General features: G+C 67.4%; 52 protein-coding genes, 1 pseudogene and 1 other annotated feature (1 of these 54 running past the window's edge). Of the genes and pseudogenes, 25 read left to right on the forward strand and 28 right to left on the reverse strand.

All coding sequences use genetic code 11. From position 1 onward, the window contains the following. Positions 1-134: 134 nt before the first annotated feature. Positions 135-616: pseudogene (locus tag Q0C38_RS02020) on the forward strand (transposase); the annotation flags it as partial. Further along, positions 419-535, forward strand: a sequence feature (AL1L pseudoknot). It overlaps the preceding pseudogene by 117 nt. A gap of 294 nt (positions 617-910) precedes the next feature. Here the strand turns inward: Q0C38_RS02020 and Q0C38_RS02025 are convergent. From Q0C38_RS02025 to Q0C38_RS02070, 10 genes are read right to left on the reverse strand one after another with little or no spacing between them, the layout of a single operon-like run. After that, the gene (locus tag Q0C38_RS02025) at positions 911-1,345 is read right to left on the reverse strand and encodes a heme-binding protein (protein ID WP_291295385.1); all 435 of its coding nucleotides are present in this window, start codon (positions 1,343-1,345) and stop codon (positions 911-913) included. Positions 1,346-1,348: 3 nt separating this feature from the next. Continuing rightward, positions 1,349-2,596: an alpha-hydroxy acid oxidase gene (locus Q0C38_RS02030; protein WP_291295386.1), complete on the reverse strand. Its 1,248-nt coding sequence runs from the start codon at positions 2,594-2,596 to the stop codon at positions 1,349-1,351. Beyond that, positions 2,593-3,423: a hypothetical protein gene (locus tag Q0C38_RS02035; protein WP_291295387.1), complete on the reverse strand. Its 831-nt coding sequence runs from the start codon at positions 3,421-3,423 to the stop codon at positions 2,593-2,595. The genes Q0C38_RS02030 and Q0C38_RS02035 overlap by 4 nt, the downstream gene beginning before the upstream one ends. Positions 3,424-3,433: 10 nt before the next feature. After that, positions 3,434-4,396: a 5-dehydro-4-deoxyglucarate dehydratase gene (locus Q0C38_RS02040; protein WP_291295388.1), complete on the reverse strand. Its 963-nt coding sequence runs from the start codon at positions 4,394-4,396 to the stop codon at positions 3,434-3,436. Positions 4,397-4,450: 54 nt separating this feature from the next. Next, positions 4,451-5,476 (reverse strand): tripartite tricarboxylate transporter substrate binding protein, encoded by a 1,026-nt coding sequence (locus Q0C38_RS02045; protein WP_291295389.1) that lies wholly within the window; start codon positions 5,474-5,476, stop codon positions 4,451-4,453. Next, complete coding sequence (locus Q0C38_RS02050) at positions 5,476-6,972, reverse strand: tripartite tricarboxylate transporter permease (RefSeq protein WP_291295390.1); 1,497 nt, start codon at positions 6,970-6,972, stop codon at positions 5,476-5,478. The genes Q0C38_RS02045 and Q0C38_RS02050 overlap by 1 nt, the downstream gene beginning before the upstream one ends. Before the next feature lies 1 nt (position 6,973). Continuing rightward, on the reverse strand, positions 6,974-7,417 hold the full coding sequence (locus Q0C38_RS02055) for a tripartite tricarboxylate transporter TctB family protein (RefSeq protein ID WP_291295391.1): 444 nt from the start codon (positions 7,415-7,417) through the stop codon (positions 6,974-6,976). Next, positions 7,414-8,556, reverse strand: a complete 1,143-nt coding sequence (locus Q0C38_RS02060) for a maleylacetate reductase (RefSeq protein ID WP_291295635.1) — start codon at positions 8,554-8,556, stop codon at positions 7,414-7,416. The genes Q0C38_RS02055 and Q0C38_RS02060 overlap by 4 nt, the downstream gene beginning before the upstream one ends. Before the next feature lie 5 nt (positions 8,557-8,561). After that, positions 8,562-9,752, reverse strand: coding sequence for an enolase C-terminal domain-like protein (locus tag Q0C38_RS02065; protein WP_291295392.1), 1,191 nt, complete (start codon positions 9,750-9,752; stop codon positions 8,562-8,564). After that, positions 9,749-10,741, reverse strand: a complete 993-nt coding sequence (locus Q0C38_RS02070; RefSeq protein ID WP_291295393.1) for a 2-hydroxyacid dehydrogenase — start codon at positions 10,739-10,741, stop codon at positions 9,749-9,751. The genes Q0C38_RS02065 and Q0C38_RS02070 overlap by 4 nt, the downstream gene beginning before the upstream one ends. Positions 10,742-10,968: 227 nt before the next feature. Here Q0C38_RS02070 and Q0C38_RS02075 point away from each other — a divergent pair, with 227 nt between their 5' ends. Both Q0C38_RS02075 and Q0C38_RS02080 read left to right on the forward strand, forming a co-directional pair. Further along, positions 10,969-11,700 carry a GntR family transcriptional regulator gene (locus tag Q0C38_RS02075; protein ID WP_291295394.1) on the forward strand — a complete coding sequence of 244 codons (732 nt, stop codon included), beginning with the start codon at positions 10,969-10,971 and terminating at the stop codon, positions 11,698-11,700. A 113-nt stretch (positions 11,701-11,813) separates the two neighbouring features. Further along, the gene (locus Q0C38_RS02080) at positions 11,814-12,113 is read left to right on the forward strand and encodes a UxaA family hydrolase (protein ID WP_291295395.1); all 300 of its coding nucleotides are present in this window, start codon (positions 11,814-11,816) and stop codon (positions 12,111-12,113) included. 96 nt (positions 12,114-12,209) lie between these two features. Here Q0C38_RS02080 and Q0C38_RS02085 read toward each other — a convergent pair whose 3' ends face one another. After that, positions 12,210-13,556 (reverse strand): MmgE/PrpD family protein, encoded by a 1,347-nt coding sequence (locus Q0C38_RS02085; RefSeq protein ID WP_291295396.1) that lies wholly within the window; start codon positions 13,554-13,556, stop codon positions 12,210-12,212. 109 nt (positions 13,557-13,665) lie between these two features. Here Q0C38_RS02085 and Q0C38_RS02090 point away from each other — a divergent pair, with 109 nt between their 5' ends. Together Q0C38_RS02090 and Q0C38_RS02095 are read left to right on the forward strand one after the other, a co-directional pair. Beyond that, positions 13,666-15,450, forward strand: a complete 1,785-nt coding sequence (locus tag Q0C38_RS02090) for a hydantoinase B/oxoprolinase family protein (protein ID WP_291295397.1) — start codon at positions 13,666-13,668, stop codon at positions 15,448-15,450. Positions 15,451-15,455: 5 nt separating this feature from the next. Then, positions 15,456-17,540 carry a hydantoinase/oxoprolinase family protein gene (locus Q0C38_RS02095; protein ID WP_291295398.1) on the forward strand — a complete coding sequence of 695 codons (2,085 nt, stop codon included), beginning with the start codon at positions 15,456-15,458 and terminating at the stop codon, positions 17,538-17,540. Between the two features lie 168 nt (positions 17,541-17,708). Here the strand turns inward: Q0C38_RS02095 and Q0C38_RS02100 are convergent, their stop codons facing one another. The 3 genes from Q0C38_RS02100 to Q0C38_RS02110 form a co-directional block, all read right to left on the reverse strand. Beyond that, complete coding sequence (locus Q0C38_RS02100) at positions 17,709-18,995, reverse strand: TRAP transporter large permease (RefSeq protein WP_291295399.1); 1,287 nt, start codon at positions 18,993-18,995, stop codon at positions 17,709-17,711. A gap of 13 nt (positions 18,996-19,008) precedes the next feature. Continuing rightward, on the reverse strand, positions 19,009-19,587 hold the full coding sequence (locus Q0C38_RS02105) for a TRAP transporter small permease subunit (protein ID WP_291295400.1): 579 nt from the start codon (positions 19,585-19,587) through the stop codon (positions 19,009-19,011). Positions 19,588-19,657: 70 nt separating this feature from the next. Beyond that, a complete protein-coding gene (locus Q0C38_RS02110) occupies positions 19,658-20,716 on the reverse strand; it encodes a TRAP transporter substrate-binding protein (RefSeq protein WP_291295401.1) in 1,059 nt (352 codons plus the stop codon). Positions 20,717-20,931: 215 nt separating this feature from the next. On the opposite strand from Q0C38_RS02110, the gene Q0C38_RS02115 reads away from it, so the two are divergent. Then, positions 20,932-22,986 carry a hydantoinase/oxoprolinase family protein gene (locus tag Q0C38_RS02115; protein ID WP_291295402.1) on the forward strand — a complete coding sequence of 685 codons (2,055 nt, stop codon included), beginning with the start codon at positions 20,932-20,934 and terminating at the stop codon, positions 22,984-22,986. Beyond that, on the forward strand, positions 22,983-24,617 hold the full coding sequence (locus Q0C38_RS02120) for a hydantoinase B/oxoprolinase family protein (RefSeq protein ID WP_291295403.1): 1,635 nt from the start codon (positions 22,983-22,985) through the stop codon (positions 24,615-24,617). The genes Q0C38_RS02115 and Q0C38_RS02120 overlap by 4 nt, the downstream gene beginning before the upstream one ends. Positions 24,618-24,620: 3 nt before the next feature. Here the strand turns inward: Q0C38_RS02120 and Q0C38_RS02125 are convergent, their stop codons facing one another. Beyond that, positions 24,621-26,006: an aspartate aminotransferase family protein gene (locus tag Q0C38_RS02125; RefSeq protein WP_291295404.1), complete on the reverse strand. Its 1,386-nt coding sequence runs from the start codon at positions 26,004-26,006 to the stop codon at positions 24,621-24,623. A 219-nt stretch (positions 26,007-26,225) separates the two neighbouring features. Here Q0C38_RS02125 and Q0C38_RS02130 point away from each other — a divergent pair, with 219 nt between their 5' ends. The 3 genes from Q0C38_RS02130 (at position 26,226) to Q0C38_RS02140 (ending at position 27,481) form a co-directional block, all read left to right on the forward strand. Then, a complete protein-coding gene (locus Q0C38_RS02130; RefSeq protein ID WP_291295405.1) occupies positions 26,226-26,390 on the forward strand; it encodes a hypothetical protein in 165 nt (54 codons plus the stop codon). Next, positions 26,371-26,730, forward strand: coding sequence for a hypothetical protein (locus Q0C38_RS02135; protein WP_291295406.1), 360 nt, complete (start codon positions 26,371-26,373; stop codon positions 26,728-26,730). Before Q0C38_RS02130 ends, Q0C38_RS02135 begins: the two co-directional genes overlap by 20 nt. Positions 26,731-27,229: 499 nt before the next feature. Then, a complete protein-coding gene (locus Q0C38_RS02140; protein ID WP_291295407.1) occupies positions 27,230-27,481 on the forward strand; it encodes a hypothetical protein in 252 nt (83 codons plus the stop codon). Positions 27,482-27,849: 368 nt separating this feature from the next. Here Q0C38_RS02140 and Q0C38_RS02145 read toward each other — a convergent pair whose 3' ends face one another. Beyond that, entirely contained in the window at positions 27,850-28,920 is a 1,071-nt protein-coding gene (locus Q0C38_RS02145; RefSeq protein ID WP_291295408.1) for an AraC family transcriptional regulator, read from the reverse strand. 147 nt (positions 28,921-29,067) lie between these two features. Between Q0C38_RS02145 and dctP the strand changes: the two genes are divergently transcribed. From dctP to Q0C38_RS02175, 6 genes are read left to right on the forward strand one after another with little or no spacing between them, the layout of a single operon-like run. Further along, a complete protein-coding gene (dctP, locus tag Q0C38_RS02150) occupies positions 29,068-30,039 on the forward strand; it encodes a TRAP transporter substrate-binding protein DctP (protein ID WP_291295409.1) in 972 nt (323 codons plus the stop codon). Positions 30,040-30,058: 19 nt separating this feature from the next. Then, on the forward strand, positions 30,059-30,559 hold the full coding sequence (locus Q0C38_RS02155; protein WP_291295410.1) for a TRAP transporter small permease: 501 nt from the start codon (positions 30,059-30,061) through the stop codon (positions 30,557-30,559). 6 nt (positions 30,560-30,565) lie between these two features. Beyond that, positions 30,566-31,846 carry a TRAP transporter large permease gene (locus Q0C38_RS02160; protein ID WP_291295411.1) on the forward strand — a complete coding sequence of 427 codons (1,281 nt, stop codon included), beginning with the start codon at positions 30,566-30,568 and terminating at the stop codon, positions 31,844-31,846. Between the two features lie 7 nt (positions 31,847-31,853). Next, positions 31,854-32,699, forward strand: a complete 846-nt coding sequence (locus Q0C38_RS02165) for a sugar phosphate isomerase/epimerase (protein WP_291295412.1) — start codon at positions 31,854-31,856, stop codon at positions 32,697-32,699. Next, on the forward strand, positions 32,699-33,754 hold the full coding sequence (locus Q0C38_RS02170; RefSeq protein WP_291295636.1) for a sugar phosphate isomerase/epimerase: 1,056 nt from the start codon (positions 32,699-32,701) through the stop codon (positions 33,752-33,754). The genes Q0C38_RS02165 and Q0C38_RS02170 overlap by 1 nt, the downstream gene beginning before the upstream one ends. Position 33,755: 1 nt before the next feature. Then, entirely contained in the window at positions 33,756-34,943 is a 1,188-nt protein-coding gene (locus tag Q0C38_RS02175; protein WP_291295413.1) for a Gfo/Idh/MocA family protein, read from the forward strand. A gap of 251 nt (positions 34,944-35,194) precedes the next feature. Here Q0C38_RS02175 and Q0C38_RS02180 read toward each other — a convergent pair whose 3' ends face one another. Together Q0C38_RS02180 and Q0C38_RS02185 are read right to left on the reverse strand one after the other, a co-directional pair. Next, positions 35,195-35,698, reverse strand: coding sequence for a hypothetical protein (locus Q0C38_RS02180; protein WP_291295414.1), 504 nt, complete (start codon positions 35,696-35,698; stop codon positions 35,195-35,197). Positions 35,699-35,974: 276 nt separating this feature from the next. Next, positions 35,975-36,517 carry a hypothetical protein gene (locus tag Q0C38_RS02185; RefSeq protein WP_291295415.1) on the reverse strand — a complete coding sequence of 181 codons (543 nt, stop codon included), beginning with the start codon at positions 36,515-36,517 and terminating at the stop codon, positions 35,975-35,977. A gap of 211 nt (positions 36,518-36,728) precedes the next feature. Between Q0C38_RS02185 and Q0C38_RS02190 the strand changes: the two genes are divergently transcribed. After that, complete coding sequence (locus Q0C38_RS02190) at positions 36,729-37,100, forward strand: cation:proton antiporter (protein ID WP_291295416.1); 372 nt, start codon at positions 36,729-36,731, stop codon at positions 37,098-37,100. A 49-nt stretch (positions 37,101-37,149) separates the two neighbouring features. Here the strand turns inward: Q0C38_RS02190 and Q0C38_RS02195 are convergent, their stop codons facing one another. The 8 genes from Q0C38_RS02195 to Q0C38_RS02230 all read right to left on the reverse strand — a co-directional run bounded on the left by Q0C38_RS02195 (position 37,150) and on the right by Q0C38_RS02230 (position 44,359). Further along, positions 37,150-38,124 carry a YihY/virulence factor BrkB family protein gene (locus Q0C38_RS02195; protein WP_291295417.1) on the reverse strand — a complete coding sequence of 325 codons (975 nt, stop codon included), beginning with the start codon at positions 38,122-38,124 and terminating at the stop codon, positions 37,150-37,152. Positions 38,125-38,190: 66 nt separating this feature from the next. After that, on the reverse strand, positions 38,191-39,036 hold the full coding sequence (locus Q0C38_RS02200; RefSeq protein WP_291295418.1) for a DUF3618 domain-containing protein: 846 nt from the start codon (positions 39,034-39,036) through the stop codon (positions 38,191-38,193). Beyond that, positions 39,033-39,428 carry a phage holin family protein gene (locus tag Q0C38_RS02205; protein ID WP_291295419.1) on the reverse strand — a complete coding sequence of 132 codons (396 nt, stop codon included), beginning with the start codon at positions 39,426-39,428 and terminating at the stop codon, positions 39,033-39,035. Before Q0C38_RS02205 ends, Q0C38_RS02200 begins: the two co-directional genes overlap by 4 nt. Further along, positions 39,425-40,099 carry a hypothetical protein gene (locus tag Q0C38_RS02210; protein ID WP_291295420.1) on the reverse strand — a complete coding sequence of 225 codons (675 nt, stop codon included), beginning with the start codon at positions 40,097-40,099 and terminating at the stop codon, positions 39,425-39,427. The genes Q0C38_RS02205 and Q0C38_RS02210 overlap by 4 nt, the downstream gene beginning before the upstream one ends. A gap of 395 nt (positions 40,100-40,494) precedes the next feature. Beyond that, a complete protein-coding gene (locus Q0C38_RS02215) occupies positions 40,495-41,484 on the reverse strand; it encodes an NAD(P)/FAD-dependent oxidoreductase (RefSeq protein WP_291295421.1) in 990 nt (329 codons plus the stop codon). Positions 41,485-41,761: 277 nt separating this feature from the next. Next, entirely contained in the window at positions 41,762-42,346 is a 585-nt protein-coding gene (locus Q0C38_RS02220; protein ID WP_291295422.1) for a DUF6691 family protein, read from the reverse strand. A 4-nt stretch (positions 42,347-42,350) separates the two neighbouring features. Beyond that, positions 42,351-42,962: a YeeE/YedE thiosulfate transporter family protein gene (locus tag Q0C38_RS02225; RefSeq protein ID WP_291295423.1), complete on the reverse strand. Its 612-nt coding sequence runs from the start codon at positions 42,960-42,962 to the stop codon at positions 42,351-42,353. Then, positions 42,959-44,359: a rhodanese-like domain-containing protein gene (locus Q0C38_RS02230; protein ID WP_291295424.1), complete on the reverse strand. Its 1,401-nt coding sequence runs from the start codon at positions 44,357-44,359 to the stop codon at positions 42,959-42,961. Before Q0C38_RS02230 ends, Q0C38_RS02225 begins: the two co-directional genes overlap by 4 nt. Before the next feature lie 659 nt (positions 44,360-45,018). Between Q0C38_RS02230 and Q0C38_RS02240 the strand changes: the two genes are divergently transcribed. Together Q0C38_RS02240 and Q0C38_RS02245 are read left to right on the forward strand one after the other, a co-directional pair. Next, positions 45,019-45,975, forward strand: coding sequence for a hypothetical protein (locus Q0C38_RS02240; RefSeq protein WP_291295425.1), 957 nt, complete (start codon positions 45,019-45,021; stop codon positions 45,973-45,975). Positions 45,976-46,008: 33 nt separating this feature from the next. Continuing rightward, entirely contained in the window at positions 46,009-47,154 is a 1,146-nt protein-coding gene (locus Q0C38_RS02245; protein WP_291295426.1) for a linear amide C-N hydrolase, read from the forward strand. A gap of 473 nt (positions 47,155-47,627) precedes the next feature. Here the strand turns inward: Q0C38_RS02245 and Q0C38_RS02250 are convergent, their stop codons facing one another. Together Q0C38_RS02250 and Q0C38_RS02255 are read right to left on the reverse strand one after the other, a co-directional pair. After that, on the reverse strand, positions 47,628-48,824 hold the full coding sequence (locus tag Q0C38_RS02250) for an amidohydrolase (RefSeq protein ID WP_291295427.1): 1,197 nt from the start codon (positions 48,822-48,824) through the stop codon (positions 47,628-47,630). A 530-nt stretch (positions 48,825-49,354) separates the two neighbouring features. Next, complete coding sequence (locus tag Q0C38_RS02255) at positions 49,355-50,026, reverse strand: GntR family transcriptional regulator (RefSeq protein WP_291295428.1); 672 nt, start codon at positions 50,024-50,026, stop codon at positions 49,355-49,357. Positions 50,027-50,207: 181 nt separating this feature from the next. Here Q0C38_RS02255 and Q0C38_RS02260 point away from each other — a divergent pair, with 181 nt between their 5' ends. The 6 genes in view from Q0C38_RS02260 to Q0C38_RS02285 are tightly spaced (at most 37 nt apart) and all read left to right on the forward strand, a layout consistent with a single transcriptional unit that may run on beyond the window. Then, positions 50,208-51,197, forward strand: coding sequence for a TAXI family TRAP transporter solute-binding subunit (locus tag Q0C38_RS02260; RefSeq protein ID WP_291295429.1), 990 nt, complete (start codon positions 50,208-50,210; stop codon positions 51,195-51,197). A 37-nt stretch (positions 51,198-51,234) separates the two neighbouring features. Continuing rightward, the gene (locus tag Q0C38_RS02265; protein ID WP_291295430.1) at positions 51,235-53,106 is read left to right on the forward strand and encodes a TRAP transporter permease; all 1,872 of its coding nucleotides are present in this window, start codon (positions 51,235-51,237) and stop codon (positions 53,104-53,106) included. Then, the gene (locus Q0C38_RS02270) at positions 53,103-54,767 is read left to right on the forward strand and encodes an FAD-binding protein (protein ID WP_291295431.1); all 1,665 of its coding nucleotides are present in this window, start codon (positions 53,103-53,105) and stop codon (positions 54,765-54,767) included. Before Q0C38_RS02265 ends, Q0C38_RS02270 begins: the two co-directional genes overlap by 4 nt. Positions 54,768-54,798: 31 nt before the next feature. Continuing rightward, a complete protein-coding gene (locus Q0C38_RS02275) occupies positions 54,799-55,962 on the forward strand; it encodes a CaiB/BaiF CoA-transferase family protein (protein ID WP_291295432.1) in 1,164 nt (387 codons plus the stop codon). Between the two features lie 13 nt (positions 55,963-55,975). Further along, complete coding sequence (locus tag Q0C38_RS02280; protein ID WP_291295433.1) at positions 55,976-56,392, forward strand: MaoC family dehydratase; 417 nt, start codon at positions 55,976-55,978, stop codon at positions 56,390-56,392. Between the two features lie 17 nt (positions 56,393-56,409). After that, positions 56,410-56,466: the beginning of an enoyl-CoA hydratase/isomerase family protein gene (locus Q0C38_RS02285; protein WP_291295434.1), read on the forward strand. 720 nt of this gene lie beyond the right edge of the window; 57 of the gene's 777 nt are visible here — the first part of the coding sequence; it begins with the start codon at positions 56,410-56,412; its stop codon lies beyond the right edge, outside the window.

Consider the following 56,466-nt stretch of genomic DNA (forward strand, 5'->3'; position numbering starts at 1 on the left):
CGCTACTTGCGATGAAACTGAGAACCTTCGGCCGTGAGCCCCTCGAGGCTGCCCATCGCCGTGAGCTGAGCGCGTGCCTCGGTCTGAACCGCCCCGGGTTTGTCGGAGGCTCCAACTCCTGAGAGGCTGGAGCGATGACGAGCAAGACGACGAACAAGTTCTCACCTGAGGTTCGCGAACGGGCGGTGCGGATGGTGCTGGAGCATGAGGCGCAGCACCCGTCGCGCTGGGCGACGATCCTGTCGATCGCGGCCAAGATCGGTTGCACGGGCCAGACGCTGAACGAATAGGTGAAACAGGCGGAGCGCGACACGGGCCGCAGGCCGGGGCCGACGACGGAGATGGCGGCCCGGCTCAAGGCCTTGGAGCGAGAGAACCGCGAGTTGCGGCAGGCGAACGAGATCCTGCGCAAGGCGTCGGCCTATTTCGCCCAGGCGGAGCTCGACCGCCGGTTCACCCCATGATCGGCTTCATCGATGATCATCGCGAGGTCTATGGGGTCGAGCCGATCTGCAAGGTGCTGCCGATGGCCCCGTCGACCTATCGCGCGCAGGCGGCGCGGCGACGTGATCCGGGGAAGCTACCGGCCCCGGCCAAGCGTGATGCCGTGCTGATGCCCGGATCGGCGATGCGCTGCCGCTGGCCGTTACCTCCGCAAGACGCGCGACCACGCATCGCAGCGACGCGGAAAGCGCCAATGCCAGGACTGGGAAACCGACGACTCGCGGTGGCCACCGCCGCGTACGGCAGCACGATCTACCGCGAGGACGAAATCCTGACACTGACGCCGAAACAGTTCGCACGCGAGTGCATCATACCTTTTTGCAACAATCGTTACAGGATGGCTTTTGCCGGCGTCGGCGGTAGTGGTGAGCATTCCGCACGACGAGGCGACCGCACAATCCCAGGGTTAAGATGCAGCAAGGAGCGCCGCATTGCCCGCCTCGGCAATGGCGTCGTCGATCGTCGGCGCCGCGCCGCTGACGCCGACCGCACCGATCACCTGATCGCTGACGCAGAGCGGGACGCCGCCCTCGATCGGGAGACAGCCTGGCAGGGCGAGCAGCGCGGTCGCGCCAGCGGCAAGCCCCTGCGCGAGAAGCCGCGACGGGCGGCGGAATCCCGCCGCGGTTCGCGCCTTGGCAATCGCCACGTCCACCGTTCCGGTGTGGACACCGTCCATCCGCCTCAACGACACGATGTGGCCGCCGTCATCGACCACGGCGATCGTCACGCGAACGCCCTGGCGCTCGGCCTCGACCGTGGCGGCTGCGATCGCTCGCTCCGCGACCGCGAGCGTCAACGTCGGCCGCAGCGGAAGCGCGCTCTCGGAAATGGGTGCCATCGTTCAGTCCTCCTTCGCCCCCGGGCGCGCGGCGTGAACGGTAGGGCGCGCGTCCTCGCGATGCGCGGCGACGCGCGGCGCGGGATCGCGTCGTGCATCGTCGCCGTGTGGCAACAGGAAGGCCCGGCTGAGTTCGGCCGCCTCGGGGCACCCCATCAGCGCAAGCGCGCGGTCGATCTCGTCGGCCAGGATGGCGATCGCCCGCGCCGCACCCGCCTCGCCATCCGCGATCACTCCGTAGAGCGGCGCGCGGCCGGTGAACACGAAGTCGGCGCCGAGGCAGTGCGCGATGACGATGTCCGTGCCGCGCGTCACGCCGCTGTCGAGCATGACGGGAGTCGACGGAGGAACGGCAGCACGCACGGCGGGCAGTGTCTCGATCGGCGAGGGAAGTGGGTCGAACGCCTTGCCGCCGTGATTCGACACGATGATGCCGTCCACACCGGCGGCAACGGCCTGCCGCGCGTCGTCGGGGTGCTGGATGCCCTTGATGATGAGACGACCAGCCCAGAGGGAGCGTAGCCAGTCGAGATCGTGCCAGGTCTGCACCGACGGGCTTTGGGTCCGGAAGAATGCACCGACCTCGCCGGGCGTTGCCCCCTGCGGCGCGTAGTGCGCCCAGGTCTCCATCGACGGCAGCCCCCCACCACGCAGGTACTCGATGATCCAACCCGGATGCAGCAGCGCCTCGGCGAGCACCGAGGGCCGCAGCTTCAGGGGCTGCGAGAAGCCGTTGCGCATGTCGCGCTCGCGCTTGGGATACACTGGATTGTCGACGGTCAGCACGAGGTGCTCGATGCCGGAAGCGGCGGCGCGACGGATGAGGTCCTCGCTGATGCGCGGATCCTTCGCGGCATAGAGGTGATACCAGATCGTGCCGGGTGCTGCCGCGGCGACGTCCTCGAGCTTCGCCACGCAGGCGCCCGAGAGGATGAACGGCACGCCGGCCGCTGCCGCCGCGCGCGCGAGCATCGCATCCGCACCGCGGCGGAACAGCCCCGCGAAGCCGGTCGGGGCGATGCCGAAGGGCTGGGCGTAGCGCCGGCCGAAAAGGGTGACGCGAGGGTCGCGCGTCCTGACATCGACGAGATACCGCGGGAGGATGCGGAAGTCGCGGAACGCGGCTTCATTGCGCGCGAGTCCGCGCTCGTCCTCGACGCCTGATTCGATCACATCAAAGAGGATGCGCGGCAACCGCCGGCGCGCGAGCGCCTTCAGGTCGGCGATGTTGATCGCGTCGGCTGCCCTCATGAGGTCCCGCCTCGCGCTCTCTCGAGCAGCATGGTGATGAAAACGCTCACCGGAATGCCCGTGGCGGCGCCGAGCTCCTCAGCCGACCGGTTCACATAGGACAGCACGCCTTCCTGGTAGATCCGCCGCGAATCACCGATCGGCGCACTCGCCGCCGCCGCCGTGCCGGCCGGGATGTTCCGCTCGTCGAGCAGCCGGAGCCGTCGGATGCCGGCCGCGTCGAGGCCGACGCCGCCATCGCTGAAGAATACCGCCGCCACCGCCGGCGCGATCAGCCCGTCCGGCCGGCCATGAAAGAGGGCCGCGTGCGACCCCGTGACCGCGATCGCTCCGGCGTCCTCCAACGTGAGCATCGGCGCGGCATCGAGACAGATCACCTTCGGCTCTCCCGGAACATCGCGGATCGTGTACCGCTTGCCGCCTGCGATCGGTGGAAGCTCGACCGCCTGCGGCGGGCCGGCCTTCATCGCCTCGGCGCAGGCGCGGACCGTCATGCCCTTGGCGCAGCCGAGAGCCCTTGCGGCCTTGTTGACGAAGGAGATCACGCCATGCGCGAGCATGTGCTCCCCATCGGCGATGTGGCAGGTCCAGACATCCGCGCAGGCCGCCGGCACACCGACACCATCGAGGTAGGAAAGGCCGCGGATGCCGGCATCGTCCTTGCCGATCCCCGCGTCGCACAGCACCACGCCGCGGATACCCCATTTCGCGGCGTGAAAGGCATTGTACTCGCCGCCATAGGAGCCGGATACGATCACCTGCCCCCGGTCGGCTTCGGAGACCTGGGAGCTTGCCGAGACAGTCACGATCCGGATGTCGTCAGACATGGCCGTCACCTCACGCCACCTGGCCGTGGAGCGGCCGTGCCAGTGCAGTCGGCTGCACCACCCGCCCGATCAGGGCCGCGAGTTCACGTTGCTCCTCCTCCGTCAGTTCCGAAAGCGGCGGCCGAACCGGCCCGGCGCTGCGGCCGATCACCGTCGCACCGGCCTTGACGATGCTGACGGCATATCCGGCCTGTCGCCCGCGCAGCCGGCCATAGGGCTCGTAGAACTCCGCCATCATGCGTTCGAGCGCGGCGAGGTCGCCCGCGCGGACCGCGTGGAAATAGTCGAGCGCATAGGCAGGCAGGAAGTTGAACACCGCCGACGAGTACGCCTCCACGCCGAGGCCGCGATAGGCGGGGGCATAGATCTCGGCCGTGGGCATGCCGTTGACGATCGCGACCCTGTCGCCGAGGCGGGTGCGGATGGCCCAGAGTTGCTCGATGTCCATCGTGCCATCCTTGAACGCCACGAGGTTCGGGCAGGCATCGCATAGGTGCGCGAGCGTATCGGCCGTCAGCCGCGCGTTGCCGCGGCTGTAGACGATGACGCCGAGCCCCGTCGCTGCGCAGACGGCCCTGATGTGTGCCGTGATTCCCCGCTGCGACGTCTCGATCAGGTAGGGCGGCAACAGCAGGATCCCGTCGGCGCCAGCGCGCTCTGCCATCCGGGCGGCCGCGATCGCCTCGCGCGTTCCCTTGCCGGCAGCCGCGATCATCGGCACGCCGGGCCGACGGACCGCAAGGGCGGCCTCGAGCACTGCCTTCTCCTCCGCCTCGTCGAGCGAGAAGTACTCGCCGGCCACGCCGGCGATGAAGAGCGCCTGCGGCGCGAAGGACTGCTGCCACACGACCCGCTCTTCGAACCGACCGCGATGGAACGCCCCGTCGGCATCGAAGTCAGTCAGCGGGAAGGAGAGGAGTGCGGGCGCGCGCAGCAGCGCGCGCAGGCCGTCGGGGGAGAGGGGCGACATCATGCTGTGCTCCTGAGGACGGCTGGGCGGCCACACCGGCCGCCCAGCAACGGGGACTCAGCGAAGCCGGCCGGTGCGGCGATAGAACTCCCGCTCCTTCTCCGCTTCCGCGTTGAGCGCGGCCGCGGGGTCGGCGGCATCGCGCAGCGCAGGGTCGAAGTGAACGCCCATCTTCGTGTATTCCTCGACCAGCGCGCCATCGCGCATCGCCTGTCGGACAAGGGCCGAGAGATAGGCCTTGCGGTCGGCGGGCACGTTCTTCGGAACGACGACGAAGCGTATCAGGGTCCATTCGTATCCAGTGCCGCCGAGTGCCTCGTTGAAGGTCGGCAGATCGGGCAGGTGACGGACGCGCTGGGCAGCCGCGATCGCCGCGAGGCGTACCCTGCCCGAAGCGATGTGCGGCCGAAGCTCGGCGAAGAAGGCGGGCGCGATGTCGACATTGTTGCCGATCAGGGCTGTGGTGCCGGCGCCGCCGCTCTGGAACGGCACCTTGAGGAAGCGGGCACCCGTGTTCTGCTCCACCTGCTCGATCAGGTAGTCCCACATGCTTCCGGGAACGGTCGCTACCCGGAATGTGTTGGGCTTCTCCTTCGCCGCCTCGGCGATCCTGGCGAGCGGCATGTCCTTGAACGGACCATCCGTCGTCACCGCCCAGATCATCGGATCACTGTTGATGTATCCGATCGGCTCAAGATCGGTATAGTTCCACCGGCCCTGGGCACGCAGCATCGCGTCGCCCCAGACGAGGTTGACGAGCATGCCCATCACGTGTCCGTCGGCCGGCGCCTGGGTGGCGAGCCAGGCATGCCCGACCATGCCCGCTCCGCCAGTCCGGTTGTTGACGAGAATCCGGTCGCCGCTGATCTGCTCCATCGTTCGCGCGAGCAGGCGGGCGGTCAGATCCGCGCCACCGCCGGCGGGGTAGACGACAGTCATCTCCATCGGCTGCGATGGAAATCCCGCCGGCTTGAGGCGAGCGAGATCGGGCCTCGCGTCCTGCGCGGACGCCAGGCCCGCCGGAAAGCCCGCCGCCGCGGCGAGACCGCCGGCGGCGATGGACAGCATGCGTCGTGTCAGCATCAGACATCTCCTCCACCTGGTATGAATCTTCTGGGTTTGACGACGATCAACGCCACCAGGACGGCGCTGACAGCAAGGAGCACGGCCGTGATCGGCCGGTGCAGGAAGATCATCGGGCCGTCGCGCGACATCACGAGCGCTTGGCGGAGCGACTGTTCCATCAGCGGCGCAAGGATGAACGCGATGATGAAGGGGGCGAAATCGTACTCGAACTTGCGGAGGAACCAGCCGATCACGCCGAAGCCGAGCATCACCCACAAGTCGAAGGTGTTCTTGTTCGCCGAGTAGGTGCCGACGACACTGAGCAGCAGCACCACCGGGAAGAGGTAGCGATACGGCACCCTCAGCAACTGCACCCAGAGCCCCACGAGCGGCAGGTTCAGGATGAGCAGGAACAGGTTGCCGATATACATGCTGGCAACGATCCCCCAGAACAGGTCCGGGTGGTTCACCATGAAGAGCGGCCCGGGCTGGATCCCCTGGATGACGAGTGCGCCGAGCAGCAGCGCCGTGACCGGCGTACCGGGAATGCCGAGGGACAGGACCGGCACCATGCCGCCGCCGACGGCGGCGTTGTTCGCGCTCTCTGGTCCCGCCACACCCTCTATCGTGCCGGTACCGAATCGTTCTGGATGCGGCGATAGCCGTTGCTCGAGCGCATACGACATGAATGCCGCGGTGATCGGGCCCCCGCCGGGGATGAGACCGAGCAGGAAGCCGAGGCCGCTGCCACGCAGGATCGGCATCAGCGAGACGCGCCAGTCGGCCCGCGTGGGAAAGACGCTGCCGATGCGGCTGGTGACGAGCGATGTCGACATCGCGCGCTCGACATTCGTCAGGATCTCGGAGATGCCGTAGAGCCCGATCACCAGCGGAAGGATGTCAATGCCGCCCGTCAGGTTGATCGTTCCGAAGGTGAAGCGCTCCTGCCCGTTCACCACATCGATCCCGATCGTGGCGAGGAGGAAGCCGAGCGTGATCATGATCAGGCCCTTGAGCGTCGAGCCAGAGATCATGAAGAGGGTGCTGATAAGGCCGAGCACCATCAGCGCGAAGTTCTCCGGCGGCCCGAAGCGCAGCGCGAAGCCGCCGAGGACGGGGGCGAAGAACGACAAGGCCAGCACGCTGAGCGTTCCGGCGATGAACGAACCGATCGCGGCGATCCCGAGGGCGGGCCCCGCCCTGCCCTGGCGCGCCATCTGGTATCCGTCGCGGCAGGTGACGACGGAGGCTGCCTCTCCCGGCATGTTGAGCAGGATCGAGGTGGTCGAGCCACCGTACATGGCGCCATAGAAGATCGCGGCGAGCATGACGATGCCAGCAACGGGCGGCAGCGTGAAGGTCACTGGAAGCAGGAGCGCGAGCGCAGCCAGCGGCCCGATGCCGGGAAGCACGCCGATCAACGTCCCGACCACGCTTCCTACCAGGCAGAGGATGAGGTTCTGCGGCGTGAGGATGATCTGGAAGCCAAGCAGAAGACCGCTGAACGCGTCCATGTCAGACGCCCCACGGGCCCCGCGGCAACGGCATGCCGAGCAGCAGGCCGAACAGCAGCATCACGGCAGCAACCGAGACGCTCGCGAGCAGAAGCGTCTGGACCCAGCCGGCGCGTTCCACCGCCCTGAGCAGGATCAGCATGGTGACGAAGCCGGACGCGGCGAAGCCGGCGTGGGGAAGCGCCAGCGTCATCACGGCGAGGCCGACGATCACGCCGCCGATCCGGATGACGCCTGTACGCGGCGGCCAGCCGATGGTGCGGGCATGGTGGCGGGGCGACAGAAGCAGCGCCACGCCGCAGAGGCCAAGCAGCAGCGCGGCGACGAAGGGAAACAGGCCGCTGTCGGGCCCGTGGGAACCAAAGAGCCGCATCGACCAGGCCATCGACGCAGCCGCGCCGCCGATGAGGATCCAGACGAGGCAGATGAGCCGTTCGACAATCACGCCACCGCTCCGGGCCGGCGACCGTCCAGCGCCGCCTCGAGGATCGCGCGCAGGCCGGACTCCGTGACTGGCCCCGGATTGAGGCCGTTGTCGGTCTCGAGCGTGATCGCGATGGCGCGGTCGATGATGCTGTCGTCGAGCCCGACGGCGCGCAGCGAGGTGGGAAGCCCGACGGCTGCGAGCAGGTCGAACAGGATCGCTCCAAGCTCGGTGCCGCCGAGATCGGCCGCCAGGCGGCCGAGCTGGTCAGGCGCGAACCGCGCGTTGTACGCGGCGACATGCGGGAGAATGATGGCGTGCGAGTGGCCGTGCGCGACGCCGAAGCTTCCGCCGAGCGTGTGTGCAAGCCCGTGCTGGAGCGCGAAGCCACCGGTCAGCGCGGCGCCACCCAGCATGCCGCCGTAGAGAAGATCGGCGCGAGCGTCGAGGTCATCGGGCGCGGCGATCACGCGCGGCAGTGCCCCGGCGATCGCCTTCGCACCTTCATGGGCCGCGGCGATGACGAGCGGGCTCGCTGTCGGCACATAGACCACATCGACGCAGTGGGCGAGGGCATTGAAGGCGCTCGCCGCCGAAACCTCCGGCGGCAGCGTGATGCTGAGCGTCGGATCGTAGATGACGCAGCTTGCGAGCATCGCGAGGTTCACATGCATGCGCTTCACCCCGTCGATGGTGATGCCGCAGAAGCCGGTCATCTCCGAACCCGAGTAGGTGGTCGGGATCGCGATGACCGGTGCCTTGACCCCGAGCGCGATGCCCTTGCCGAGCCCGATCGAGGCACCGCCGCCAACGCTGACGATTGCCTCAGCCCCGCTCCGCCGAAACAGTTCCTGTCCCCTGTGCGCTGACTCGATCGGGACCTGGGAGATCGCCTCGGGGAGGATTCCGGCGCAGGCCGGGCCGAGCAGCGTGGCGACGCGCTCGGCAAGTCCTGCCCGCCCGGGCGTTGAGACCACCAGCGCGCTCTTCGCGCCGACGTCGGCGAGAACGCGCGCGATCTCCTCGAGCGCGCCGGCGCCGAACTCGATCCGCGGCGGGGTGGCGTTGTAGACGCCACCGGGAAGGCTGAAGGCGCGTGCCCGACCGAAGCTGGCGCGAGCGAGAAAGCCGTGACGCGTCGTGACCGATTGCCCTGCCATCACGCTCACCAGTCCACGACGGTGCCGTCGGGCAGGACGGCATTGCTGGTGTGGATGACCTCCTGCTCGAAGGGATGCTTGGCTGCCTCGGTCTCATTGATGTCGACGCCGAGGCCGGGCGCCGTAGGCACCTCCCAGAAGCTTCCGCTGCGCCGCATCGGCGTGCGAACGACGTCGTCGTACCAGGGCACGGCCCCGCTCATCTCCTCCTGGATCACGAAGTTCGGCGTGGAGACCGCGAAGTGCAGCGCCGCGGCACCAGCGATCGGCCCGTTCGGGTTGTGCGGCGCGACGCCCATTAAGGCCTGCTCCGCGGCGGCGGCGATGCGCTTGCCCTCGAGGATTCCACCGGTGTGGTTGAGGTCGGGCTGAACGATATGCAGCGCCTTGGCCTGGAACAGCGGCTCGAACTCCTTGAAGCCTACGAGCCTCTCGCCCGAGGCAATCGGGCAGCCGGCCCGCTCGGTCACCATCCGCATGGCCTCCGTGTCGCCAGGCTGGACGGGCTCCTCGCAGAACATCGGCGCGTAGGGCGAAACCTCGTCGATGAACTGCAGCGCCGCCGAGATGGAGGCGGGCCTGCCGTGGAAGTCGATCATGATGTCGACGGCATCGCCCACGGTCTCGCGCAACACCCGCATCATCCGGCCCACGTGTCGGCGCGAGGGAAGGTCGGCCGTATAGTGCGTGTAGGGAATGAACACGACCTTCATCGCGTCATAGCCTTTGGCGACGACCCTGAGCGCGAGTTCCCTGAGAGCGCCTTCGTCGAACGTCTCGTAGACGGACTTCATGTCGCCGAGGCCGAGATGGGTGTAGAGGCGAACCTTGTCGCGCACCTGGCCACCGATCAGGCGCCACACCGGGAGCCCGACGCTCTTGCCGAAGATGTCCCACAGCGCGTGCTCGATGCCCGAGATCGCCGTCGCGCCGATGATGCCGAGACGGTAGTAGCTGTGCTTGTTGAGCACTCGGACGATCTGCTCGATGTCGCGCGGGTCGCGGCCGACCACGAGCGGCGAGAGGTCCTCGATCGCGCCGACCACCGCGCGCGTCTTCCAGTTGAGGCTCGCCTCGCCCCAGCCCCACAGCCCGTCCTGGTCGGTCAGAACCTTGACGAAGAGCCAGTTGCGCATCTGCGCGTTCACCACGCGCGTTTCGATTCCCGTGATGCGGATCGGATGGGTCACGCTCATGTCGCCTCCACTGCCCGCGGAGACCGCGCGGCACGCACGACGTTCAGAAGGGGAAGCCCGTCGCGCAGGCGCCGGATGTTCTCGGCGATGACGCGGTAGCGGCGCCCGGGCAGCGCGGTCGTCCATGCCGAGGAGTGCGGCGTGGCGACGACATTCGGGAGATCAAGGAACGGAAAGCGGGAGGGCGGTGGGCGGTCCTCCGTGCCGTTGGGATAGGCGTACCAGACATCGAGATAGGCGCCGCCGATCACGCCGTCGCGCAGCGCGACGTAGAGATCCTCCTCCTGGACGATCTCCGCCCGCGCGATGTTGATCAGCACGCCCGTCGGCTTCATCGCGCGAAACTCCGCCGCGCCGACCATGCCGGTGGTATCGGGCGTAAGCGGTGCGCAGATCACCACATAATCACTCGCGCCGAGCAGGGCCGGCAATTCGGTGCGGGGGACCAGGAGGTCGGCGAGCGCGCCGGCCGCGCCAGGCGAACGGTCGAGCGTCGCAACGCGCATGCCGAAGGCTCGCGCGCGCTGCGCCACCGCCTGGCCGATCCGACCGAAGCCGATGATGCCGACGGTCTTGCCGAGAAGCTCGCCATGCGGCGCGCGCGTCCGGTAGGCGTCCGCCCAGGTCTCGGCGGTGAAGCGCATGGCCTCTGGCCGGATTTCCCAGCGCAGCATGGCCCACAGCACGAACTCGGCGATCGGCGCCTCGTGCTCGAACACGTTGCACACGGCTGTCTCGGGCGCGAGCTGATCCATCGAGATGCCGTCGAGGCCAGCGCCCGGCGCATGCAGCAGCCGGAAGCGCGGCGCCGCGCCGCCGCTTCTCGAGAACCGCAGCGCGATGACGACATCGTCGGACGCGATCTCGGAATCATGCGCCGGGCTCGATGCCGCCTCGCGCGGCAGTGCCGTCACGACGAATTCCTCGCCGAGCAGGGTGCGCAGCCGATCGGCCTGCCGGGCAGTGTCGCCGAGCAGGTGGACCCTCATCGGAAAATCCCTGGAGAAAAGACTCGATGGCGCAACAACAAGTGACGTTTATCCCCTGCCAACCCATGATTTTTCATTCTGTTTCAGTCCATTGAACGATTGCGCACTGAGCTTGGCAGTGAATTGTGCATAATGTACGATCCTTGGCAAGCTGGCATTGACACACTCGCGATGGATGGGTTTCCTTCAGTCATCGGCAGCGCCCCAGACAGGGAACGCGGGGATCAATGGGGGGCAACACAGAGCAGAAGCGGCGCGTGGTCCGCCCCGGCAGCAGATCGGTGCCGAGGACGACGATCGCCGAGCGTGTCTATGAGGACATCAAGGAGCGCATCCTCGATCAGACCCTCGCGCCAGGCGAGCGGCTCACGATGGACTTCCTCTGCCGCGAGCTCGCCGTGTCCTCGTCACCGGTCCGCGAGGCGCTGGCGAGGCTGGAGAGCGAGAAGCTAGTCGTCTCCGAGGTCTATGCGGGCTACTCGGTGGCGCCGCCTCCCGACCCAGAGTATCTGCGCGGCCTGCTCAGGTTCCGCATCCTGGTCGAGGGACACTGCGGATGCGTCGGTGCACCGAAGCGGCTGCCGGACGTGCTGAAGGCAATGGAAAGCGCGTTCGACGCGATGGCCCGCACCAAGAAGCTCGGCACGCGCTATCGCGAGTATAGGCGCTTCATCCAGGAGGACTCGCGCTTCCACCGGGCGATCGTAACGAGTTCCGGCAATCCGGCGACGATCGCAATCTATGCAAATCTGCATCCGATCCTGCTCCAGTCGCGTCTCTATATCACCCGTTCGACTGACGGGTCACCGGCCGAGGAGGTGCTGTTGGAGCACGAGAAGATACTGGCGGCCTTCCGTGAAGGTGACGGCGATGCGGCGGAAGCTGCGATCCGGACGCATCTTGAAGGTGGGTTGAGGCGCCTGCATCGGGTCGGATTGGAACGCCAAACGAACGGATGAGATTTCTGTGTGCTCCGAGCCCGTTCGTTGGAGCGCCGGAGGGTGGAGTTTCCGGCCTGCTTGCACCTGCCCCCGTCTTTGGTCGGGCCTCGCTTCCTGCCCCACCGTCGGCAATGCGTTCGACAAGCTCTGGGAGAACGGCAACACGCTGGTGTTCGGCGACACGACGGAGCTCCGACCTCTCCGAGAGCCAGCCGACCAAGGGCAACATCGAGGGTGGGCTCACCACGATCGAGGAGAAAGCGCTCGGCAACATCCAGAAGATCGGGAAGAAGTGCTTGGTCGATGGCGTGATCGACAAGGCCGAGCTGCCGACGCAGCCGGGCCTGTGGTTCATGGACAGCTCCTCAGCGGCAGCGGAGATGGTCACGCTCTGCGCGGCCTCATCGTCAGGACCGCCGATGGCGAACTGACCGCAGCCGAGATCCTCGGCTTCCGCGAGTTCTCCCTCACCCGCCACTCCGAAAGCGCCTGAACAACCGCATGAGGGCCGCCGTGCGCGGCGGCCCTCACACCGCGCGCATCAAGCCTGCAAGATTGGGTGCATCGTCGAGCGCCTCAACGGCGGCGACGAGGGCGGCGGCATCCGCGCGGGGGTTCCGCCCGGCAGCAAGGCACGCCGCCGCTTTGTCGACACGCGCCTCGCTCGTCAGCGGATTGGCGGGGCTGCCGAGCGTGTGCGTGACCGTTACCCGCGCCGTCGGGCCATGCACGACCTCGATCGTCTGAGGCACCACGGCGTTGGGGTCAGGGTTGTCGACTTCCACCATCGTCACCCTGGCGGCGAGCGCGAGCGTCTCGGGGTCGGCCAAGCGCGCGGGGGTAAAGTCAGCGAGCGTGACAGTGCCGAAGCGAAGCGTGGTCGCAGCAACGAAGGGCAGGCAGAGGCGGGCGTAGTTCGGCGTCAGGTCACCGCGCAAGGGGCGGCCGACGAGGCGCATCGCAAGCGGTGGCAGATGGAGCCTGATCTCGCGGATCGTTTCGGGAACGATCGCTTCGTGCCCCAACAGGCGCTGCAACCCGTCGATCACCGGATGCGTCAGCCGCCCCGAGGGGAATGGCTTGTGCGACACCGCCTCGACCTGCCAGCTCCGCCCGAGCCCGGCGAGGCCAGGGGCGAGATCATGGGCGGGCTCGGTCATCGGCAGGAAGCCCGACGCGCCGGTCAGCCACGCTGACGGCCCGCGTGCGCCGGCGTCGACCAGGTCAGCGGCGCGGATCCCGGCGGCAGCGGCGAAGCCCATCTGCACCGCAAGCGCCATCCCGCCTTCGTGATGGGCCTGCATCGTTCCGGGGATCTGGCCAAGCAGCAGCCCCGCTCCGCCAGCACCGCGCGCGAGATCGAAGCCGCGCAGCCGCGCCACAGCACCATAGGCGCCGAACATCCCCGCGGTGGCCGGGCGGAAGAAGCGCATTGGCCCACGCGCGGCCGCACCGATGGTGCAGGCAAGGTCGAGGCCGAACACGACGGCGGAGACGAGCCGCGTGCCGCTGACGCCGCCGAGCCGTTCCGCTTCGGCAAGTGCCGCGGCAAGCGTCGGCGTCACGGCATGCACGATCGCGGCTTCATGGATCGCGTCGAACTCCAGCGCATGCGCCTGGAAGGCGTTCACGAAGGCGGCCTGCGCGGCCGGCAGGCGCACGGTATCGCCCCACACCGCGGCCGCCGTGCCCTCGCCCCAGCAGCGGGCTGCCGCGAGCACGCCAGGCTGGTCGTCATGCGCGGTGCCCGCCACGCCAACCGCGAGCGTATCGAGCATGAACACACGGGCTGCAGCGCGCGCGGCCGCGGGGATTGCGGCCTCGGGTGTCTCGAGCACATGCCGCAGCAGCGCGGCTTCAGCATCCGGCATCATGCGCGGATGCTGATGCCGCGTCGGCGATCGGTCAATCCGCAACCGCCTTGCGGCAACTGGATATAGCGTCGACACTCGCGCAACGACCGCACGAGAGGCACCGCACGCGATGTCCACAAGCCACGATCCGATCGCCTTCGAGCTGTTCCGGAACGCGATCTTCTCGATTGCCGACGAGATGGCACTGACGGTGTTCCGCACGACCTATTCGGGCGTCCTGAAGGACAACATGGACTACTCGACCGCCATCGCGGACGCGAACGGCCGCCTCGTGGCGCAGGGGCTGACGCTGCCCGGGCATCTCGGCTCGATCCCGACTGCGCTCGACAGCATCATGCGGCACTTCGGCGACACGATGAACGAGGGCGACGTCTACGCGCTGAACGACCCCTTCGACGGCGGCATGCATCTTCCGGACATCTTCGTGTTCAAGCCGTTGTACGTCGACGGCAGGCGGCTGGCCTTCGCCGCCACCGTCTGCCACCACACCGATGTGGGCGGCCGCGTCGCTGGCTCGAACGCGTCGGACTCCACCGAGATCTACGCCGAGGGGCTGCGGATTCCGCCGCTCAAGCTCTACGACCGCGGCGTGCGCAACGAGACGCTGATGGCGATCATCGAGAAGAACGTGCGCCTGCCCGTGCGGCTGTTCGGTGACCTGCGCGCACAACTCGCCGCCTGTCACATCGCCGAGACCCAGCTCGCCGACCTGGTCGGCCGATACGGTGCCGATACCACCGCCTTCTACATGGAGGAGGTGATCGACTACGCCGAGCGGCTGACGCGCGCCGCGCTGGCCGACCTGCCGGACGGCGAATGGTCGTTCGAGGACTGGATCGACGATGATGGCGTCGATGTCGGCAAGCCGATCCGCCTTTTCGTCACGCTCAGGAAACGCGGCGGACACATGGTGGTGGATTGGACCGGTACGAACCCGCAGGTGAAGGGCGCGATCAACAACACCCTCTCCTTCACCAAGGCTGCGTCCTACACCGCCATTCGCTCGGTGCTGCCGGGGGGCATTCCGAACAACGAGGGCGTTTTCCGCGCGATCGAGGTGATCTGCCCTCCCGGCACGGTGGGCAACGGCGTGCTGCCCGCTGCCTGTGCAGCGCGCGGGCTGACCGGCTTCCGCATGACCGACTGCATGTTCGGCGCGCTCGCCATGATGCTGCCCGAGCGCGTGTTCGCCGCCGGCGACGGCGGCAACACCGGCATCTCGATCGGCGGGTGGGACGCCACGCGCCAGCCCTTCATCTATGTCGACTTCACCTGCGGCGCCTGGGGCGCACGGCCCTGGGCGGACGGGCTGGACGGAAACAGCCACATGTTCGCGAACATGGCCTCGCACTCCGTCGAGGTCACCGAAGTCGAGCAGCCGATCCAGCTCCTCGCCTACGAGTTCGTCGCCGACAAGGCGGGATCCGGCAAGTTCCGCGGCGGCGTGCCCTTCCGCCGCGACTACCGGTTCCTCGAGGAGGAAGGAACGTTGCAGGTCCGGTCCGACCGGCACGTGCACCGGCCGTTCGGCCTCTACGGTGGCAGCCCAGGCGCGCCCTCCCAGAATACGCTGAACCCGGACAGCGAGAACCGCCCCCTGCCCTCGAAGGTCACGATGACGATCCGACACGGCGAGGTGTTCCGCCACGTGCTCGCGGGCGGCGGCGGCTGGGGCGATCCGCTGGAGCGCGATCCCGCACAGGTGCTGCGCGATGTGCGCAACGAGCTGCTTTCGGTCACGAAGGCCGCTGCCGACTATGGCGTCGTGATCACCGCCGGTGCGGTCGACGTCGCGGCCACGGCGCGCATGCGGGCGGAACATCGCGCGCGGCGCGGCTGGCACGAACCACCCAAGGTGCTCCGGACAGACCCCATGCCCCAGGCCGCGGAGTAACGCGCATGACAACCACCTGGCGCATCGGTGTCGACATCGGCGGCACCTTCACCGACATCGTGCTGCTCGGCTCGGACGGCACCGTGCACACGAAGAAGATCCCCTCCAGCGTGGGTGACTATGCACGCGCGATCGTCGAGGGCCTGAGCGAACTCTTCGCCGAGACCGGCATCGTGGCCGGCGCGATCGAGGAGATCCGCCACGGCACCACCGTGGCCTCAAACGCCATCCTCGAGCACAAGGGGGCGCGCACGGGGCTGATCACCACCCGCGGCTTCCGCGACGTGCTGGAAATCCGCACCCTGCGCATGCCGCGCCTCTACGACATGGCGTGGGAAAAGCCACCGCCACTCGTCGAACGCCACCTGCGCCGCGTCGTTGACGAACGTGTCGATGCGCGCGGACAGATCGAACGGCCACTCGATCCGGCAGAGGCGGAAACGGTCGTGCGCGCGCTGATCGACGACGGCGTCGAAGCGATCGCGGTGTGCCTGCTGCACGCCTACGCCAACCCGGCGCATGAAGCGATGATCGCTTCGATCGTGCGCCGCCTCGCCCCCGACCTGCCACTCTCGATCTCCTCCGAGGTGCAGCCCGAGATCAAGGAGTACGAGCGCACCTCGACGACAGTGATCAACGCCTATGTCATGCCGATCGTCACGCGTTACCTCCGCGCGCTGCGCGAAGGCCTCGACAATGCGGGCGTGACGGCGCGGCTGCTGCTGATGCAGTCGAATGGCGGGTTGATGGCGTCCGAAGCCGCCGCCGCCAAGCCGATGCATATCATCGAGTCAGGCCCCGCCGGCGGCGTGATCGGCGCGCAGGCGCTCGCGAGGGCGAAGAACCTGCCCGACGTCATCACCTTCGACATGGGCGGCACCACCGCGAAGGCAGCGACCGTGGAAGGCGGGCATGTCGCGCGCGCGGCCGAGTATTCGGTTGGCGCTGGCATCATGGTCGGGTCACGCCTGCTGACGGGGGCTGGCTATCTCCTGAAGGTGCCCGCGATCGACCTCGCCGAGGTCGGCGCCGGGGGCGGCTCGCTCGTGCGCGTGAATGCGGCCGGCGGCGTTCAGGTCGGCCCTGAGAGTGCGGGGGCGATGCCAGGGCCGGTCTGCTACGATCGTGGCGGCGCCGAGCCGACGATCACGGATGCGAACGTGATCCTCGGCTTCATCAATCCACGCCACCTCGTTGGCGGGGCGGTGGCGCTGAACGCCGCGCGGGCGGCCGAGGTGTTCGAGCAGAAGGTTGCGCGCCCCCTCGGGCTTGAGCTCGCACGCGCGGCGCATGGGGCGCATCTGATCGCGGCTTCAAACATGATCCGCGCCATTCGCGCCGTCTCGACCGAGCGCGGGCGCGATCCACGCGGCTTCGCGCTGTTCGCCTTCGGCGGCAACGGCCCGTTATTCGCCTGCGGCATGGCGGAATCACTCGGCATGCGGCGCGTTGTCGTGCCGCCCTCGCCGGGCCTGTTCTCCTCCTTCGGCCTCCTCTACGCCGACACCGAGCACCATTACGCACGCAGCTTCCGCCGCCTGACGCGGACGGTTGATCTTGCCGAGCTCAACGCCGCGTGGGACGCGCTCGCCGGCCAGGCGCTCGCCCAGCTCGGCGTGGAAGGGTTTTCCGGCCCCTCAGCCGAGGTCACGCGCGCGGCGGCGCTGCACTACCACGGCCAGAGTTTCGACCTCACCGTGCCCGTTCCCGACGGGCCGCTCGACGCTGCTTCGCTACGCGCCCTCGACGAGGCCTTCGGCGTGGAGCACGAGCGCACCTATGGTCACCGCGCCGGCCCGGATGAACCGGTCGAGCTCGTGTCGATTCAGGTCGTCGGGCGCGGGCTTCGCGCGCACGGCGCTCTGCCCGAGCACACCACCCCGGCGCGCAGCGGGGCAGCGCCGCCGCCACGCCGCGCCTATTTCGGCCCTGACGTCGGCTGGATTGAGACACCTGTGCTGAGCCGGGCCGATCTGGCCACGCACCGGGTCGGGCCGGTGATCATCGAGGAGTACGACGCGACATGCGTGGTGCTGCCGGGCTGGCACGCACGCCTCGATGACGGCGGCAACATCGTGATCGAACGGTAGGCCCGGCGTTCCGCCGGGTTGGCTGCGGACCGATCGGGCGCAGCTCTAGAGCACGTTCCGATCGATTGGAATCAATCGATCGGAACGTGCTCTAGAAACATCAATGAGTAGAGCAGCTTAGCCAGATCTGATCGAACCGGTTCCGGTTCGATCAGATCGGGCGCTGCTCTAGCCGCGCGCCGTGCGCGGCAGCCACAGCGCGATGTCGGGCCAGATGACCAGGATCGCGATCATGGCGAGCAGCGTCAGCACGAAGGGTGCGGCGCCGATGATGACGTCGTCGATCCGGCCGCGCTTGCGCAGCCCCTGGACGACGTAGAGGTTGATCCCGACCGGCGGCGTGATCATCGCCGTTTCCATCAGCAGCACGATCAGCACGCCGAGCCAGACAGGATCGTACCCAGCTCGGACAAGCACCGGCACGATGATCGGCACGGTCGCCACCATCATCGACAGCGTCTCCATGAACATGCCGAGCACGAGGTAGAACGCGATCACGACAAGCAGGAGCTCGAACGGCCCAAGCCCGAGAGCGGTGATGGAGCGGTTGACGATCGCCGTCAGCCCGATCGAGGTGATGACGAAGTTCAGGAAGTAGGCCGCGATCAGGATCGCCATGATCATCGCGGTGGTGCGCATCGTTCCTTCGAGTGACTCGCGCAGCACCATCCATGTCAGCCGCCGCTTCGCCGCCGCGACCACGAGCGCAGCGATCACACCGAGCGCTGCCGACTCCGTTGCGGTGGCAAGCCCGGCATAGATCGAGCCGACCACGGCAACGAAAATGAACAACGGTGGCAGCAGATCGGGCAGCGAGCGCATGCGCCCTTCCCAATCCGTCGGGATCCGCTCGCCATCCAGCCCCGGGCGCACCAGGCAGATGATTATGACCGTCAGGCTGAACAGGACGGCGAGTGCGACCCCGGGAATCAACCCTGCGAGGTAGAGAGACGGGATCGAAGTTTCGGTCAGCACGCCGTAGACGATCATGTTGATCGAAGGCGGAATGAGGATGCCGAGCGTGCCGCCGGCGGCAATCGTGCCGAGGAACAGCCGCTCGTTGTAGCCGCGCCGCTCGACCTCGCCGATGGCAACCGTGCCGATCGTCGCGGCGGTGGCGACACTCGAGCCGGAGGTGGCGGCGAACAGCGCGCAGGCCGCAATGTTCGAGTGCATCAGCCCCCCCGGCAGCCAGGGCAGCCACTGCACCAGTGCCGCGTACATCCGCTCCGCCGCGCCCGAGCGCAGCAGGATCTCGCCGAGCAGCACGAAGAACGGGATCGCGACCAGCAGGAACGAGTTCGAGGTCGACCACGCAAGCTCGCCCATCGCCAGGTGCAGCGGGAAGCGGCCGTACATCTCGCCAAGGCTGAGGGCGAGCACGCCGAGCGCGGCGGCGACCGGGATACCCGCGCCAAGCAACCCGAGCAGGATCAGGATGGTGGTGGGGATCATCGCCGTGGGGCCGTCATCGCCGCCTCTCCATGGCGCGGACCTCTTCGGCGACCTCATCCGCCGCGGAGCGCGTGCCGATCAGCTCAGCCATGCCGGCCCGGTCGCCCCGTGCCAGCCGCGCCAACGCGGCGATGCACAGCGCCACACCGACAAGGATGAACAAGGCAAGCCCCAGCAGCCAGATCGCCTGCGGCACGATCAGTGGCGTTTCGAGGGCTGACTGGCTGCGCGAGTTCGACGTCCAGGACTGCTCCAACACACCGAGCCCGTGCCAGAACACCAGAGCGAAGAAGCCGACCAGCAGCACGAGCCCGGCGAGGTCAAGAACGATCCGGATGCTGCCTGGCAGGAGCATGTAGAGGCTGTCGATCCGGATATGCGCCCGGTCGAGTAGCGTCGCCGCGAGCGCCCAAGCGGTGCCGATCGCCAGCGCATAGCCCGCGAGCTCATCACCACCGCCGATCGAGATCACGAACACCTTGCGCAGGAAGACGTCGATGCCGATCAGGATGGCGGAGAGCAGGATCAGCCCTCCGCCGAACCAGAGACCTGACCGGGCCACCAAGGCCAATACGCTCATCACGCAGGACACCCGCATGCGCCGGACCGGCAGGGCAGCGCGCCGGTCCGGCGCGCTGCCGCCGGACCGGCCTTCATGACGATCAAGGAACCGGTGCAGTCAGGCCGAGCGCCTTGCCGACCGTATTGTTCCACTCGCGCGTGCACTCGGCACCGCAGCGGCGTGCCCAGTTCGCCAGAACCGCGCCCTCCACAAGGCGCTTGTGCACCTCGGCCTCCTCGGGCTTCACCGCCACCAGAGTCATGTTGGCGGGCCTGCCCATGGTGCATGGGCCGCGGCCAAAGTTGCAGTTGTCGGCCTGCGCGTCAGCGGCCTTCAGCGTCTGCCACATCTTGTCCTCGTAGGCCTTCACCTGATCGAGGAGGAACTGCTGCACGCGCGGCTCGAGGCGGTTCCAGGTGTTGAGGTTCACCGCCAGGATGTTGATGCTCCACCCAAGCGACATCGGGTAGAGCGACTTGGTCACCTCGGCCCAGCGCGCGGTGTTGCCCGACAGGCTGCCGGTGACGGCGCAATCGACCACGCCGCTGTTCAGCGCCGGCACCACTTCGGCGAACGCCATGCTGACCGCGGTCGCGCCGATGCCCTGCAGGAAGTCACGCATCGTATTGTTGAAGACGCGAACCTTCTTGCCGCGCAGCCCCTCGAGCCCGCTGACCACGTCGCGGCACCAGAACACCTGAGGTGGGTTGCCGCCGAAGGCCAGCAGCTTGGCGTTCCAGTTGCGCTGCATCTGCCGGTCAATGACCGCGCGCCAGGCATCGCATGCGGCGCGCGCCTTGTCGGCATCGAGCGTCAGCCCGGCGAGGTCACAGCCCTCGAACCGCGCGTCGTCACCGGCCATCTTGGAGATGTCCATGCCGGCGAAGTCCATCACGCCAAGGCGCAACAGGCGCAGCATGGTCCGGTCGTCGATGCCCATCTGGTCGAGCGGCGTGATGTCGACGGTGATCCGGCCATTCGAAGCGCGCGGAATGGTCTCGCGCCAGAACGGCACCTCATCGACCATCGATGCCACGGTCGGACCGTTCAGCCCGATCGCCTTGAACTGGAGCTGCGGCAGTTCCTGCGCCTGGGCCGCACCGAAGGGTTGAAGCAGGAGCACGGCCACAGCCGCGACCAAGAGATTGCGCATCCTCATGCTAGCCTCCCGTTTCAGACGATCGACCGCCACGCCCGCACCAACGGGCGCATCGGGTAACTCCCCGGCGGCGATCGTTGCACTGCTCAGGCGCTTTCGGCAAGGCGCCCTTTCGCAGAGCGCGGGTTTTCATTCCGACGCTCCTGTCACAAACTAGGCCGTCATCGTCATCGTGGACCGCACCCTTGTCATCGTCCGATCCTGTCCTGCGTCCCGTGCGCGTTGCCGTCGATATCGGCGGCACCTTCACCGACCTGCAGATATTCGACGCGCGCACCGCCCAGGTGCACGCGTGGAAAACGCCGACCACACCAGCCGATCCTTCCATCGGGTTGATGCGAGGGCTTGGCGAGGCGGCCGCGCGGTTCGGCTTCACGCTCGCCGAGATCGGGCTGCTTCTGCACGGCACCACGATCGCGACCAATGCTGTGCTGGAACGGCGCCTCGCCCGCGGCGTGCTGGTCACCACCGCCGGCTTCGAGGACGTGCTGGAGATCAACCGCCATGTGCGGCGCGATATTTACGGCCTCGCCCCCAATCCGCTGCCGACGCTGATCTCACGCGACCGTCGCCTCGGCGTGCGCGAGAGGATGCGCGCGGACGGTGCGGTGGACACGCCGCTCGACGAGGCTTCGCTGCAGGGGCTGATCGAGCGGATCACCGCCCTTGGCGCCGAGTCCGTTGCGGTGACGCTGCTCAACAGCCACGCCAATCCGGCGCATGAGCGGCTGGTTGCCGCGCACATCGCCGCGGCGCTGCCCGATCTGCCGGTGTCGATCTCGGCCGATGTCTCGCCCGAGATCCGCGAGTACGAGCGGAGCTCGACGACAGTGCTGAACGCGCTGCTCGTGCCCGTGGTGCGCGCCTATCTCGACAGGCTGGAAAAGCGGATCGGCGAGGACGGGTTCCGTCCCGCGATCTTCCTGGTTCAGTCCAACGGCGGCGTATGCAGCCTGCGCATGGCCGCCGAACAGCCCGCGCGGCTGCTGCTCTCCGGCCCCTCGGGCGGCGTGCTGGCCGCGGCGCGGATCGCGAACCTGATCGGGCGATCCGACCTGGTCGCGGTGGACATGGGCGGCACCAGCTTCGACGTCTCGGTGATCCGTGACGGCCGCGGCTCTGTCATCACCCAGGGCGAGATCGACAGGCTCCCGGTGCGCCTGCCCATGGTGGAGATGCGCACGATCGGTGCCGGTGGCGGCTCGATCGCCGCGGTCGATGCAGGGGGGCGGCTGACCGTCGGGCCACGCAGCGCGGGCGCTACGCCGGGCCCGGTTGCCTATGGCCGCGGCGGCACCGAGCCGACGGTGACCGACACCAATCTCGCGCTCGGCCGCATCGATCCGGACTATTTCCTCGGCGGCACGATGCAGCTCGACATGCCGACCGCGCGCGCGGCCATCGCCGAACGCGTCGGCCTACGGCTTGGCCTCGGCCTTGAAGCGGCATCCGAGGGCATCCTCGCCGTCACCAATGCGGGGCTCGGCGCGGCCATCAGGCTGTCGCTGTTCGAGAAGGGACTCGATCCGCGTGACTTCGCGCTGCTGTCGTTCGGCGGCGCGGGCGGGCTGCACGCCACCGACGTGGCGGCGGAACTCGGCATCGGCGAGGTCGTGTTTCCCCGCGATCCCGGAACGCTCTCGGCCTACGGCATCCTGTTCGCCGACCTGGCGCAGGATCTCGCCCGCTCGCGCCTGCTGCGCGTCGAGCCGGCGCAGCTGCCAGCCATCGCCGAAGCCGTCGCGGCCCTCAACGCGGAGGCCGATGCACGGCTCGCGCGCGACGGCGTGGCGGCGGCCGACAGGCGGGTCGAGATCGCAGCTGACATGCGCTACCACGGCCAGGCCTTCGAGCTGCTGATCCCGTGGGGCGAGATCGCCACGCCGGACGAGACCGCCCTCGCCCGCCTGGTCGACGACTTCCACGCCACCCATCGCCAGCGCTTCAGCTACGCCAACCCCGGCGAGCCGGTGGAGATCGTGACACTGCGCGCAACCGCGATCGGCCGGCTGCAGAAGCCCGAACCTGGCGCCGTGACGCCGGCGGCACGCCCTGCGCGCAAGGGCACGCGCCGGGCATACGAGGGCGGTGCCTGGCGCGAACTGCCCGTCTGGGACCGCGACGCGCTGACGGCGGAGCTCGCCATCGAAGGCCCCGCGATCGTCGAGGAGGCCTTCGCCACGCATTGGATCGGGCGCGGCTGGAGCGCACGGCTCGGCCCGGCCGGCGCCCTCATCGCAACGCGTGACAGCAACGGAGAGGTGTCGTGAGGACGCTCGGCCCCATCGAGATCGAGGTCATCCGCAACGCCCTGACCGCCGCGGCGGCCGAGATGGACGTGACGATCTGGCGCACCAGCCGCAGCACGATCGTGCGCGAGCTGCTCGACTACTCCACCGCCGTGTTCGATGCCAACGGCAACAACGTCGCACAGTCAGCGCGCATCCCCCAGCATCTGAACTCCATGGGGGCGGCACTGCGCACGCTGCTCGACGAGTTCGTCGACCCCGCGACATGGGGTCCTGACGACGTGATCGCAACGAACGATCCCTATTGCGGCGCGCAGCACCTGAACGACGTGCTCGTGTTCAAGCCTGTGTTCCATGACGGAAGGCGTGTCGGGTATGTCGGCGCGCTCTGCCATCACATCGACATGGGCGGGCTTGCGCCGGGCAGCTACGCTGCGACGGCGACCGAGATCTTTCAGGAAGGGCTGCGCATCCCACCCGTGAAGCTGATCGAGGGCGGGGTGCTGAACCGTGCGGTCTGGGCGATGATCGGTCAGAACGTGCGCAAGCCCGCGCTCATGCTCGGCGACCTGCAGAGCGAGCTCGCGAGCCTCGAGGTTGGTGCCGCCGCGATCCACCGCCTCGCTTCCCGTTACGGTGCCGATACGATGATCGAGGCCTGCGGGCGCATCCTCGACATGAGCGAGGCGGCGATGCGGGCGGCGATCACAGCCATGCCGGACGGCAGCTACGCCTTCGAGGATTTCCTCGACGATGACGGCATCAGCGGCCAGCCGGTACGCCTGCACGCGGCGGTGACCATCGCGGGCGACGAGATCACTGTCGATCTCACGGGCTGCGCCGACCAGCAGGCAGGGCCGGTGAACTGCACGCCGGCGATGTCGAACTGCGCCGTCTACTACGCCGTGATCGCGGCGACGGATGGCTCGGTGATGGCCAATGCCGGTTGCTACCGCCCGGTGCGGATCATCTCGCGCCCCGGCAGCGTTGTGAACTGCCGCGCGCCCGCGCCCGTGGCGCACCGCGTCGCGATCACCCACCGCCTCGCCAACGTGCTGTTCGGCGCCCTGCACGAGGCGCTCCCCGATCGCATTCCGGCCGCCTATTACGGCGGATCCTACGTCGCGACCTTCCAGACGGTCGCCGAGGACCACAGCCGCGAGGTGCTGGTGGAGATCGAGATCGGCGGCACCGGCGCGCATCCGCGGAAGGACGGCGTCAACGCCTGGTCGTTCGGGATGCATAACAATGCCAACATTCCGATCGAGATGATCGAGGCGACCATGCCGCTCTCGATCACGCGCTACGGGTTGCTGCCGGATTCCGGCGGGGCGGGCAAGTTCCGCGGCGGGCTCGGCCTGGTGCGCGAGTGGCGCGTCGAAAGCCCGGCCTGCGTGTTCACCGCCAACATGGACCGGTTCCGCTTTCCGCCCTACGGGCTCGCCGGTGGTGAGCCCGGCAGCCTCGGGCGGCTCACGCGCGTCCGTGCCGGCATCGAGACGCCGATCGGCTCGAAAAGCGACGGCGTGGCGCTCAAGCGCGGCGACATCGTGCGGCTCGAGACCTCGGGCGGCGGCGGCTTCGGCGATCCTGCCAGCCGCGACGCGGCGGCGGCCGAGCGCGATCGGGCGCTCGGCTACATCACGGCTTAAGCGTCAGGCGATCTCGCGCTCCTCGCGCAGGGCGCGGATGGCGCCGCGGAACGCCGCGACCGTTCGGTCAAGATCCTCGTCGGTGTGCGCGGCCGAGGCCGGGCCGCCGGGCCAGGGCGCGAAGTCGACACCGCGGGTACGCATCGCCAGCAGCAGCTTCGTCACGGTCTGATTGCCGCGCGGGATCTTCAGCTCGGCATATCCCATCGAAAGCGGCTCGAAGTTGCGCGGCCCGATCGCCAGGCCCTTGGGATTGACGAACACATGGATTCCCGTGTGCGCGCCATACACCGCCCAGTTCAGGCTCTCCTCGGCCAGCACGTCATTCAGCGCGGCGCGCAGCCGTGCGGCATAGGCGTGGCAGCGAGCCACAGCATCGGTGTCACGGATGATCTCCAGCGTCGCGATGCCGGCTGCCGCAGAGAGCGGATTGGCGTTGTAGGTACCCTGGTGCTGCACCTTCTCGACGCCGCGCGCGGCCGCCCGCTCGGGGTCGAGCAGCTCGAGCACGTCGCGTGTGCCGACCACCGCCCCGCCTGGCAGGCCGCCGGCGAGGATCTTGGCGAGCGTCGTCAGGTCAGGGCGGATGCCGAGCTCCTCCTGCGCACCGCCGCGCGCGACCCGAAAGCCGGTGACGACCTCGTCGAACACCAGCACGATGCCGCGCCGCGCCGTCTCCTCCCGCAGGCGGCGCACGAAGGCGGGGCGCAGCGGCGCCTGACCGTAGCTCGCCCCCGTCGGTTCGAGGATCGCGGCCGCGATGTCCGCCCCCTCGGCGTCGAGCAGCGCGACAAGCCCGGCCTCGTCGTTCGGATCGACGAACACCACGTTGTCGGCCAGCGCGCCGAGCACGCCCGGTGTCGGCGTGCCATCGAAATGGTTGGTGACACCGAAGGCCATATGGTCATGCCACCCGTGGAAATGGCCCCGCAGGCGCAGCAGTTTCGTGCGCCCCGTCGCCGCCCGGGCAAGGCGCAGCGCCATCAGCGTCGCCTCGGTGCCTGAGCTGGTGAAGCGCACCATCTCCGCACTCGGCACCAGCTCCTGGATCAGCTCGGCCCAGCGGTTCTCGAGAGCGTGGTTGGCCCCGTAATGCGTGCCGCGCGCGAGTTGCTCAGCGACGCGTGCCATCACGGCGGGGTGCGCATGGCCGAGGATCAGCGCGCCGTGGCCACCCGCATAGTCGACATACTCGTTGCCATCCACGTCCCACTTGCGCGCGCCCTCGGCGCGGGCAATCGCGAGCGGATGCGGCCTGACGTAGCGCGAGTCGTGCGTGACGCCGCCGGGGAACAGGCGCTGCGCGGCCGCGTAGTTCTCGGCGCTGCCAGGCGTGTGCGCGATGAAAGCGGCGATGATCGGCGAGTTGGTCGGCGGCATGGCGTTCATGGCAGCACTCCTGAAACGATCATGTAGCGTTGCGCGGCGGGGTGCTCTTGTCCATCACCGGTGATGGCGATCACGCCGTCCGTGCTGATCCGGGGCGGACCTGCCTCTCCAGCACGCAATCAGCCGCCCATGGTCTTCAGAGTACCATCAGCGGCGCTACAGGCGACGACGGCGGCGATCGATATAGCCCTCCGGGTGCCTGGCCGGGATACGCGTCGCGTGCACGTCAGCGGGGCTGAGCGCCCCGCCACCGCGGGCAAGGATGCGCGGCGCTGGCAGGCCTTCACCGGCGAGGCGGCGACGCTGGAGGCCACGGGCGAGAGCTTCGCCTCCGTCACCACCCAGCGCAGCGAGGAGGCATCCGATGCAGGGCGTACGGTTTGAGCCGACGGAGGAGCAGCGCCGCACCGTGCGTGCGATGAGCGGCTTCGGCATCCCCCAGGAGGACATCGCCACCTTCCTCGACATCGAGCCGAAGCCGCTGCGCAGGCATTTCCGGCGCGAACTCGATCGCGGCATGGTGGAGGCGACGGCGAAGGTGGCGCAGTCACTGTTCCAGATGGCGACATCCGGCAACAACGTCGCGGCCGCGATCTTCTGGATGAAGGCGCGCGCTGGCTGGCGGGAGAAGCAGGAGATCCGCGTCGGCCCGACCAACCTCGATGAGGTGAGCGACGAGGAGCTCCTCCAGGTGATCCAGTACGTCCGCGGCCTCCAGGCTTAGCTGCTGGTTCACCGCCGCCCTCTCCGCCCGATCAGCCCGCATCGCTCTCTCCGCCGTCTGCACGCCCAACACGTTGCTCTGTGCGCGGACGAAGTGAAGCGAAACCGAAAGCAATCCTGTTGCGAAGTTCGGCACCGGCCGATCATCACATGATCACCGCTGCTGGCGTTCACCGCGCTCCGCACCGCCCGCGCCGGCACGCAGGACGGGGCATGGGTCATGCGCCCCGAAGGCGGCGGGCCGACACTCGCCGAACGCCTCAGCGACGAACTCGACAGAGATCCCCTCGGCACCGCTCATGCCATTGGCCACCTCGTCGGCCACATCGCGCTGATCGTTCTGCTCCCCGCACGAGGGCCATGAACGGCGGGCTCACCGCCATGCGCGCGGGCGATGCGATGCTGGTGCAGCGCGTCCCTGCTGGCTGATGGATGGCGCCCCGCTGGCAGCGGAAGCGGTTGCAGGCGATCCAGTCTGGGACGCTCTCTTTGCAGCTGGCGTGAGGCCCGAGCCTTACGCCGAGCCCGCCCCGCCGCCCGATGCCCTAGTGCCGCTCTCGGTGGTCGCGGAGCGACTGAAGGCCGCGGGCGTGTGGGAGGCGATCGTCGCGCTCGTGTTCGATCCCACCAACCGCTCCGCGCTCGCCGACCTCATCATGGTGCAGCAAGGCATCGCGCCGAACGATCCCGTCGCGCGAGCGCTCATCAGCGCCGCGGGGGCGGACCCGGAGGTCGCGCTGCGGCCGCTGTGATTCCAATCGCATTGTCATCACCGGCTCGCGTGGAGTAGGCGGTCTTGGCCCCGATCTCCGTGATCCAGTCGCGCACCGCCCTGGCGATGAACACCGGACCGTTGTCGGGTCGGCTATCGGCGGCTCGCACCCTCGCCGAGCGATGCCGCCACCCGATCCCGCAGATCTCTCGACAGCGCTCGCGTTGGGCTGCTTACCTCCACCCAGCCAGGAGCTTGAGCCAGAGATCAGCACGCGCTGGAATCCAAAAAGCCATTCCGTCTATGGCAATCGCACTCTAACGGGCACGTTGACGAAGCCCTGGGCGAGGCGTCTCGACGCAGCCCGGCGGTCTGGCCCACACAGCCGGAACCATTGTCGGTTGAGTATCAGTCTCCCGCGCCCGCCAGGGCCTCTGAGCCCTCGCGTCGTGACGCAGCGCTTCGCCGACCCTGCCTGGGAGGAACGCCGAACTCAGCGCGGTATGCTGTCGAGAAATGCTGACTCGACCCGAAGCCGCAGGCGAAGGCGATCTCCGTCACGCTGCGAGCCTGGTCTTCGCGGATCAGCAGCGCCGCCTTGTTCAGCCGCAGCCGCCGCAGGTGCTGCGCCGGCGTCGCGTTGGTGATCAGGCGGCAGTAATGCGCAAAGCGCGTGCGCGACAGCCCACATTCGCGCGCCATGTCCTCGAGCCGCCAGGGCTGCTCCAGCGCCAGCGGCAGCCGCGAGAGGAACAGGTCCACGGTCCGCCGCGTCGTCGCCGCGTCCGCGTCGAGCGGCGGCGGGGCGGCGTCCAGCGCGTCGAGCAGGGCAAGCAACATCGCGTTGCCCGCCACCATCATCCGCGCCTCGCCGTTCTCGGGCGTCTGTCGTTCCAGCACGGCGCGGATGCCGAGGAAGGCCTGGGCAAGCGCCGGCGAGGCGCGCAGCACCGAACGATCGTTCAATGCCAGGTAGTCGTGCAGCCGCTGCACGTCGGCGTCAGACCAGAGCAACCACCGCGGCCAGCGCCAGCGGTCCGTCGGCCGTCGCATGTTCACGTCGAGCAGCATCCAGACGAGCTGGTTGGCATCGACATGCGGCGTGCCGATCGCGTGCAGTTGCCATGGACGGATGATGAACACGTCGCCGGCCGAGAGCTGGTGCGTCACCCCATCGACCTCGAGCGAGAGCGTGCCGCGCGCGAGATAGGCGAACTTGATGCCCTCGTTGCAGTGCCGCGCCAGACCCCAGCGCTGCGGCGACCGCGCATCCCAGAACCCGATGGTGCACACGCCCGGCAGCCGCCCGTCGAGAGGCCGGCCGGGATAACTCCCCCGCGTCCAGGCCACGAGCCGCGTTTCCCCCCGTGCCGCCGCCTCCTGCAGGGCGCGGCAATTGTCGGCATAGAGCATGGACCCCGGCTGGCGGAACACCGCTGGGCGAACCCGCTCCGTCCGCGTTTCGCGCTTCCCAGGCATCGCGTTCCCCCGTTCACACCGGCATCACAGCCAGATGGCCCGACTTAAGGAATTTACCAGTGGCAGGCCATGCAAGCCAAACCCGAGTGCCTCGGGCAAGAGGCTGCAAGCAACGCCGAACGGCCTGCTCCAAGGGAGGAAACACGCATGAAGACCGTCGCTTTCGCCGCCGCGATGCTGTGCGCGGTCGCGGCCACGCCCATGACGGCCACGGCACAGCAGACGCTGCGGCTCGGCCACAACATCTCGACCTCGTCGCCCTACCACCTCGCCGCCGAGCGTTTCGCGCGGCTGGTCCAGGAGCGCACCGAGGGACGCGTGCGTGTGCAGGTCTTCCCCGCCGGCGCACTTGGCAACGAGCGCGACATGATCGAGGGCGCCCAGCTCGGCACCATCGACATGGTCGTCACCTCCTCTGCCGCCGCGGGCCCGTTCGTGCCGGCGCTGCGCATCCTCGACGCGCCGTTCCTGTTCCGTGACCCAACCCATGCCCGCGGCGTGCTCGATGGCGCGCTCGGCGCAGAGCTGCTGGCCGCGATGCCGGCGCGGAACCTGATCGGGCTCGCCTGGGGCGACATCGGCTTCCGCCACATCTCGGCCAACAAGCCCATCCGTACCCTCGATGACGTGCGCGGCCTGAAGCTGCGCGCGCAGAACAACCCGATCCACCTCGCCGCCTTTCGCGCGCTCGGCATGCAGCCGACGGTGATCGGCTTCAACGAGCTCTATGCCGCGCTGCAGACCGGCGTGGTCGATGCCAACGAGCAGCCGATCTCGATCCACGTCGCGAGCCGCTTCTACGAGGTGCAGCGCCACCTGACGCTGACCGGGCACCTGGTGGCCTCCGCCCTGTTCGTTGCCTCTCCGTCAACGTTCAACCGCCTGCCCGCGGCCACGCAGGAGATCCTGCGGGTAGCGGCGCGTGAGTCCACGCCAGTGATGCGCCGCGCGGCCGACGAGCAGGACGCTGCCGGCCTCGGCACACTGCGCGAGCGTGGCATGACCATCCAGGACAGCTTCGACCGCGAGGGCTTCCTGCGCGCGCTGCAGCCCGCCTTCGCCGAGTTCGGCCGCGAGCTCGGCGAGGCGAACATCCGCCGGATCCAGGACGCCCGCTGATGATCGGGGAAGGGCGCTGATGCAGGGGCTGCGCCGGGCCGTACTGGCGATCGACCGTGTGACCACCACGGTCGTGACCTGGGCGGCCTGCGCGGCCCTCGCACTCGCCGCCGCCATGGCCTTCGGCCAGGTCGTCATGCGCTATGTCGTCCGCCAGCCGGTTGCCTGGTCGGAGCCGGTGGTGCAGATGGCGGTGATCTGGATGGTCTATCTCGGCGCGGCGGTAACGTTCCGCACGGGCGCGCTGGTCGCGATCGACCTGCTGCTGACACGGCTCACCGGGCACTGGCAGCGTGGCCTTGCCTGGGTCATCACCGCCGCGTCCCTCCTGCTGCTCGCCCACATGGGCTGGTATGGCTGGGAGATGGTTGAGCGGGCGCAGTTCAACGTCAACCCCACGCTCGGCGTCTCGATGTCCTGGGGCTTCGCGGCGATCCCGGTGGGCGCTGTCTTCGCGATCATCGCCGTGGTCGCGCACGCGCTCGACCCCCCTCCGCGGGACATCGACGGGGCATCCTGACCGGGCATGTTGACCCAATCGCTTCTCGTCGTGATGTGCACGCTGTTCCTGCTCGGCGTGCCGATCGCCGTGTCGATCGGGCTTGCGGCCATCTTCGGCATCCAGGTGCTGGGCGCGATCAACCCCGTGATCATCGGCCAGCAGCTCTACGTGGTGCTGGACAAGTTCCCCCTCGTCGCCATCCCGTTCTTCATCCTGGCCGGCAACCTGATGGACACAGGCGGCATCTCGCGCCGGCTGATCGACGTCGCGCGCGCCATGGTCGGCAGGACGCAGGGCGGGCTTGCGGCCACCTGCGTGGTCGCCTGCATGATCTTCGCCGCCGTCTCCGGCTCCTCCACCGCCACCACCTTCGCGATCGGCGCGATCATGATCCCCGCGCTCGAACGGGCGGGGTACCCGAAGCCCTGGGCGGCCGCATTGCAGGCCACGTCGGCCGAGCTCGGCGTCATCATCCCGCCCTCGATCCCGCTGATCCTGTTCGGCGTGGCGGCGGATGTCTCGATCGGCGAGCTGTTCATCGCGGGGTTCGGGCCCGGGCTGCTGATCGGGTTCGTGCTGATCGGCTACGTGCTGGTCTGGGCGCGGCTCACCGGACACGGCAAGGCGGATGCGCTCGAGGGCGTCTCGCCGCTGCCGGCCTTCCGCCGCGCCACCTTCGCGCTGCTCATGCCCGTGGTGGTGCTGGGCGGCATCTATGGCGGCGTGTTCACCCCGACGGAGGCCTCGGCCATCGCGGTCGTCTATGCCCTGGCGATCGGGATGTTCGTGCATCGCGAGCTCGGCTGGCGTGACCTCGGGCCGGTGCTGCGGAAGTCTGTCATCTCCTCGGTCGTGATCCTGTTCATCATCGCCTGGGCCGGGCTGTTCGCCTTCATCATCAACCGCGAGGGCGTGCCGGCGGCGATCGGTGCGTGGATGCTCACGGTCATCGACAGCCCCGTCACCTTCCTGCTCGTGGTGAACCTTGTCCTGTTCGTCATCGGCATGTTCATCGAGGGCTCGGCGGCGATCATCGTGCTCGCGCCGATCCTCGTGCCCGTCGCCATCCGCTACGGCATCGATCCGGTGCATTTCGGCATCGTCATGGTGGTGAACCTCGCGATCGGCTTCATCACGCCTCCCTTCGGCGTCAACCTGTTCGCCGCCTGCGCGGTCGCGCGCATCCCGCTCCAGCGCATCGTGAAGCCGATCGTCGCGTTCATCGGCGTCGTCCTCGCCTGCCTTCTGCTGATCACCTACATCCCACCGATCCCACTCGCGCTGCGGGACTGGGTCTATCGCTGAGGCCACGATGCGCTACGGCATGAACCTCCTGCTCTGGACCACGGACGTGACCGACGCCCACTGGCCGCTGCTCGAGCGGCTGAAGGCCATCGGCTACGACCTTGTCGAGGTCCCGGTGTTCGAGACGGGCGACGTGGCCGCCTATGCGCGGCTGGGCGCGCGGCTGCGCGGGCTCGGACTCGCGCCGCACGCGGTCACCGCCCTCGGGGCGGAGGCGAACATCGCGTCGGATGACGCCACCATCCGCGCCAGCGGCGAGGCGAGGCTGCGCGCCATCGTCGACTGCGCCGCAGCCCTCGGCGCGCCGACACTCTCGGGGCCGATCCACTCAGCACTCGGCGTGTTCACGGGGCAAGGCCCGCGGGCGGACGAGATCGCGCGCAGCACCGAGATCCTCGGGCGGATCGCCGCGCACGCGCGCCCCGCCGGCATGCGGTTGGCCATCGAGCCGCTGAACCGCTTCGAGTGCTACCTGCTGAACGACCTCGCCTCCGCCGCCGCCTTCGCAGAGGCCGTCGCACCCGATGCCGGCGTGCTCTACGACACGTTCCATGCCCATATCGAGGAGAAGGACGTTGCCGCCGCCATCGCGGCCAATGCCGATCGCATCGCGCTGGTGCATGTGTCGGAGAATGATCGTTCCACCCCCGGCCGCGGCCAGGTGCGCTGGCGGGAGAACTTCACGGCTCTCAAGGCGGCAGGCTATGACGGGCCGCTGATCGTCGAAGCGTTCGGCCTTGCCCTGCCCGCGCTCTCGGCCGCGACCCGGATCTGGCGGCGCATGTTCGATGACGAGTTCGCCCTCGCGGAAGAATCGCTCGCCTTCATGAAGCAGCAGTGGGAGGTTGCATGATGCGTACGCTCAAGGGACCGGCGATCTTTCTCGCCCAGTTCGCCGGCGACGATCCGCCCTTCGACACGCTGGATGGGATCGCCGCCTGGGCCGCCTCTCTCGGCTTCAAGGGCGTTCAGATCCCGTCATGGGACGCGCGGTTCATCGACCTTGCGAAGGCCGCCGAGAGCCGTGCCTATGCCGAGGAGGTCCAGGGGCGGCTCGCCGCGCACGGCCTCGCGGTGACGGAGCTCTCGACGCATCTGCAAGGCCAACTCATCGCCGTCCACCCGGCCTATGACATCGCCTTCGACGGCTTCGCGCCCGAGGAGGTACGCGGCAGGCCGGCCGCGCGGCAGGCCTGGGCGGTGGAGCAGCTGCGCCTCGCGGCGCGCGCCTCGCGCAATCTCGGCCTCGACGCGCACGCCACCTTCTCGGGCGCTCTCGCCTGGCCCTTCGTCTATCCCTGGCCGCAGCGCCCGGCCGGCCTTGTGGAGACCGCCTTCGCCGAGCTCGCCCGCCGCTGGCGGCCGATCCTCGATGCGTTCGACGCAGCTGGCGTCGACCTCTGCTACGAGATCCACCCTGGGGAGGACCTGCATGACGGGGCGAGCTTCGAGAGGTTCCTCGATGCGGTGGGCAACCACCCGCGCTGCAACATCCTGTACGACCCCAGCCACCTCGTGCTGCAGCAGCTCGACCACCTCGCCTTCCTCGACATCTATCATTCGCGCATCCGGGCGTTCCATGTGAAGGACGCGGAGTTCCTCCCGAATGGCCGCGTCGGCGTCTACGGCGGCTACCTGCCATGGATCGATCGCGCAGGCCGCTTCCGCTCACTGGGTGACGGGCAGGTGGATTTCCGTGGCGTGTTCTCGAAGCTTGCGCAGTATGGGTTCCCGGGCTGGGCCGTGCTGGAGTGGGAGTGCTGCCTGAAGCACCCCGAGGACGGCGCGCGGGAAGGGGCGGCGTTCATCGCCGAGCACATCATCCGCGTGACCGAGAGGGCCTTCGACGATTTCGCCGCCGCCGGCATGGACGAGGCCGCGAACCGCCGCCTGCTCGGGATCGGCTGAGATGTCTGTGCAGCAGTGTTTCGCCGGCGTCTCCCGGCGCCTGCGCCTCGGCATGGTCGGCGGTGGCGAGGGCGCATTCATCGGAGCAGTGCACCGGCTGGCCGCACGGCTCGATGACCGGTGGGAGCTGGTTGCCGGCGCCTTCTCCCGCGATGCGGACCGCGGCCGGCGGTCCGCCGCCGCGCTGCATGTCGCGCCAGACCGGGCTTATGCTGATGCGGAGTTGATGGCGCGCGCCGAGGCAGCGCGTGACGATGGCATCGACGCGGTCGCGATCGTCACGCCGAACGCCAGCCACCACGCGATCGCGCGGGCCTTCCTTGATGCCGGCATCCACGTCATCTGCGACAAACCGATGACGACGACGATGGATCATGCGCACAACCTCGTACGCGCCGTGGCTGCGAGTGGGCGCATCTTCGCGCTGACGCACAACTACACGGGCTATCCCATGGTGCGCCAGGCGCGCGCGATGGTGGCTGACGGTGCGATCGGCGCGGTGCGCGTGGTGCAGGTCGAGTATCCACAGGACTGGCTCACGACCCCGATCGAGGAGACCGGGCAGAAGCAGGCTGCCTGGCGGCTCGACCCAGCGCAGGCGGGACCAGCGGGGTCGCTCGGCGATCTCGGGACGCATGCGCACAACATCGCCGAGTTCGTAACGGGCCTTGCGGTGGAGAGTGTCGCGGCCCAGCTCACCGCCTTCGTGCCGGGCCGGCGCGTCGATGACGATGCGCAGGTGCTGCTGCGCTTCGGCGGCGGTGCGCGCGGGATGCTGTGGGCGTCACAGATCGTGCCAGGCAACGCGAACGCGCTTCGGCTCCGCGTCTATGGCGAGACGGGTGGGCTCGACTGGGCGCAGGAACAGCCGAACGAGCTTCGCTTCACCAGGCTTGGCGAGGCGCCGCGGATCCTGGCCCGCGGTGCAGGTGGGCTCAGCCCCGCCGCGGCGCATGCCACGCGCATCCCCGTCGGCCACCCGGAGGGCTACATCGAGGCCTTCGCGCAACTCTACCGTGACATCGCCGACCAGATCACGGCGCGGATCAACGGCAGCGCTCCCGATCCGGCAACGTTGCTGGTGCCAGGCGTCACCGATGGGGCACGCGGCGTCGCCTTCGTCACCGCCGCGGTGGCGAGCAGCGGGGCCGACGGTGCGTGGACGCAGCTCCCGCCCGTGCTTGGCTGATGCCCGAACGCGGATCAGTCGCGGATCACCAGCCGCGCCCTTCCCTTCAGCAGAAGCCCGCGTATTCGATGACGACAGATTACCCCGACGGCGAAGGACGAGCGCCGGACTTCTGAGCCGGTTCGAATCCCGGCGTACCCCCTCCGCCAGTGCTCCTGGGTTCGAAGCGTCGTCTTCAGCGTGGTAGCGCGCCAATCGGGGCTGCGTCGGCCCGGCGGGTTTCGGTCCGCGCGGGGCAATCAGCAGAGGTTTCAGTTGGACGGCGCGCCTTGGATCGGGGCGGCCGGCTGCGCGGGCGCGGCATCGAGCGCCGCGCGGATGGCCGCGAACGGGATCACCACCGTGTTGCTGCGCCACGGGATCCACATGAACTCCGCCCCGCGCGCGAGCACGCAAAGGTCATCCGGCGCGCGTTGCCAGTCCAATTCGGGCTGGTTCTCCCTCCGCAACGTGCCGCGTTCGTCCCGCACCGACACGAAGGCCCGCAAGGAAATTGGCGGCATGACGAGGTAACGACCGTCACGCGGCACGCCCTCAGCCGGAGACAGCTCGCGTGGACCAGGCAGGACACTCAACCCCGCATCCCTGATATAGCCGCACTCATCGAAGAACTCTCCGGCCCTGAACCCCACGGCAGGATAGAACATGTCCTCGGTGTGCGGCCGGCCGGCGCAGGGTTCGGTCCGGCCCTGGAACGTCGTGCTCGACCGTCCGGGCATCCGGCGCATGTCTCGCTGCGACGAGAACTCGGCCACGATCCCACCGAAGAAGTACCGTTGCTCATCCCTGGAGTTAAGCGGCGGCGGGAACGCGGGACGCGCCCGTTGCTGAGGGCATCGTTCCCGAGCCCTTCTGCGGCGCCGGCGCCGCCGTCCGCGCCAACCGCAGCGCGCTCGCAGACCTCATCATGGTGCAGCAAGGTGTCGCGCCCAGTGATCCCGTCGCGCCGGCGCTCATGCGCCCCAGCTGGCAGCGTGCAAACCCCCCCGGTCGTGACCTGAGCGCCGTGGTCTAGCTATGGCAGCCCGCCCTCAATCAACCGGTCGGCGGGCCCGCACATAGGCCAGCAGCAATCCGCCGAACACGGCGATCCAAAACAGATAGTGCGCGGCAAAAACCACCCAGGCCAGCGTCGGCTTCAGCGAGATCAAGTTCGGATGCCATGAGGCCAGGTAGTTGCGCACGCCGGTCGCGATGAAGGTGCGCGCCTCCTCCGGCTTGCCCTCGATCGATTTCGCGACGCCGTACACGTCATCAGCGTTCCGCTTCAGGAACAGCCAGGAATCCTCATTGCGGAACTGCTGGTCCCCGCCCCAGCCACGCGTGTAGATGAAGTCCACATCCTCGGTCTCGCGCGGCGCTGTTGAGCGCTCAACGCGACGCACCTCGGTGCCAGTGACATAGCCGTGCCCGACAAACGGCCGGCTCATCTCGAACGGCACCCACAGCACGATCGCCGCAACCACGATGGCCAGCGCGCGAAAGTCGCGCCGCCGAAGGCTCCGCCAGGCCAGCAGCAGCAGGACGGCCAGCAGCACCAGGCCAAGGGAGACGTAGTTGTAAAGAAAACTCATCAGGTGTTCCGTCGCGAACGCTCCCAGACCGACATCGGCAGATGGCCAGCCCATCTGGCCAACTGGGAGGTAGGCTATCCAGCATCCGACGGCCTTTGCATAGGAAGAACTGGCGGGACGGCGCCAGCGGCCAGCGGCACAGGTTAGTGATTGCTGTCCGACCGGAGATTGGGCTGGGCAGGGCGACAAAAGAAGGCTGTTCAGCCTCCCGGTGAAGCTACAGCTTTCCGACACGAATGACGGGTTGGTCGCACTCGGGCTAACGCTGCTTTCCTATGGCGTCGCCGAGATCTACCGCTACGGGTTCGTTGCTGTCTTCGCCGCCGCAGTGACCCTGCGCGCGGCGGGGTGTGCTCACAGGTATCACGAGGAGTTGCACGCGTTTGCCGAACGGATCGAGCGTGTGGCGATCACACCCGTCCTCGTGTGCTTCGGTGCGGCTATCGCAGAGGGCTTGGTACTCGGGTCGATCGAGTGGGCAGCGATCGCTGTCGCTTTGGTGACGTTGCCAGCGCTGCGTCCCGTCGCTGCTTTCGTCATCCTGATCGGGACGAGCTCGCCACGACGTTGCGGCGCGCGTTAATGGAGCAGGTCCACGATCGACGTTCCCGCTGTCATGCGGGCGGCGCAAGTCACCCCGCGCGCGGGACGCCCTGCTCGAGTTGTGTCGGCTGAGTGTTGTCGTCCGACCTGGCGGGCACCGGCGCAGCGCGCCTGCTTCCGTGTCGGTTGGCCCAGGCGCGCGTAAACTCAGCTCCAGCCAGAAATATCAGCGATGAATAGTATATCCATACAAGCAGGACAATGAGGGCTCCAGCTGCGCCAAATCCGGCCGCAATGCTGGTGTACCCGATGTAGAAGGCGATAGCCGATTTGCCAATCGTGAACAGGAGTGCTGTCGCGAGTGCTCCGATGGACACGTCGCCCCAATCCAGTTGCCGGTCGGGCAGAAATTTGAAGATCGCTGCGAATAACGTGGTGAGAATCGTGACGGTCACGGCTGTGTTCAAGAGGAAAGCGAGCACTGCGCCACCGGGTAAGGCGCTCTCCAACCAAGTCACGAGCGACGAGATGGCGGCGCTGACCGCGAGTGACGCAATCATGACGAACCCGGTCGTTGCCACGAGCCCAAGGGCCGCAGCTCTCGCCTTGACCAGTCTGGAAACTGTTTCGACAATCGAAGCTGCTTCAGGAACTTCGGTTTTCCAAATGGCATTCAATGCCGACTGAAGTGATGCAAACGCTCCGCTTGCCGTGACGAGCAGCGTTAGCAAGCCAGCAGCGAGCGCCAAGCCGCCGCGCGCATCGCCGAGGGCGCCTTCCGCCATCTCTCTGACCTCGCCAGCACCTCGTTCGCCGACGATGCTCGTCAGCTGCGCGCCAAGCGCGCTGTCGACCTGCTGACGATCAAACATCAATTCAGCGATGCCTGTGACGATGAACAGCAGTGGCCCGACGGAGAAAAGGGTGAAATAGGCAATTCCGGCCCCACGCGTCAGACACTCATCCGCGATGAACCCTTCGCCGGCATCCACCAGCATTGCCCGAAAACCACCCATCGCGCTTCCATCCTCATCGATGAACGGGCTGCGCTGCCATTCTCCCATGCCAGACACGGGACCGAAGATCGAAGGCCACCATGCCCACCCCGGAACTACACGGCATTCACTGGCTCATGATGTCGGGGGCGGTCGGACGGAGGTCTCGGTGCCGCTCGGTACGTCCTTGCCAGGATTGATGCGAGACGCAGCCGCACTTGCGACTGCTCCCAGCGTCTCGCCGACATCGTCGGCAGCCCTGATCAGCGTGTCGCCAGTCCTTTCCCGATCGAACTGTTCCTTCGTACGGGTATAGGTCTCGCTGATTTTCTGCGCGGCTTGCTCAGCCTCCTCACCGACGACCGCACGAACCTCATCGTACGTTGCCGTTGCGCTGTCGGTCACGCGGCCGATGACAGCGTCGCGCGCTTCTCCCATCAAGCGGTCTTCCGTCCGGGTGCCCGGAAGAACGGCAGCGAGTGCCGCGCCGAGTGCGAGGCCGAAGACACCGATGAGCAATGGTTGGGCTTCTGAAACTTCATCCCAGCGACTGACTGCCCGCCGTGCCAGCGCGGATGTCCGTTCCATCGCCCGTCGTCCGCCTCCAGGCTCTTCGGACGGGGACGCGCCCGCGCCCGGCGCCTCGGCGTGGCCTTGCACGGGATGGCCCGCAGACCCCTGAGAGGACGGCGCGCCGCTGGCGTGCTTGGACAGAAGGAGCCACCCGATCCCAGCGCCAATCAGCAGCACGGGCAAAGGATTATCACGTACCGATGCGCCCAGGTTGCGAGCGAAGTCGGCCCCGCCTGACCCTTTGGCATAATCTGAGATGCGGTCCACCACATCATCCACGATCTGACCTGGCTGTAGCTTGACCCTAAGCGCGTCAACCGTTCCGGATACGCTGGCGCGTGTCTGCTCCACCTCGTGCTCGATCTGGTCAGCAGACTTGCTGCCGGGATGCGTTGTTGTCGCGCTCATGGCATCTGCTCCTTGACGACCGCTGCATCGCGGGACACCTGGTTCATCGTGCGTTCTGGAGCGAAGCTCGTCGCCTTCATCCGGCCCAGACCAGACCGCAGGACGGCGTATCCGATGATCGCAACGACAACCCCGACGATCAGCGAGGACACCGTTGCCGACAGCCCGGCGTATTCGACAAGGAGCGCGACTACCGCCTGCAGCAGGATGATCAGTGCCGCGAGCATGAGGACCGCGCCTGCGCCGATGGAAGCGCCCGCCGTGCCGACCGATGAGACCTTCTCGTTGATCTCCGCGCGAGCGAGCTGAATTTCCTTGCGCACCAGGGTCGTCGTCTGGCTCACGAGATCACCGAGCAGATCGGGAACCGAGCGTTGAGTATCCTGGCTCATGACAGTGCCCTCGACTGGTCCTTGGACTTTGGTGCCTCGTGATCTTCTCCGATCCGCGATGCCGTCGGATCGACAGGGGCGGGATCGTGGCTGGGGACCAACCCCGTCGGTATCGGACCGGCCGCGCCCTTCCCATGCTGCTGCGCTGCGGCTCCACGCAGGGTCGCCTGGGCCGTCGTCATCGGCGCCGGAGCCGTACCTTCGTCGGGCCTTGTCGATCCCGGTCCCGTGTTCTGTGTCGGCCTGGAGCGATGCTGACGCCGCGGGCGTTCGGACGACTGCTCGGTCGAACTCTTGGCAAACCGAACGAGAGCGAATCCCGCCATTGCTGTGACACCGAAGAATGCCGTGGGTTGTCGGCGCGCGAAATCGGACAAGTCGTGGAACAGTTGGCCGGAGCTGCGCTGATGCATCGCGCCTGAGATCCCCTCGATGGCGTCAGCTGCCGAGCGCACGTGGCGTGCGATTTCCGGCGACGAGTCCTCCAGATCATCCGCCGCCGCCAAGATGGCATTCGCTACCGCTGACAGCTTTCCGGCTCCGGCCTCCTTGCCTTCCTCAGCCAATCCTTCGACACGGCTTTTCGCGGCGTCCAAAACTTCACCGCCTTTCTCGCCAACGCGCTCCACGACGCCGGCAGCCTTGTCCCGCACGTCGTCCGCAAATTCCATCGCTCCATCCTTAACGTCAGAGAGCCCCGCTCGCGCGGCGTCAGCTGATCTGGCGAGCGGATCTGGATCTGAACGGGTGGCCATGCGCGCTACCTCCGTGGAGAGCGACCTCTGTCGCGATGCGGGGTCGACAAGCGGCCCTTCGAACAAAACGACGCGCGCAGCCGCAGTTCCCAGTGCGGGCATCACGTTTCGTCAAGCTGATGGCATCGTCGGCAATCCGGTGTGCCGGGCATGCGCTCAATCGGCGTAGTCGCCGAGCGGCTGAAATCCGCGCTCGCGGACTTATCCAGGTCCATCAAGGCATCGCGCCCAACGATATGGGGAAACGTGTAGGAGCCCGCACGGAGAAGGCTGCGATCGCGCGCCGCGTCGGACGCAGATTGTCGCGACACTCACTCTCTCGACGCACTCCCGATGCAGGCGGGCTCATCTTCGATCGGCGGAGCGCAGTGGTTATGGATGTGTGTCGCGGCGACAGCGGCGTGGCCCATCCCTACGACGATCTGGTCGAGCCCGAGCGCCACGTCGCCAACGGCATACAGCCCCTTCACAGTCGTCTGGCAATTGGCGTCCACCAGCACCGCACCAGCGGCGTCACGCTCGGCGCCCAGCGCTCCGGCCAGCCCAGAGCGATAGGTCAGCCCGAGCGCCGAGTAGAGGATGTCGAAGCGCAGTTCCGCCCCGCCGCAGGTGCGCATGGCCGCGATGCGGCCGTCTTGCACGTCGAGCCCCGCGATCGGCTCGTCCACGAGACGGATGCGGTGTTGCTCCACGAGCGCACGCTCCGGCGGGAGGAGCTCAAGCGGGCGGCCGAGCGTCAGCAGCGTGACGTCGTCCGAGTAGGTGCGCGCGATGAAGGCTGCCTCGCCCAGGCCGCGCGTCCCATGCCCGATCACCGCGATGCGACTGTCACGTGATTCGAAGCCATCGCAGATCGGGCAATAGCGGACGAGGCCGCGACGCACGGCATCCGGGAGGTCCGGCAACTCGGGCTCGACATCGATCCCGCCAGTGGCGAGAAGCACCCGTCGCGCCTGCACCTCGCAGTTCCCGTCCCTCGTTTCAACCTCTGCACGGAAACCCTCTCGTCCCGACTTGCGCAGCGCAGAGACGCGGCCGTCGAGCGGCGAGACACCGTAGCGGCCGGCGTGCTCACGCACGCGCGCAAGAATCTCCGGGCCCGGGATACCGTCGGCGAAGAAGGGGATGTTGTGGCTGGTGGGAATCCAAGCGGCACGAGGATCCCCCTCGTCCACCACCAGCGCAAGCCGACGGAAGCGTGCGAGGTAGAGCGCCGCCGTCATTCCGGCAGGTCCTCCACCGACGATCAGGCAATCCAGGGCGTTCAGGGAGTCGTTCTTCAGGGACTGGAGCAAGCTCATACGAGAACCTTTCGGCAGGTCGCTGGTCACACCGCCCGATGCAGGTGCTCGTCTTGTTCCAAAGCGGCCTGGACCGCCCTTCGTGCCAGCATAGCTTCGTGTGCTGTGCCCCCCGATCCTCCGTGAACGGGCAGCCCATGTGGTGCCCTGCCATGGCGTCGAAATCGCTGGCGCCTATTGGCTGATCGAGCGCATTCGAGCGATGGCCTTCAAACTGCACGCACTCGGTTCTGGGCGTCGGCCCGGGTCGCCTTGCAGCGCCGTTGCCGGTTCACTCTCAACGCTCGACGAGGGCATTGAGGACGATGAGAAACACGACAAGGGTCCCTGCTACCGTCGGGACCAGCACCTTACGGGGTACGTGCAGGACAGCATCCAGCGTCAGCTTCCCGAGGTCGCCCCAGCGCTCCACCGTTTGCTTGAGGCGGCCCGAAAGTTCTGCGTAGACCCAGGATCCGACGACTAGTCCTGCCATGCCGAAAAGCGCATCCCAGCTCCCCTGCCCAAGCGCGGCCGCCGCCGTTCCTGGGCAGTAGCCGATCAGCGCGAAGCCCGCGCCGAACACCAGGCCGCCCAGAATGTTCGGGCCGAGCCGTGTCGGCTGGATGTGCAGCTCGACCTTACCGAAATGGTGCAGGGCGAACACGCCGACCATGCCGACGACGATCGCACTCAGCATGATCTTCACGACCGTCCAATCCTGGAACAGAAGCTGCCCGACCAGGATGTGATAGGTGCCGACCCCGCCCTTCTGCAGGAGGAAGCCGAAGACAAATCCGAAGACGGCGCCCTGGACCATGGTGCGCACTTTCAGCGTCGCTGCAGCATCCGCATGCTCGCCGGTCCCAACAACCTCCGCCATCGTCTCAGGTCCTGAAAAGAAGGGCGGCGACGAAGGCGCCGCCGATGAAGAAACAGATCACCGCGATCCACGACGCGACATTCAGCTGCAAGGTCCCGCTGATGCCATGCCCGCTGGTGCAGCCACCCGCCAACCTTGCGCCGAACGCCATCAGTCCACCGCCCACGAAAGCGAAGGCGCCGCGCAAGGCGATGCTCTCGCCGAAGCGGGCGTGCCACATCTCGGGTATCCACCGGTTGGTCTGCTCGCCCACCGGCCAAGCGGCGGCGGCGGCGCCGAGAACGGCGGCGACCACGAACATGAACCCCCAGTTCACCCTGGGCGCGTTGTCTTTGAAATAATCGAGGCTCTCTGTCCGCCGCGGGGCGACGAGCTTGCCGATAAGGCCGGCGACGCTGGCGTAGAAGGACGAGGCGCCAATAGGCTTGTCGGAGAAGTAGAAGGTGGCCCAGGCCAGCACGCCGATGCCCGCTCCCACCAGGTACGGCGACCAGGCAGGACCCGCGTAGTTTCTCGCGTCCACAGCGGGATCCGCGGCGACGGCCGCCGCCGGAACTGCCAGAAGCAGAAGGGCGACCCAGGCGCTATGACGCACGGAAGCCGGTAATCTCGTCACGGCTCCCTCCCCTCAACGGGGAATCCCGCCTTCGTCCACGCCTGCCAGCTGCCCGGGATGTTGCAAACCTTGGTGAACCCCTCCTGCTGAAGAATGCTCGTGCCGATGCTGGCGCGGTAGCCGCTGTCGCAATAAATCGCTGTCGGGCGCAAGCGGTCGAGCTCCGACGCCTTTTCCCTGAGCTCAGGCAAAAACATGTGGCGCGCGCCGGGAACGTGCCCGCCTTTCCATTCATCGGGCGCACGGACGTCGACCACCTGCAGGGCGTCACCAGCGTCCTGCACCTCGTGCACCGTCATTTGCCGGACGTGTTCGAGCTGGAACCCCGCATTATCCCAAGCCTTCATGCCGCCAACCAGATAGCCGGCGAACCTGGTGTAGCCGGTCCGCAGGAAGAGTTTGACGACTTCCTCCAGCTTGGTATCGGCGTCGAGCACCAGCAGAATTGGTTCCTCGGGATCCAGCAGCCAGCCTGCCCAGATCGACAGCATCGGCGAGCCGCCGATGTTCAGGGCGCCTTCGATGTGGCCTCCACCGAAGCCAAGCATCGACCGCGTATCCACCACCACTCCGGCACCGTCCTGCGCCGCCTGCCTAAAGGCCTTGGGCGGCAGGCCGGGAACCCGCGGCAGGCTCCCCAGGATCTCCGGCCCACGGGCATTCACCTGCTTCATGAGCGGGTAGTAGTGAGGCACGGGCGGTGCGGTGCCGAGTGCATACTCGGTAAAGGACGGCACGTGTTCGAATTGGAGGAAGGCGTTGTGCCGCCGCTCGTAGCCGATGCTGCTTTCCAGGCGGTCCCCGATATCGGCGCCGCAGGGTGATCCGGCCCCGTGCGCTGGGTAGAGGAGGACTCCGTCGGGCAGGGCCTTGTAGAAATCCTGCAGCGTATGGAAGAGCTGCTCCGCCAGCTTCTTGCTTTCGCCCTCGCCGAGCAGATCCGGCCGCCCGGCGGAATTGACGAACAGCGAATCACCCGTGAGGACACCCCATGGCGTCTCGGGATGGGACCTGTCGGCAAGCAGGAAAGAGACATGCTCCGGCGTGTGCCCCGGCGTGTGCCTGACCGTGACGAGAGTCTTGCCGATCTCGAAACGGTCGCCGTCCCGGATCGTCTCGTGCACAAAGCCGTAGCTCGCGCCACCTTCCTCGCTCAGGAAGATCTTCGCCGAACCAGCCCGGGCGCACAGCTCACGTGCACCGCTGACCAGGTCGGCATGGATATGCGTCTCGAAGATATGCGTGATCGTGACACTTTTTTGCCGGGCCAAGTCGACGTACTTGTCGACATCCCAGGTGGGGTCGAAGACGGCCGCGACGCCGTCACTGTCGTCTCCGATCAGGTATGACAGGACGGCGATGCCTTCTGTCTGAATGCGCTCGAATATCAGGGCCATGCGTCAACTCCTCATCCCGGTAGGCCCCTGTTGGCCGCGCCGAGCCGCCAAGTGCAGAGGACCGGCCGCGACACCGGGCGCTGCAACGAAGCGCCGAGGTGACAAACCCGCACCTCGGGCGGCGTCACACAACGCCAGTGCCGAACCGACGATCAGCCTCTGCCGGAAAGGCGCGTCCACTCGCTTTTGGTGAAACACCTCACGCCAGGCGAGGTTGCTTGTGGCGATCCTTGTTGGTCCGCGGCAACCGCAGGACCCGATCGCGCGTGACCGTCGCCGTGGGCGCTGGAATACGGGCGGGAGCGAGACGCCCTCGTCCTCCGACCCCGTCAGACGCCGCGCATCCGCGGCCTGGAGCCCGCCATACCTGGCCTTCCACATGTAGAACGTCGCGCTTCGCAGGGCCGGCCTCTTGCTCCTTCCGGATGCCAATCGTCTAATCCGCAATGAAGCGTGATCGCTTAACGGCAGCACCGCTGGCGGCGCAGGTGATCAAGCGGACGCTCCCATCATTCCGCGGGATGAGCGACATCCTTGTCGCGTCGCAAGCGCGCGCCAAAGATACGGACGATCGGCCGCATCGGACTCGAAGCCTGCTCTCCCAGGTGCTCGACGCGGAAGGTCTCTTGATGACGCCGCGCTCTGTTATGGTCCGAGCGATGGCGCAGACCGATCAGCAAGGCATGATGGCCGAGGAAACCGACAGGCTCAGGGTCCTGGTCGGTCGCATCCTGCCGCTGCACTGGGCCGCCTGCGCCAACGGCACGGTGCTGCGGGATGGGCCGCCACCGGCCGATCTCGGCTCGCCGCCGGTGCGGCGCCTGATGGCCGATCCGCGCATCCGCTACATGACCGGGCGCGACCGCCATGCCCGGTTCTGGCTGCGCGAGCAGGCCTATGTGCTGCTGCTCACCGCCATCGCATTGCGCTCCTCCTGGCTGAACGGGGCGCCGCTACCGGTAGCGCAGAAGGAGCTGCCCGGCCTGTCCGGGCTGTCGGAGCGCATGGTGCGCAACACGCTGCAGCGCGCCATCGCCACCGGCGACCTCGTCCGGAGGAAGCCGGCGCCCGGGATGCGTGGGCTGCTGCTCGACCTCGCGCCAGGGGTCGTCGCCGCCATCGAGGCGCGCAACGCCGGCTATCTCGCGGCGGTGGCGGAGGCGATCGGGCGGCCCGTGCCCGAGCTGCCGCCGGCGGCCAAGCCCGCCTTCGAACGGCTGCGCTGCCGGATGCTGCTGGCCTCCTACGGGCCGCCGGGCACGCCGCCCGATCCGCTCTTCCTGCGCCGCAGCTTCGCCTATCTCGTGCTCGATGCGCTGCTCGATGGATCGAAGCACCGGGCCGCGGTGGTGGCGGCGGCGGCGGGGCGCACCGGGGTGACAGCCATGACCATCCGCAACACCCTGGCACGGGCCGAGCGCACCGGCTGGATCGCTCGGGGGAAGACCGTCGCGGCCACGCCGATGGCGCGCGAACGGGTCGGGCGCATGGCCTCGGCGATGATGCTGCGCTGGGAACTGGCGCTCGATGTGATGGCGCTGCTGGTCCGCGAGCCCGGGCTTGCCGCGCGGCTCGACGCGGCCTGCGCGGCCGCGTGGCCCGCCGGGTCCGTCTGACACCGTCACGCAAAAAAGTGCCGCCACGCGCGGTTGCATGCTGCGCGCTGCGTCGCGCCGGATAGGATTGAACGCGTTCTCGCAATCCTGCAGGCCGCGCGCATCGGCCAGCGCGAAAGGTGTCCGATGTCGAAGAAGCTCACGCCTGCCGTCGCCGCTGTCCTCGTGGGGCTGTTCGCGACGGAAAGCGCCCTGTCCTGCACGCGCGTCCTCTGGGCGTCCACCGACAACCAGGTCTTCGTCGGACGGACGCAGGACTGGACCGAGCGCGCCAACTCGGCCTTTCGCGTCTTTCCGCGCGGCATCGAGCGCACCGGCGCGGTGGCGGAGAACCCCCACAGGTGGACCTCCCGCTACGGCAGCGTGGTCCTGACGGCCTATGACAGCGGCACGCATGAGGGGGTGAACGAGCGGGGCCTCGCCGGCCACGCCCTGTACCTGGCCGTCGAGGCCGCGTTCGGGGAGCGCGACACCAAGCGCGAGGCGATCGGCGTCATGCAATGGGTCCAGTACTACCTGGACAACTTCGCAACCGTCGCCGAGGCCGTCGAGGCGCAGCGGTCCTTCACTTTCCAGATCGAGCCGCTGATCCTGCCGAATGGCTACCCGACCCTGGTGCACCTGGCGCTATCCGACCGGACCGGCGATTCCGCCGTGATCGAATACATCAATGGCGAGGCGCGGATCTACCACGACCGCCGCCACACGGTCATGACCAACGAGCCGACCTTCGACAAGCAGATCGAGAACCTGCGGCAGTATCGCACCTTCGGCGGGGACCTGCCCCTGCCCGGCGAGCGCACGCCGACCGACCGCTTCGTCCGCGCCGCCTACTATGCCAACGGCCTGCCGCAGCCGACGAGCCGCGCGGAGGGCGCGGCGTTCATGTTCAGCGTGATCCGGAACGTGTCGGTGCCCTTCGGACTGGGCGACCCCGACAGGCCGAACGTCGCCAGCACCATCTTCCGCACCGTGATCGACCTGACCGGCGGGCGTTACTTCTTCGAGAGCACCTACGCGCCCAACGTGGTCTGGATCGATTTCGACAGGATCGACTTCAGCAAGGGACGGCCGGAGATGGAGCTGCAGGTCGAGCGAAGGATCTTCACCCTCGCCGGCGACGTGAGCGGCCAGCTTCAGGCGGCGACGCCGTTCGTCTTCGGCATGAACCGCCGCTGAAGGCCCAGAGCGGCTTTTCGCCGCGAAGCCGCTCTGGACCGCCGAACGCGGCCTCTGCGTGGCACAGCGTCAGGACGCTGCCTCTGCCGCGTGCCGTCTTTCACCCGGCTGAATGCGTTGATGACGTGATTCTCCCGGCGCCTTCATGGGCGCGAGCGCCGACCTTCAGTTGGGAAGATGGACCCTGAGGTCAGGCGGCAACCGCCCCTGTCAGCCCCGCCGCGAAGGATGGAAGCAGAGACGGGCGCCGTAACGATCCGCCAGCTCGCCCCGCCGGCTCCGATCACGAGCGAGCCGTCGCCTGCGGACTCACAGTCCGCGCGGTTTCGGGCCGAGACGATCAGTGAGATCTTCGGGATGGCGCGATACCTGCTCACGAACGGCACGCTTCCTGTCAGCGTCGCCGCGTCTCACCGCGACGACACGGGACACGTCCCCGGAGAGCGCGCGCGGGGTTGCCATGCGCGCAGCGATCACAGGATGGTGCCGTCCTGCGCGACGAGGCGGCCTCGGAAGAACACCAGGCGCCGTGGCGGATGCTGGCCAATCGCCTCGCCAATGGTCTCGGCCGGGATGGTGAAGAAACTCGCCTCCTTGCCAACGGCGATTCCGTGGCCGGCGATGCCGAGCACCTCTGCGCCGACGGAGGAGCACATGGCGAACAACTGCTCCAGCAGGGTGTCGTGACGGACATCGACGCGCCAGCCGATGATCGCCGCGCGCTCCAGCATGTCGCCGTTGCCGTAGGGGCTCCAGGTGTCGCGCACATCGTCATTGCCGCAGAACACACGCACGCCAGCACCAGCGAGCGCAAAGAGCGGCGGCAGCGTGGCGCCGCCAGCGCCATGGCTCGCCAACGCAACGCCGGCTTCTGCCATCAGCTCGGCTGCTGCCTTCTGCTTGCTCTCAGCGACGCCGCCGAGGCAGAAGCCGTGGCTGATCGTCACCTTTCCCTGCATGCCAAGCGCGCGCGTACGAGCGCAGATCTCCTGCACGGCGTAGAGGCCGAGTTCGCCCGGCTCGTGCAGATGGATATCGATGCCGACCCCATGTCGCTCGGCGATGCCGAAGATGGTGTCGAGCTGGCCGCGCGCGTCGCGGTCAACCTCGGATGGATCGATGCCGCCGACCAGGTCGGCGCCGGCGCGGATCGCATCATCGAGCAGTGCGGCGACACCAGGGACGCGCATCACGCCGGCCTGCGGAAAAGCCACGATCTGGATGCTGGCGAGATGCGCGTGCGCCTCCCGCGCCGCCAGCACGCCTTCGAGGGCACTCAGCTTGAAGGCGGGGGTGATGTCAGCATGAGTCCGAATATGGCCGGTGCCATGGGCCACGCAGCGGTGGATCAGCGCGCCCGCACGCGCGGCCGTCGGCAGCGGCAGGGCCGGCAGCGTCTCCTGGTCGGTTTCGATGCGGCTCATGCGGAAGGGCTGCGCGCGATGCGGCATCCAGGGCAAGCCGAACAGCGTCTTGTCGAGGTGCATGTGCCCGTCGGTCAGTGCGGGCAGCACGAGATCGCCGCCGAGATCATGGACCGTACCGGCCTGGGGCATGGGGCCATCCGGGGGAATGATGGCGGCGATGCGCGTGCCCTCGATGGCAATTGCCATGCCCTGTCGGCCGTCAGGCAGGCGGACATTGTTGAGCAGGATGTCGGCGGCGGTCATTGCACGAACTCCGCGGTAGAACCGATTGCGAAACGCTGAGTGTCGCCCAGGCTTCCGGAGCCCGGCAAGGTGATGCACGCAGGACGTCGCTCGGACATGCGCCCTGTTCGCCCAAGCCGGACAGCGTACGAGCCGACAAGGGTCCAACGGCCGACCCTACGAAAAGAGCAGCTGGTCACCACGCAGCCTGTGACGGTAGTCCCCCCGGCAGCCGAGCGGCGTCGATCTGGGCACGAGCGCGAACGAGTTCACCAACCGCGTCGTCGGCCGCGCCTGTGCCGAGTACCTGGCCAGCGCAGACCTCCCCTCCCCCGTCCAAAGCGATGACACCATCCCCCACGTCCACCGACAACACGAGCGTCGCCTTTGTGCTGAACCGAGATTTTCGGTTCAAGAAGCGTGGGCGTGGACGGCGCGCTATGGCAGCGCCTGAAATCCCCCCCCCCCCGAGCCGTCACTATCGGCGCGGGTGAACAAGTTTCGCGTGGCCTCTGTAGCCCTGCCGGCCCGTGTGTTGACGACAGCCGCACTCAGAATGGCGCGACAGAAGAAATAAAATCGATTCCGTTTTGAACATCCCGTTGCATGGCAATCCGAGCGGCCACGGGATCCCGCGCTCGCAGCGCTGCAATTACCGCCTCATGAAGGCCACGCTTCTTTACGACGCCGCGCTCCCGGTAGAGGCTCAGCAGCGGGCCAGACTGAAGCCACAGGCTCTCAATGATTGGCAACAAAACGTGTGGGCGGCCGCCGCGATAGATGGCGAAGTGAAATTCGTGGTTGCGCACCACGTAGGCCTGCCACTTCGTCGGATCCAATGCGATCTCGTTCATTTCGTCACAGGCGATTTCGAGTGCATCCAGCTCGGACGATGTGATCGTCGGAGCTGCGATCTCCGTCGCCATACCTTCCATGTGCAGGCGAACACGACCAAGTTCCGCGTATTTCTCCCGCGTTATGGCTGGGATCTGCACGCCGCGTTTGGGAAGAATCTCCACGGCCCGCTCGGCCGCAAGACGCCGCAGGGCCTCGCGAACAGGCATCACGCTGGTGCCGAGCACCTGGGAAATCTGATTGAGGCTCAGTGTCTGCCCCGGAGCGTATAGCCCCGCCATGATGGCGCGCCGGACCTCCTGGTAAACGCGGTCGTGCAGCGTTGCCGTATCGACCCGCTGTAACACTGGTTGAATCGTCCCATCCATTGTGAAGCGAACCCTGATTCGAGTGGGCGGGCCTGCTCATACCATTTGCCAGCCGCCGGTACACCACCTGCCTTTGATGCTTGATCTTCGATCACAGCGAACCGTATGATCCTCGCGCACAGAAGTGCGCGCGAGGCAGGCCGGATCTTGCCGCGACGCATAACGATGGGAGGAGGAAGAAATGGTCATCACACGACGTGCCATTGGTGCGCTCGCTGCGAGCGCAGCCATCTTCAAGACAGGCGGCGCGAACGCGCAAGTGGCAGCGCCGCGGCGGCAGTTCCTATCACTGGCCACGTCGAGTGTCGGCGGCTCCTGGTATCCACTTGGCAGCGCGATGGCGACCGTGATCACGCGCCACTACCCGATGCTCAACGTGAATACCGAGGTCACCGGCGGCACGAACGACAACCTCAATCTCCTACGCAGCCGCCGCGTCGACCTCGCATTATCCACCACTGACCAGGCCTTCATGGCCATGAACGGGCGCGGCGCGTTCCAGGGCAATCCGGTGACGAGCTTTCAAGGCTTGATCGGCGGTCACATGATCATCTGGCACCTCTACACACTGCGGCGAAACAACATCACGTCGATTGCCGACCTCCGCGGCAAACGCGTGTCGCTCGGCGGCGCAGGTTCGATCGGCAACGAGATCGGCCAGATTGTGCTCGAGGCGCACGGCCTCAAGATGAACCAGGACTGGCGGCCGGAGTATCTGGGCCATGCGGACGGTACGGGCGCGCTGAAGGATGGGCGGGTCCACGCAGTCATCAACATCACCGCTGCCCCGACCGGTGCGATCACCGACATTACGAGCACCGACAGCGCAAATGTGGTGTTCATCAATCCGGATCCGAACGTGCTCGATCGTTTGCTTGAGCAGTACCCATACTGGTCCCGCGCGGTGTTGCCGGGCGGCGTCTATCGCGGGCACGACCGTGATCTTCCGGGCAGCTTCGGCGTCGCGACGATTCTCGTTGCCGGGGACCGTGTGGACGAGGCAACCACGTATGCGATTACAAAGGCCTTGCTCGAGAACCAGCGCGAGCTTTCGGCCGCACACGCACTCGGCCGTGAGTGGACTACCGAAACAGCAACCCGGGGTATCAAGGGCGTCATTCCGTTCCATCCTGGCGCGGAGCGGTACCTGAAGGAGAAAGGGCTGCTGTAGCCGGGGCCGGCAGCCGATGCGGGGCAGGCTTTTCGCAGTGAGCGTCGGGGCAATCGCCGCGACGTTCTCACTCTTTCATCTCTGGACGAGCTATGTCGGAACGCTGCCCACCCTGCAGCAGGCCTATGTTCATCTCGGCTTTGCGCTCGTCCTGATTTTCCTGACGAAGCCCTTGGTGAAGACGGAGGGCAGGCCCGGCGCCGCATGGCTCAGGTGGACGGTGGACGGAACGCTGATCGCGGCCTCCGCATTTGTCAGCGCCTATGCCGTCGTGAATTTCCTGGAGCTATCGCAGCGCGGAGCCGGCAATCCTTCCGAACTGAGCATCTGGCTTGGCGTCGTCGCAGTCCTGATCGTGATCGAGGCCACGAGACGTATGGTTGGCCTGGCGCTGCCGATCCTCGCCACTGTCTTTCTCGTGTACGCTTTCGTGGGTCCCTACATGCCGGGCCCCCTTGGACACCGCGGATACGATCTCGAGAGGGTGGCGGCAACGCTCTATGTCACCACCTCGGGCCTTGCGGGAACGCCACTGCAAGTCTCTGCGACATACGTCGCAATCTTCATCATCTTCGCCGCCTTCCTCGATGCATCGGGCGCGGGGAAGTTCTTCATCGAGTGGAGCTATGCCGGGCTGGGCTGGCTGCGTGGCGGGCCGGCGAAGGTCGCCGTCGTGGGCAGCGCGCTGATGGGCACAATCTCCGGGTCCGCCGTCGCCAACGTCGTCGCAACCGGCACCTTCACCATTCCCGTCATGAAGCGGGCAGGACTGAAGCCCGCCTTCGCGGGAGGCGTCGAAGCTGCCGCATCGTCAGGCGGGCAGATCATGCCGCCCGTCATGGGCGCAGCTGCCTTCATCATGGTCGAAATCCTCGGAGCGCCGTACACCACGATCATGGCGGCCGCGCTTCTGCCTGCGGTCCTCTACTTTGTCGCGATCCTCGCGATGGTCGACTTCGAGGTCGCCAAGCAGGGCATCAAGGGTTTGCCGCGATCGGCACTTCCAAGCGCCTGGGGCATCTTCAAGCAAGGCTGGCATCTGCTCGCTCCGCTGGCCCTGCTGATCTATCTGCTTGTTGTCATCGAGTACACGCCAATCACCTCAGCAGTCTACGGGATCGCTGCGATCTTCGCGGTGAGCTTCCTGCGCGGCGCGACGCGCATGAATCCACAACGGCTCTGGACGGCACTCCAAAGCGGGGGCACGGCGATGCTTGAAGTCGCCGCCGCCTGCGCCACGGCCGGCATCGTCATCGGCATACTGATGCTCACGGGCCTCGCCACACGGCTTTCCACGATCATGATCGGGTTGGCCGGCGGCAGCCTGTTTCTGCTGATGGTCATCACGATGGTCATCTCGCTGATTCTCGGGATGGGGCTGCCCACGTCCGCGGTCTATGTCGTGCTCGCGACGCTCGTCGTGCCTGCGATGGTTGAGATGGGCGTCGACCCGCTCGGCGCGCACATGTTCGTCTTCTATTTCGGCGTGCTGGCCAACGTCACACCGCCGGTGGCGATCGCTGCATATGCGGGAGCCGGGCTGGCTGGTTCCAACCCGACCGAAACGGGTGTCATCGCCTTCAAGATCGCGCTCGCGGGTTTCCTCCTCCCCTTTGTCTGGGTCTACAACCCCGCACTGCTGCTGCAGGGAGATGTTCTTGATATCGTGCTGGTAACGTTTTCCGCCCTCGTCGGCATTGTCGCGCTCGCGAGCGCGGTGCAGGGCTACCTGCCTGGAGGGCGCTCCCGCTGGTACCAGCGGCTCCTCATGGGCGCTGGGGCGCTGGCATTGATCAAGCCGGGCTTGGTGACTGATCTCCTGGGCTTCGGGCTGATCGGCATCGCGCTGCTATCCTGGTACGTCGGTCGTCGTGCCGCCGGCGTCGAAGCGACGGAACGAAGCACATGAGCCGTGCGAGCGAGTTCCCCGCGCACGGTTCCACGGAAGTCGACGTACTGGTCCTCGGCGGAGGCATCGCTGGCCATCGCGCCGCCGTAGCAGCGCGACAAGCGGGACGTAGCGTGGCGATCGCCTATCTCGCGCAGGGTGCGTCGCCATACATCATCGGCGCGAATGTACCACTCGGCGCCGCTGACCCGGCCGACGGCCCGGCCGTCTTCTTTGACGACATCGTGCGCGGCGGATACGGCCTGAACGATCGTCGCCTCGTCGAGGTCCTTGCAACGCAGGCCACTGTTGCCTTTGCGGAGCTGTCTGCGCTCGGGGTGCCCTTCGCGCGTGAGGGAGACCGTGTGTTGCAGCGTCATCTCTCGGGCAACACCTATCCACGCTCCGTGTACGTACCGGAGGGCACGGGACGCGCCATCCTCGACAAATTGCGCGCGCACGTCAGTGAGATCGGGGTTGCGGTCCATGCAGGATGGAAGGCACTCGCACTGTTGAAGGACAGTGATGACGTCGTCGGCGCATTGCTTGCGAAGCGTCACGGAAGTGAACTGCTGACCATCAGGGCGCGCGCGACCGTTCTCGCAATGGGCGGGATCGGGCAGATCTACGACGACAGCACCTATCCGACCGATGTCGCCTCCGACGCCTATGCGCTCGCCTTCGAAGCAGGTGCATCCCTCATCGACATGGAGTTCGTCCAGTTCGAACCCGTGGTCACGGTCTGGCCGGACGAGTGCCGCGGCCTCGAGATGCCAACCGCCATGCTCGGCGACGGCGCCCGCCTGCTGAACGCAGAGGGCGAGCGTTTCATGTTTCGCTACAATCCCGAGCATGGCGAAAAGCGTCTCGAGAAGGCGCGACTCTCGCTCTGCATCCAGCGCGAGATCGATGAGGGTCGTGGCCTCTCGGACGGCTCGGTGCTTTTCGATACGACCTCGGTGCCGCGCGATCGACTCGAGAGCTATGTATCGCACTGCAAGCGCCTGCGTGCAGCAGGGCTAGAACCGTCAATCCAAGGGCCGCATGTGCGGCCGGCCGCACACAGCCAGATGGGGGGAGTCCTCATCGACGACCGCGGCTGGTCCGGGGTTCCTGGGCTTTATGCCGGGGGCGAAGCTGCTGGTGGCTTGCACGGGGCCAGCCGGCTGGCTGGCAACGGCGGCAGCGACACGATCGTCTTTGGCGCTGTCGCAGGGCGTGGCGCCGCGGATGGTCTCCTTGATGCGACGTCGCGTGACTGGCGTCGGATCGAAGCGACAGCACTCGCGCCGCTGCGCCGCGCGTTGGGCGGCACGACGAGCGGTGTCGTGCCGAAGTCGGTAAAGGACCGCATCCGACGGATCATGCCGGCGGCCGCCGGGCTCTATCGCGACGACGGTGGGCTTCGTACTGGTCTCGACGAGCTGCGCAGCCTGCAACGCGAAATCGACGGCGGGCTGGAGGCGTCAGACCTCGCGTCGGCCATCGCTGCGGGCGAGGCTGCGAACATGGCGTTGGTTTCCCGCATCGTGCTGCGCGCCGCGCTTGGCCGCGAGGAGAGCCGGGGGGCGCATCAGCGACGCGACTTCCCGAGCCAGGATGACGCGAGGTGGACGAAGCACCTCGCCTGGCACTGCGGATCGGGCGACGAGGAAGTGATGAGCTTCGTCCCGGTCCGATGAATCACCACGAACGCGATCAGCGGAGAGACACATGGAGAAGGCGCTCAGCGGCATCCGAGTTCTCGACTTCACGCGGCTCTACGCGGGGCCGTTCTGCACGATGCTGCTCGGCGACCTCGGCGCAGACGTGGTGAAGGTCGAGGCACCTGGCGGTGACCCGATCCGGCACCAGGGACCACCGTTCCATGGCGGTCACAGCATGAGTTACCTCGCCGTCAATCGGAACAAGCGCTCGATCGTGCTGGACATGAAGTCCGCGGAAGGTCGCGCCACAGCCCATCGCCTCGCACTGCGTGCCGACGTCATCGTCGAGAATTTCCGTCCTGACGTCATGCCGCGCCTCGGTCTCGGCTACGAGGAACTAGCAGCGCGCAATCCTGGCTTGGTCTACGCGGCGATGTCCGGTCTCGGCGCCGACGGCCCAGACCGAGACAAGGGTGCCTTCGACCTGACGATCCAGGCAGAAGGCGGATACATGAGCATTACCGGCGAGCGCGACGGCGCTCCGATCAAGCTCGGCACCTCCGCCTTCGATCTCATCTGCGGCCAGTATGCGATGGGAGCGATTGTAACCGCGCTGTTTGCACGCGCCCGAACGGGCAAGGGCCAGCGCGTCGAAACCAGCCTGCTTGAGGGACAGGTGAGCTTTCTTGTCGACGCGGCAATGGAGTGGCTGATCGGCGGCACCGTGCGCGGCAAGTGGGGCTCGGAGCATGCCGCACAGGTGCCCTACAAGGCGTTCCAGACCAGCGACGGTTGGCTCGTGATCGCCGCCGGCATGCAGAAACTGTTCGAGGCGTTCCTGCAGGTCATCGGACGGACGGACCTGCTGGCCGACGTGCGCTTCGCCACGCTCGCCGCCCGCGTCGCGAACCGCGATGCAGTCCACGATGTGCTCGACGCTGAGGTGCGCCGGCATCAGACGGCAGCGCTGCACGCGGCGCTCGAGCACGCCAATGTTCCCTGCGCGCTCGTCAATGATATCCGCAGTGTCTTCGAGCACAGGCAGGTGCTTCATCGAGGCATGCGTCAGGAGGTCCAGCATCCGGGCTATGGCCGCATTTCGATGGTTGGGCCGGCAGTCAAGTACAGCGGCTTCGATGTCGCCGCGGACTGGCGCGCGCCACCGAACCTTGGCGAGGACCAGGACGCGGTGCTGCGCGACTGGCTGACGGATGCAGCACATGCAGCGTGATCAGGATGGGCCGATGGCCGACTCTGCCGTGGAAGGCGTCCGGATCGGCGCCTCCGCCCGCTTCACAAAGACGGTGTCGGAATCCGACGTCTACCTTTACGCGGGCATAACGGGCGATTTCTCGCCCAACCACATCGACGAGCAGTACATGCAGGGCGGCAGGTACGGGCGACGCATCGCACACGGCACGCTGCTGATGGGATTCATGTCGGCCGCCTCGGCACGGCTGTATCTCGGCCGTACGGTCTCGCTCGGCTACGATCGTGTCCGCTTTCCCGCACCCGTCTTTTTCGGCGACACCATCACGACCGAGTACACCGTGCGCGAGTACGATGCTGACAAGAAACGGGTCATCGCTGAGGTGCGCTGCACCAACCAGAGTGACCAAGTGGTCGGTGCAGCGCTCAACATCCGCGCCTTCGTAGGCTGACGTTACCGGGAGCTCCCATGTCCATCCTTCTCTACGAGGAGCGCGACGGGGTCGCGCTGCTGACGCTGAACCGC

This window comes from Elioraea sp. (assembly GCF_022842375.1).
In the GTDB taxonomy this organism is placed as follows: domain Bacteria; phylum Pseudomonadota; class Alphaproteobacteria; order Acetobacterales; family Acetobacteraceae; genus Elioraea_A.

What these genes read in the sequence shown, in the direction of transcription:
- Q0C38_RS02025 (WP_291295385.1), bottom strand. Translation starts at nt 1,345, where the DNA reads ATGGCACCCATTTCCGAGAGCGCGCTTCCGCTGCGGCCGACGTTGACG.
- Q0C38_RS02030 (WP_291295386.1), bottom strand. Translation starts at nt 2,596, where the DNA reads ATGAGGGCAGCCGACGCGATCAACATCGCCGACCTGAAGGCGCTCGCG.
- Q0C38_RS02035 (WP_291295387.1), bottom strand. Translation starts at nt 3,423, where the DNA reads ATGTCTGACGACATCCGGATCGTGACTGTCTCGGCAAGCTCCCAGGTC.
- Q0C38_RS02040 (WP_291295388.1), bottom strand. Translation starts at nt 4,396, where the DNA reads ATGATGTCGCCCCTCTCCCCCGACGGCCTGCGCGCGCTGCTGCGCGCG.
- Q0C38_RS02045 (WP_291295389.1), bottom strand. Translation starts at nt 5,476, where the DNA reads ATGCTGACACGACGCATGCTGTCCATCGCCGCCGGCGGTCTCGCCGCG.
- Q0C38_RS02050 (WP_291295390.1), bottom strand. Translation starts at nt 6,972, where the DNA reads ATGGACGCGTTCAGCGGTCTTCTGCTTGGCTTCCAGATCATCCTCACG.
- Q0C38_RS02060 (WP_291295635.1), bottom strand. Translation starts at nt 8,556, where the DNA reads ATGGCAGGGCAATCGGTCACGACGCGTCACGGCTTTCTCGCTCGCGCC.
- Q0C38_RS02065 (WP_291295392.1), bottom strand. Translation starts at nt 9,752, where the DNA reads ATGAGCGTGACCCATCCGATCCGCATCACGGGAATCGAAACGCGCGTG.
- Q0C38_RS02070 (WP_291295393.1), bottom strand. Translation starts at nt 10,741, where the DNA reads ATGAGGGTCCACCTGCTCGGCGACACTGCCCGGCAGGCCGATCGGCTG.
- Q0C38_RS02075 (WP_291295394.1), top strand. Translation starts at nt 10,969, where the DNA reads ATGGGGGGCAACACAGAGCAGAAGCGGCGCGTGGTCCGCCCCGGCAGC.
- Q0C38_RS02080 (WP_291295395.1), top strand. Translation starts at nt 11,814, where the DNA reads ATGCGTTCGACAAGCTCTGGGAGAACGGCAACACGCTGGTGTTCGGCG.
- Q0C38_RS02085 (WP_291295396.1), bottom strand. Translation starts at nt 13,556, where the DNA reads ATGATGCCGGATGCTGAAGCCGCGCTGCTGCGGCATGTGCTCGAGACA.
- Q0C38_RS02090 (WP_291295397.1), top strand. Translation starts at nt 13,666, where the DNA reads ATGTCCACAAGCCACGATCCGATCGCCTTCGAGCTGTTCCGGAACGCG.
- Q0C38_RS02095 (WP_291295398.1), top strand. Translation starts at nt 15,456, where the DNA reads ATGACAACCACCTGGCGCATCGGTGTCGACATCGGCGGCACCTTCACC.
- Q0C38_RS02100 (WP_291295399.1), bottom strand. Translation starts at nt 18,995, where the DNA reads ATGATCCCCACCACCATCCTGATCCTGCTCGGGTTGCTTGGCGCGGGT.
- Q0C38_RS02110 (WP_291295401.1), bottom strand. Translation starts at nt 20,716, where the DNA reads ATGAGGATGCGCAATCTCTTGGTCGCGGCTGTGGCCGTGCTCCTGCTT.
- Q0C38_RS02125 (WP_291295404.1), bottom strand. Translation starts at nt 26,006, where the DNA reads ATGAACGCCATGCCGCCGACCAACTCGCCGATCATCGCCGCTTTCATC.
- Q0C38_RS02135 (WP_291295406.1), top strand. Translation starts at nt 26,371, where the DNA reads ATGCAGGGCGTACGGTTTGAGCCGACGGAGGAGCAGCGCCGCACCGTG.
- Q0C38_RS02145 (WP_291295408.1), bottom strand. Translation starts at nt 28,920, where the DNA reads ATGCCTGGGAAGCGCGAAACGCGGACGGAGCGGGTTCGCCCAGCGGTG.
- dctP (WP_291295409.1), top strand. Translation starts at nt 29,068, where the DNA reads ATGAAGACCGTCGCTTTCGCCGCCGCGATGCTGTGCGCGGTCGCGGCC.
- Q0C38_RS02155 (WP_291295410.1), top strand. Translation starts at nt 30,059, where the DNA reads ATGCAGGGGCTGCGCCGGGCCGTACTGGCGATCGACCGTGTGACCACC.
- Q0C38_RS02160 (WP_291295411.1), top strand. Translation starts at nt 30,566, where the DNA reads ATGTTGACCCAATCGCTTCTCGTCGTGATGTGCACGCTGTTCCTGCTC.
- Q0C38_RS02165 (WP_291295412.1), top strand. Translation starts at nt 31,854, where the DNA reads ATGCGCTACGGCATGAACCTCCTGCTCTGGACCACGGACGTGACCGAC.
- Q0C38_RS02170 (WP_291295636.1), top strand. Translation starts at nt 32,699, where the DNA reads ATGCGTACGCTCAAGGGACCGGCGATCTTTCTCGCCCAGTTCGCCGGC.
- Q0C38_RS02175 (WP_291295413.1), top strand. Translation starts at nt 33,756, where the DNA reads ATGTCTGTGCAGCAGTGTTTCGCCGGCGTCTCCCGGCGCCTGCGCCTC.
- Q0C38_RS02185 (WP_291295415.1), bottom strand. Translation starts at nt 36,517, where the DNA reads ATGAGTTTTCTTTACAACTACGTCTCCCTTGGCCTGGTGCTGCTGGCC.
- Q0C38_RS02195 (WP_291295417.1), bottom strand. Translation starts at nt 38,124, where the DNA reads ATGGGAGAATGGCAGCGCAGCCCGTTCATCGATGAGGATGGAAGCGCG.
- Q0C38_RS02200 (WP_291295418.1), bottom strand. Translation starts at nt 39,036, where the DNA reads ATGAGCGCGACAACAACGCATCCCGGCAGCAAGTCTGCTGACCAGATC.
- Q0C38_RS02205 (WP_291295419.1), bottom strand. Translation starts at nt 39,428, where the DNA reads ATGAGCCAGGATACTCAACGCTCGGTTCCCGATCTGCTCGGTGATCTC.
- Q0C38_RS02210 (WP_291295420.1), bottom strand. Translation starts at nt 40,099, where the DNA reads ATGGAATTTGCGGACGACGTGCGGGACAAGGCTGCCGGCGTCGTGGAG.
- Q0C38_RS02215 (WP_291295421.1), bottom strand. Translation starts at nt 41,484, where the DNA reads ATGAGCTTGCTCCAGTCCCTGAAGAACGACTCCCTGAACGCCCTGGAT.
- Q0C38_RS02220 (WP_291295422.1), bottom strand. Translation starts at nt 42,346, where the DNA reads ATGGCGGAGGTTGTTGGGACCGGCGAGCATGCGGATGCTGCAGCGACG.
- Q0C38_RS02230 (WP_291295424.1), bottom strand. Translation starts at nt 44,359, where the DNA reads ATGGCCCTGATATTCGAGCGCATTCAGACAGAAGGCATCGCCGTCCTG.
- Q0C38_RS02240 (WP_291295425.1), top strand. Translation starts at nt 45,019, where the DNA reads ATGGCGCAGACCGATCAGCAAGGCATGATGGCCGAGGAAACCGACAGG.
- Q0C38_RS02250 (WP_291295427.1), bottom strand. Translation starts at nt 48,824, where the DNA reads ATGACCGCCGCCGACATCCTGCTCAACAATGTCCGCCTGCCTGACGGC.
- Q0C38_RS02255 (WP_291295428.1), bottom strand. Translation starts at nt 50,026, where the DNA reads ATGGATGGGACGATTCAACCAGTGTTACAGCGGGTCGATACGGCAACG.
- Q0C38_RS02260 (WP_291295429.1), top strand. Translation starts at nt 50,208, where the DNA reads ATGGTCATCACACGACGTGCCATTGGTGCGCTCGCTGCGAGCGCAGCC.
- Q0C38_RS02270 (WP_291295431.1), top strand. Translation starts at nt 53,103, where the DNA reads ATGAGCCGTGCGAGCGAGTTCCCCGCGCACGGTTCCACGGAAGTCGAC.
- Q0C38_RS02275 (WP_291295432.1), top strand. Translation starts at nt 54,799, where the DNA reads ATGGAGAAGGCGCTCAGCGGCATCCGAGTTCTCGACTTCACGCGGCTC.
- Q0C38_RS02280 (WP_291295433.1), top strand. Translation starts at nt 55,976, where the DNA reads ATGGCCGACTCTGCCGTGGAAGGCGTCCGGATCGGCGCCTCCGCCCGC.